The sequence below is a fragment of the Gemmatimonas aurantiaca genome, from assembly GCF_037190085.1.
GTDB lineage: Bacteria > Gemmatimonadota > Gemmatimonadetes > Gemmatimonadales > Gemmatimonadaceae > Gemmatimonas > Gemmatimonas aurantiaca_A.
The window spans coordinates 230,686-288,356 of sequence record NZ_JBBCJO010000004.1 but is presented as its reverse complement, the minus strand read 5'-3'; the positions used below and the strand labels follow the sequence as shown (position 1 = coordinate 288,356).

Annotated in this window: 49 protein-coding genes, 1 tRNA gene and 2 pseudogenes (1 of these 52 running past the window's edge); 18 read left to right on the top strand and 34 right to left on the bottom strand. The window is 63.7% G+C overall.

Going from position 1 to position 57,671, the window contains the following annotated elements; genetic code table 11:
• From WG208_RS05420 to WG208_RS05400, 5 genes are all read left to right on the top strand, one after another.
• Nucleotides 1-1,116 carry the 3' portion of a tyrosine-type recombinase/integrase gene (locus tag WG208_RS05420; protein WP_337170317.1) on the top strand. It extends 6 nt beyond the left edge of the window, so only the last 1,116 of its 1,122 coding nucleotides appear in the window; its start codon lies off the left edge, out of view; it ends in the stop codon at nucleotides 1,114-1,116.
• Nucleotides 1,117-1,357: 241 nt separating this feature from the next.
• On the top strand, nucleotides 1,358-1,948 hold the full coding sequence (locus tag WG208_RS05415; protein WP_337170316.1) for a hypothetical protein: 591 nt from the start codon (nucleotides 1,358-1,360) through the stop codon (nucleotides 1,946-1,948).
• A gap of 3 nt (nucleotides 1,949-1,951) precedes the next feature.
• The gene (locus WG208_RS05410; protein WP_337170315.1) at nucleotides 1,952-2,842 is read left to right on the top strand and encodes a hypothetical protein; all 891 of its coding nucleotides are present in this window, start codon (nucleotides 1,952-1,954) and stop codon (nucleotides 2,840-2,842) included.
• Between the two features lie 8 nt (nucleotides 2,843-2,850).
• Nucleotides 2,851-3,816 (top strand): hypothetical protein, encoded by a 966-nt coding sequence (locus WG208_RS05405; protein ID WP_337170314.1) that lies wholly within the window; start codon nucleotides 2,851-2,853, stop codon nucleotides 3,814-3,816.
• Nucleotides 3,817-3,829: 13 nt separating this feature from the next.
• The gene (locus WG208_RS05400) at nucleotides 3,830-4,606 is read left to right on the top strand and encodes a hypothetical protein (protein WP_337170313.1); all 777 of its coding nucleotides are present in this window, start codon (nucleotides 3,830-3,832) and stop codon (nucleotides 4,604-4,606) included.
• A gap of 1,661 nt (nucleotides 4,607-6,267) precedes the next feature.
• Here the strand turns inward: WG208_RS05400 and istB are convergent.
• The 9 genes from istB to WG208_RS05355 form a co-directional block, all read right to left on the bottom strand.
• The gene (gene istB / locus WG208_RS05395; RefSeq protein WP_337170312.1) at nucleotides 6,268-7,086 is read right to left on the bottom strand and encodes an IS21-like element helper ATPase IstB; all 819 of its coding nucleotides are present in this window, start codon (nucleotides 7,084-7,086) and stop codon (nucleotides 6,268-6,270) included.
• Complete coding sequence (gene istA, locus WG208_RS05390; protein WP_337170311.1) at nucleotides 7,086-8,114, bottom strand: IS21 family transposase; 1,029 nt, start codon at nucleotides 8,112-8,114, stop codon at nucleotides 7,086-7,088. Before istA ends, istB begins: the two co-directional genes overlap by 1 nt.
• 2,106 nt (nucleotides 8,115-10,220) lie before the next feature.
• Nucleotides 10,221-10,293: transfer RNA gene (locus tag WG208_RS05385), tRNA-Phe, on the bottom strand.
• A 189-nt stretch (nucleotides 10,294-10,482) separates the two neighbouring features.
• On the bottom strand, nucleotides 10,483-11,088 hold the full coding sequence (locus tag WG208_RS05380) for a hypothetical protein (protein WP_337170310.1): 606 nt from the start codon (nucleotides 11,086-11,088) through the stop codon (nucleotides 10,483-10,485).
• 216 nt (nucleotides 11,089-11,304) lie between these two features.
• Entirely contained in the window at nucleotides 11,305-12,144 is an 840-nt protein-coding gene (locus tag WG208_RS05375; RefSeq protein WP_337170309.1) for a helix-turn-helix domain-containing protein, read from the bottom strand.
• A complete protein-coding gene (gene queF, locus WG208_RS05370; RefSeq protein WP_337170308.1) occupies nucleotides 12,144-12,548 on the bottom strand; it encodes a preQ(1) synthase in 405 nt (134 codons plus the stop codon). Before queF ends, WG208_RS05375 begins: the two co-directional genes overlap by 1 nt.
• Nucleotides 12,549-12,891: 343 nt before the next feature.
• Nucleotides 12,892-13,821, bottom strand: coding sequence for a rhomboid family intramembrane serine protease (locus tag WG208_RS05365; protein ID WP_337170307.1), 930 nt, complete (start codon nucleotides 13,819-13,821; stop codon nucleotides 12,892-12,894).
• Between the two features lie 34 nt (nucleotides 13,822-13,855).
• Nucleotides 13,856-14,896 (bottom strand): D-alanine--D-alanine ligase, encoded by a 1,041-nt coding sequence (locus WG208_RS05360; RefSeq protein ID WP_337170306.1) that lies wholly within the window; start codon nucleotides 14,894-14,896, stop codon nucleotides 13,856-13,858.
• A gap of 144 nt (nucleotides 14,897-15,040) precedes the next feature.
• Nucleotides 15,041-15,370, bottom strand: coding sequence for a hypothetical protein (locus WG208_RS05355; protein WP_337170305.1), 330 nt, complete (start codon nucleotides 15,368-15,370; stop codon nucleotides 15,041-15,043).
• 233 nt (nucleotides 15,371-15,603) lie between these two features.
• Here WG208_RS05355 and WG208_RS05350 point away from each other — a divergent pair, with 233 nt between their 5' ends.
• From WG208_RS05350 to WG208_RS05315, 8 genes are all read left to right on the top strand, one after another.
• Nucleotides 15,604-16,026, top strand: a complete 423-nt coding sequence (locus tag WG208_RS05350) for a hypothetical protein (protein ID WP_337170304.1) — start codon at nucleotides 15,604-15,606, stop codon at nucleotides 16,024-16,026.
• Between the two features lie 64 nt (nucleotides 16,027-16,090).
• Nucleotides 16,091-16,651, top strand: a complete 561-nt coding sequence (locus WG208_RS05345) for an RNA polymerase sigma factor (protein WP_337170303.1) — start codon at nucleotides 16,091-16,093, stop codon at nucleotides 16,649-16,651.
• Complete coding sequence (locus WG208_RS05340) at nucleotides 16,644-17,390, top strand: isoamylase early set domain-containing protein (RefSeq protein WP_337170302.1); 747 nt, start codon at nucleotides 16,644-16,646, stop codon at nucleotides 17,388-17,390. Before WG208_RS05345 ends, WG208_RS05340 begins: the two co-directional genes overlap by 8 nt.
• Before the next feature lie 11 nt (nucleotides 17,391-17,401).
• The gene (locus WG208_RS05335; RefSeq protein WP_337170301.1) at nucleotides 17,402-18,148 is read left to right on the top strand and encodes a hypothetical protein; all 747 of its coding nucleotides are present in this window, start codon (nucleotides 17,402-17,404) and stop codon (nucleotides 18,146-18,148) included.
• 22 nt (nucleotides 18,149-18,170) lie between these two features.
• A complete protein-coding gene (locus WG208_RS05330; protein WP_337170300.1) occupies nucleotides 18,171-19,397 on the top strand; it encodes a hypothetical protein in 1,227 nt (408 codons plus the stop codon).
• Between the two features lie 46 nt (nucleotides 19,398-19,443).
• Nucleotides 19,444-21,228 carry an ABC transporter ATP-binding protein gene (locus WG208_RS05325; protein ID WP_337170299.1) on the top strand — a complete coding sequence of 595 codons (1,785 nt, stop codon included), beginning with the start codon at nucleotides 19,444-19,446 and terminating at the stop codon, nucleotides 21,226-21,228.
• Nucleotides 21,225-23,123, top strand: a complete 1,899-nt coding sequence (locus WG208_RS05320) for an ABC transporter ATP-binding protein (protein ID WP_337170298.1) — start codon at nucleotides 21,225-21,227, stop codon at nucleotides 23,121-23,123. Before WG208_RS05325 ends, WG208_RS05320 begins: the two co-directional genes overlap by 4 nt.
• A 185-nt stretch (nucleotides 23,124-23,308) precedes the next feature.
• The gene (locus tag WG208_RS05315) at nucleotides 23,309-24,277 is read left to right on the top strand and encodes a 6-bladed beta-propeller (protein ID WP_337170297.1); all 969 of its coding nucleotides are present in this window, start codon (nucleotides 23,309-23,311) and stop codon (nucleotides 24,275-24,277) included.
• A gap of 42 nt (nucleotides 24,278-24,319) precedes the next feature.
• Here WG208_RS05315 and rocD read toward each other — a convergent pair whose 3' ends face one another.
• On the bottom strand, nucleotides 24,320-25,564 hold the full coding sequence (rocD, locus tag WG208_RS05310; RefSeq protein ID WP_337170296.1) for an ornithine--oxo-acid transaminase: 1,245 nt from the start codon (nucleotides 25,562-25,564) through the stop codon (nucleotides 24,320-24,322).
• Nucleotides 25,565-25,579: 15 nt separating this feature from the next.
• The gene (rocF, locus tag WG208_RS05305) at nucleotides 25,580-26,614 is read right to left on the bottom strand and encodes an arginase (protein WP_337170295.1); all 1,035 of its coding nucleotides are present in this window, start codon (nucleotides 26,612-26,614) and stop codon (nucleotides 25,580-25,582) included.
• Nucleotides 26,615-26,749: 135 nt separating this feature from the next.
• On the opposite strand from rocF, the gene WG208_RS05300 reads away from it, so the two are divergent.
• On the top strand, nucleotides 26,750-27,172 hold the full coding sequence (locus WG208_RS05300) for an Lrp/AsnC family transcriptional regulator (RefSeq protein WP_337170294.1): 423 nt from the start codon (nucleotides 26,750-26,752) through the stop codon (nucleotides 27,170-27,172).
• Nucleotides 27,173-27,202: 30 nt separating this feature from the next.
• On the opposite strand, the gene WG208_RS05295 is transcribed toward WG208_RS05300, so the two are convergent.
• The gene (locus WG208_RS05295; protein WP_337170293.1) at nucleotides 27,203-28,636 is read right to left on the bottom strand and encodes a pyridoxal-phosphate dependent enzyme; all 1,434 of its coding nucleotides are present in this window, start codon (nucleotides 28,634-28,636) and stop codon (nucleotides 27,203-27,205) included.
• A gap of 138 nt (nucleotides 28,637-28,774) precedes the next feature.
• Here WG208_RS05295 and WG208_RS05290 point away from each other — a divergent pair, with 138 nt between their 5' ends.
• Entirely contained in the window at nucleotides 28,775-31,117 is a 2,343-nt protein-coding gene (locus WG208_RS05290; RefSeq protein ID WP_337170292.1) for an Ig-like domain-containing protein, read from the top strand.
• A 53-nt stretch (nucleotides 31,118-31,170) separates the two neighbouring features.
• On the opposite strand, the gene WG208_RS05285 is transcribed toward WG208_RS05290, so the two are convergent.
• The 11 genes from WG208_RS05285 to WG208_RS05235 form a co-directional block, all read right to left on the bottom strand.
• On the bottom strand, nucleotides 31,171-32,028 hold the full coding sequence (locus tag WG208_RS05285; protein WP_337170291.1) for a glutaminyl-peptide cyclotransferase: 858 nt from the start codon (nucleotides 32,026-32,028) through the stop codon (nucleotides 31,171-31,173).
• Nucleotides 32,029-32,045: 17 nt separating this feature from the next.
• A complete protein-coding gene (gene mug, locus WG208_RS05280) occupies nucleotides 32,046-32,648 on the bottom strand; it encodes a G/U mismatch-specific DNA glycosylase (protein ID WP_337170290.1) in 603 nt (200 codons plus the stop codon).
• Nucleotides 32,645-35,476 (bottom strand): DNA mismatch repair protein MutS, encoded by a 2,832-nt coding sequence (mutS, locus tag WG208_RS05275; RefSeq protein ID WP_337170289.1) that lies wholly within the window; start codon nucleotides 35,474-35,476, stop codon nucleotides 32,645-32,647. The genes mug and mutS overlap by 4 nt, the downstream gene beginning before the upstream one ends.
• Nucleotides 35,473-36,525 carry an SPOR domain-containing protein gene (locus WG208_RS05270; RefSeq protein WP_337170288.1) on the bottom strand — a complete coding sequence of 351 codons (1,053 nt, stop codon included), beginning with the start codon at nucleotides 36,523-36,525 and terminating at the stop codon, nucleotides 35,473-35,475. Before WG208_RS05270 ends, mutS begins: the two co-directional genes overlap by 4 nt.
• A complete protein-coding gene (gene holA / locus WG208_RS05265) occupies nucleotides 36,522-37,664 on the bottom strand; it encodes a DNA polymerase III subunit delta (protein WP_337170287.1) in 1,143 nt (380 codons plus the stop codon). Before holA ends, WG208_RS05270 begins: the two co-directional genes overlap by 4 nt.
• Nucleotides 37,665-37,707: 43 nt before the next feature.
• Nucleotides 37,708-38,325 carry a zf-HC2 domain-containing protein gene (locus tag WG208_RS05260; protein WP_337170286.1) on the bottom strand — a complete coding sequence of 206 codons (618 nt, stop codon included), beginning with the start codon at nucleotides 38,323-38,325 and terminating at the stop codon, nucleotides 37,708-37,710.
• Nucleotides 38,326-38,562: 237 nt separating this feature from the next.
• Complete coding sequence (locus tag WG208_RS05255) at nucleotides 38,563-39,213, bottom strand: sigma-70 family RNA polymerase sigma factor (RefSeq protein WP_337170285.1); 651 nt, start codon at nucleotides 39,211-39,213, stop codon at nucleotides 38,563-38,565.
• A gap of 282 nt (nucleotides 39,214-39,495) precedes the next feature.
• Entirely contained in the window at nucleotides 39,496-40,077 is a 582-nt protein-coding gene (locus WG208_RS05250) for an NUDIX hydrolase (RefSeq protein WP_337170284.1), read from the bottom strand.
• Nucleotides 40,074-40,721, bottom strand: coding sequence for an SET domain-containing protein-lysine N-methyltransferase (locus tag WG208_RS05245; RefSeq protein WP_337170283.1), 648 nt, complete (start codon nucleotides 40,719-40,721; stop codon nucleotides 40,074-40,076). The genes WG208_RS05250 and WG208_RS05245 overlap by 4 nt, the downstream gene beginning before the upstream one ends.
• A gap of 75 nt (nucleotides 40,722-40,796) precedes the next feature.
• On the bottom strand, nucleotides 40,797-42,185 hold the full coding sequence (locus tag WG208_RS05240; RefSeq protein ID WP_337170282.1) for a pitrilysin family protein: 1,389 nt from the start codon (nucleotides 42,183-42,185) through the stop codon (nucleotides 40,797-40,799).
• Nucleotides 42,182-43,489 (bottom strand): pitrilysin family protein, encoded by a 1,308-nt coding sequence (locus WG208_RS05235; RefSeq protein ID WP_337170281.1) that lies wholly within the window; start codon nucleotides 43,487-43,489, stop codon nucleotides 42,182-42,184. Before WG208_RS05235 ends, WG208_RS05240 begins: the two co-directional genes overlap by 4 nt.
• 87 nt (nucleotides 43,490-43,576) lie before the next feature.
• On the opposite strand from WG208_RS05235, the gene WG208_RS05230 reads away from it, so the two are divergent.
• On the top strand, nucleotides 43,577-45,403 hold the full coding sequence (locus WG208_RS05230) for a hypothetical protein (RefSeq protein WP_337170280.1): 1,827 nt from the start codon (nucleotides 43,577-43,579) through the stop codon (nucleotides 45,401-45,403).
• A gap of 60 nt (nucleotides 45,404-45,463) precedes the next feature.
• On the opposite strand, the gene WG208_RS05225 is transcribed toward WG208_RS05230, so the two are convergent.
• From WG208_RS05225 to WG208_RS05210, 4 genes are all read right to left on the bottom strand, one after another.
• Entirely contained in the window at nucleotides 45,464-46,159 is a 696-nt protein-coding gene (locus WG208_RS05225; RefSeq protein ID WP_337170279.1) for a YdcF family protein, read from the bottom strand.
• Nucleotides 46,160-46,272: 113 nt separating this feature from the next.
• Nucleotides 46,273-47,670 (bottom strand): MBL fold metallo-hydrolase, encoded by a 1,398-nt coding sequence (locus WG208_RS05220; protein ID WP_337170278.1) that lies wholly within the window; start codon nucleotides 47,668-47,670, stop codon nucleotides 46,273-46,275.
• A gap of 599 nt (nucleotides 47,671-48,269) precedes the next feature.
• Complete coding sequence (locus tag WG208_RS05215; protein ID WP_337170277.1) at nucleotides 48,270-48,896, bottom strand: TIGR00730 family Rossman fold protein; 627 nt, start codon at nucleotides 48,894-48,896, stop codon at nucleotides 48,270-48,272.
• A 9-nt stretch (nucleotides 48,897-48,905) separates the two neighbouring features.
• Complete coding sequence (locus WG208_RS05210; protein ID WP_337170276.1) at nucleotides 48,906-50,378, bottom strand: DUF2156 domain-containing protein; 1,473 nt, start codon at nucleotides 50,376-50,378, stop codon at nucleotides 48,906-48,908.
• Here WG208_RS05210 and upp point away from each other — a divergent pair.
• Nucleotides 50,377-51,024 (top strand): uracil phosphoribosyltransferase, encoded by a 648-nt coding sequence (gene upp / locus WG208_RS05205; RefSeq protein ID WP_337170275.1) that lies wholly within the window; start codon nucleotides 50,377-50,379, stop codon nucleotides 51,022-51,024. The genes WG208_RS05210 and upp overlap by 2 nt on opposite strands.
• 71 nt (nucleotides 51,025-51,095) lie before the next feature.
• Here the strand turns inward: upp and WG208_RS05200 are convergent, their stop codons facing one another.
• Nucleotides 51,096-51,749, bottom strand: a complete 654-nt coding sequence (locus WG208_RS05200; RefSeq protein WP_337170274.1) for a DUF2225 domain-containing protein — start codon at nucleotides 51,747-51,749, stop codon at nucleotides 51,096-51,098.
• A gap of 316 nt (nucleotides 51,750-52,065) precedes the next feature.
• On the opposite strand from WG208_RS05200, the gene WG208_RS05195 reads away from it, so the two are divergent.
• A complete protein-coding gene (locus WG208_RS05195; RefSeq protein WP_337170273.1) occupies nucleotides 52,066-53,022 on the top strand; it encodes a hypothetical protein in 957 nt (318 codons plus the stop codon).
• 42 nt (nucleotides 53,023-53,064) lie between these two features.
• On the opposite strand, the gene WG208_RS05190 is transcribed toward WG208_RS05195, so the two are convergent.
• The 6 genes and pseudogenes from WG208_RS05190 to rpmH all read right to left on the bottom strand — a co-directional run bounded on the left by WG208_RS05190 (nucleotide 53,065) and on the right by rpmH (nucleotide 57,401).
• Nucleotides 53,065-53,430, bottom strand: coding sequence for a DUF1016 N-terminal domain-containing protein (locus WG208_RS05190; protein ID WP_337170272.1), 366 nt, complete (start codon nucleotides 53,428-53,430; stop codon nucleotides 53,065-53,067).
• A complete protein-coding gene (gene mnmE / locus WG208_RS05185) occupies nucleotides 53,427-54,875 on the bottom strand; it encodes a tRNA uridine-5-carboxymethylaminomethyl(34) synthesis GTPase MnmE (RefSeq protein WP_337170271.1) in 1,449 nt (482 codons plus the stop codon). Before mnmE ends, WG208_RS05190 begins: the two co-directional genes overlap by 4 nt.
• An 18-nt stretch (nucleotides 54,876-54,893) precedes the next feature.
• Complete coding sequence (yidC, locus tag WG208_RS05180; RefSeq protein WP_337170270.1) at nucleotides 54,894-56,618, bottom strand: membrane protein insertase YidC; 1,725 nt, start codon at nucleotides 56,616-56,618, stop codon at nucleotides 54,894-54,896.
• Nucleotides 56,619-56,678: 60 nt separating this feature from the next.
• A pseudogene (gene yidD, locus WG208_RS05175) lies at nucleotides 56,679-56,885 on the bottom strand (membrane protein insertion efficiency factor YidD); the annotation flags it as partial.
• Nucleotides 56,882-57,214, bottom strand: a pseudogene (gene rnpA / locus WG208_RS05170) (ribonuclease P protein component); the annotation flags it as partial. The pseudogenes rnpA and yidD, both read right to left, overlap by 4 nt.
• 22 nt (nucleotides 57,215-57,236) lie before the next feature.
• Nucleotides 57,237-57,401, bottom strand: a complete 165-nt coding sequence (gene rpmH / locus WG208_RS05165; protein WP_337170268.1) for a 50S ribosomal protein L34 — start codon at nucleotides 57,399-57,401, stop codon at nucleotides 57,237-57,239.
• Nucleotides 57,402-57,671 lie beyond the last annotated feature (270 nt).

Sequence of the window (57,671 nt, the reverse complement as noted above, 5' to 3'; positions counted from 1 at the left end):
TCCATCTACCTCTGCAATGACTTCTGGTACTACCAGACCTACGTCCCGACGACCACCGGGAAGAAGAAGGTCCAACGGTCCCTTCGGACTAAGGGCCGGTCGGTTGCCCTCCGTCGTCAGAAGGAATTCGACAACAAGCTGCTTCGGGAGCAGATACAGTTTTCCAGCCGTCAGAAGTACAAGGACTCCGTTAAGGAGTACCTGGCTCACCGGACCAAGCTGGCTGACAACGGTCAGCTCAGTTCCCACACCGTCCGGAGTGATAAGGGTTCGCTGAAGGAGTTTGAGAAGTACCTAGAGACTCTCCCGAAGCTGGTCCACCTGAACGAGTTCGACGACTCTGACCGGTCCCTAGAACTTTTGCAGGGCTTCGTGGACTATCGACGTGAGCAGAAGGTCTCCCCGAACACGATTCGTCGCGACCTCCGTCATTTGTCGATCATGTTCACCTTCTACGTTCGACCCCCACACCGGGTGTTGAGCCAGAGCCCGATAGCAGAGTTCCAGCTTCCCCGAGCTCAAGAACGAACCGTTCTCCCTGACCAAGCCAGTTGGTTGAAGCTGAGGACCTATCTTCGCAGCCAGGTCGAGAAGGGTGAAATCAACCTGACCGAGAACATCATCTTTGTTCAGATAGAAGCCGGCTGTCGTATCAGTGAAGTGCTGAAGCTCAAATGGAGTCGCGAGGACACCGACGTATCCGGTAGTGGTGACCAGTGGAGTGTCCTCGAGCAAGGCAACTCGAAGCTTCGTATCTACTGCAAACGCCGGGAACGAGTCGTTCCTATTGCGAAGCTCGGAGGACTGAAGAAGTTCTTCAATAGCATCCAGAACGGAGCCGAAGAAGGTTGGGTGTTCCCGTCTCCCCGGACAAGAAAGCCGTTGAACATTTCTCAGTTCAGCCGGTCGTTTCGGTCTCGACTCAAGCGAGCCAAGGTGACCAAAGAGTTTTCGTCACACGGGGTCAGACACGGTTTCATTTCGTTCTTGGTCAATAGTGGGTTGTCGTCCGACCAAATTGGGTGGATCGTTGGTCATTCATCCGCGGAAATCACCCGTATCTACAGTCATCCCGATACGGACTCGCTTTCAAAGATTCTTTCGAAGTTGAAGTAGACCAATCTTTAGCCCTCGTGTCATCGTGGACCAGTCCGAACCAACTGACATTCAAGGTTTTCACGTCAAGGCTTCTTTTGAAACACTGAGGCCTCACCTCGAAAGCGATCAATACCAGCATCTACTACGGGTGTGTCGTCTTGCAAACAACCTCACCTTTCTAGTCGGTTCAGGCAGAGACGCAAGAGGACAGTCTAGGAGTCGACAAACTCTGGCTGCTCGCAGTGGCCTCCTGCTCGTGATGTCGACGTTGCACGAGATGGTCGGCATGCTGGGCCCTCTCGGGAAATACTATCGACATCACCAAGCATGGAATCTGCTCGGGGCTTTCCTTGCAGAACCTGTCTATGAGAAGATGAAGCCCTTTCTCCGGCATGCGAGAAATAAGGCGGGTGTGCATGCTGACGCTCGACTGATCACCGATAGCCTAGCAATCTTCTCAGCAGACGCCCGATTCAACTATGAAAAAGAACCAGATATAGTGCTGGAGGACAACTCCACAGGTCACCTCATGGATCATCATTTCCATGCCGTTGACATTTTTGCCATCACATTCGCACTTCAGAAGCCCCTTCCCAATGCTGAGGAAATCGGAGACTTCTGCAGAAGACATGGCATGCCGTTCCCGGCTCTCACTAGCGGCATCACTGAAAGCGACTTGCCTGACAAGTTGGAACGGTCAATGGTTGCGACCACCACTTTGGCAGTAGTTCTCATTCGAGCAATTCGTGAGCTCGTCCACGCTGTTCATGTGGAGATGGGAGCGACTGTTGTCGCAGGTGACCGTCGGGCTGCAAAAGGTAAGAAGCGGAACACCACTCCACCGGTTTAGCAGATGAAGCCAAACAAGAAACGGCGAGAGAAAAAGGCAAGGAAGAGCGACAAGTCAAAAGTGACACCTGTTCGAGATGATGGTCTGACTCCAGAGGCTCGTGACTTTCTTCGCAGGAAGCAGTTCAGAGAAGAATTTCACATGGCGACTGACTATCAGAGCGTTAAACAGGCTATGCGTGAAGAAGCCTACGTTGAACTGGCCAGGCTAATGAAGTTGATGAACAGTCTCAGCTTTCTGTATCGTACCATTCGAGACAGCGACCTTGACTCGAATACCAGTCAAAATGTGATGGATCGGGTGAGTGGCAGTCTATTGCTCACTGCGACACTCGCTGAGGCAGTCAAACGGGTTGAGACCATTCAAGAACACTACAAGGACGATGCAGCATTTGCCGATCTTGAAGTGTTCTTGAATGATCCTTTGCTTACTGCCGCCAAGCCCTATATCCGTCTAGTTCGCAACCAGATCGGCTTTCATGCGGACCCTGAGTTCTTTACAGAGGGCTTGAAAGAAGGAGAACGAATCGGTGGGCTCAATGATTCAGACGCAACCGTATTGTTCGAACACAATACCAAATGGGATGCCCATGCGAATCACTACACCTTCGTCGATATCACGGCCTTCTTCTTCTCGTTGCGGGTGGAACTTCCGAGTGACGAGTTGTTGCTAGCGTTTCACTCCAAGTTGGAACGGCCAGCTCCTTACTGGAAATCATCTCCCAACGATTCCGAGATGCGTGACAGAACAAGACGTGCAATGTTGTCGACCAGTCTTCTATGTACTTCTCTCATTCCAGCCGTTCAGAGACTCACGAGAGCTGTTCATAAATCGATGGGTGCTCCTGCGAAGCCAGGGCCTCCACCTATCTACTCACCACAAAGCAAAGAATAGAGTCCGCTATGTCCAACAGACCAAATAATAAACGGCGGGCCAGGAACCTTCGTCGAGCACAAAGACTTTCCTCCAAAAGCCCACCGAAACCAGCCGACAACGACGATGTTGTAGGTGCTTTCAGAGAACGCCAGCTCGTTCGGCAAGAGGCAACAGACTATTACATCGTTGCCGACTATCAAGAAGTTTCAGAGAAGATGGGTCAGGAGAACTTTCTTGATTGGATGAAAGTACTTCGACAAATGAACAATCTTACGTTTCTTCTGGCCACCATCGTCCGAGGAGACAACGAGAGTGAACACACCCGCCATAACCTCGTAAGGATGACTGGTAGCATTCTTCTTATGTCTACCCTGTACGAATCCATCAAGACTTTGAAGGCAGCGCAAAGACACTTCTTCGACCACGAAGACTACAAGGCAGACTACAAACCCTTGCTTGATCTGCTGTCACACAAGGTCACCAAGGTAACTTTCAGCGGATATCTAGCTCGGGTTAGAAACGATATTGGCTTCCATGCATTGCCTGTTTTTGTGCAGGACTTGTCGGGTTTTGAGGGTGGATCAGTCACCTTCCTGCATCACACTGGAATCAGTCGGTTTGATGCACACTATACGTTTGTCGATTCACTGGCTATATGGCACACGTTGCTTAGTCGCAGTAAGCCAGACAAACCGACTCAGCCGCCGACTGCTAACGATTTTGAAGCTCTGTATGATCCCGAAGTGGAGAAAGACCCTAGAGATGATCTCCCGCTAGACAACGACTTGAGGGCCTTTCATTCCTTTACTAAACCGATCTTTCCGTACTACGAAGCCGAAGGGCCAGAAACTAAGTTGGAGAACCTAGTTCGACGCTCCTTCAACGTCACCTCCGCACTCTCATTCGCTTTGATTCGAGAGGTACAGCACTTTAGCAGGGCGATCTTTACCAACATCAAGGCAAAGTCATTGGCTGTTCCCAAAAAACCTTAACCCACAACCGCTAATGCTGTCGCTTGATGACTACCTTATCGACGTGGTGGTGAAGTCTGTTGAGTTGAGCAATTTGTCTGGTAGCAAGCACCTGTTTCACAATGAATTCACCAAAGCAGCTGTCACTACGCTGGAGAATAGACAGGCGCTGACCTTCTCGTTGTATGTAGCAGAAGGTACGACTCTCTTTGCTTGGGCTCTTGAGGGTAACGGAGATGAGCCCATGGCTAGAGCCGTCTTTCCATTCAAGCATACCGGGAACATTGACGCAGATGCCGTAGCCTTTTGGCAGTGTGTTCAGTCCATCCAGACTACGTTCACCAAGCTGGGACATGGGAAGCCATTGAAGAGCGAAGATGACTACCGCCCTTCTGAGGCTTACATCTACACACTGGCTCGATACATCGAGACTGAACAGGAAATGCCGAACAACTGGACTCCATCCTACATGGGTGTGAAGCCGGTGACGTTCTACATGGCTTGGGATTTTGAGAAGGATCGCTTGTGGCTGCGTGTTGAGTCTGACGACCACGACCGCTCACTACCTGACGATACCCGCTTAACGTTCACTCCATACTTCAGATCGGACTCTGGTGATGATCTAACCGACGATGTATGGCTGTCATGGACGTTGTATGCTCCATCACTGGGGGGAGACAACGAAGGACTTATCGAGTCCGGTTTGATCCCCTTCTATACCAGCGGTGACCTCGAACGAGATAGCTTGGCATACGTGAACTCCTTTGCCACGTTCCTTCGACTTAAGAGCCTGTTCCACAAAGCCCCGTAGAACGATAGAAGCCCCGGAGGTTGAGTCCGGGGCTTTCTTGTCTACTATTGGTCCGTCATCAGCTTGCAGTCCCTAAAGACCTGTGGGTGTCCCCCTACCCCGAGTTGGGAGTGTAAGAACTCGTGTCGTCGTACCCACTCCTGTTCTAGCCCGAACTCGGATAGGTAGATGTTCTGTCCAGCCCACACCCCGAGGACTGGTACTGACCCGTAGTTGAACGTGTAGCCGTCCAGCACCCACAGACTGAGTTGGTCGAACCGTAAGTGTGGCTTGGCTCTCACCCTTGAAGCACAGTGGGTCCAAGACCATTGGTAGTCTGACCGGTAGACCTCACGGTGCACGGCTCGGTAGGTGGAGTCGGGCTCGAACGATGTGCCGGCAGTACAGGCTACAGTTAGGCAAACAGCAATGAGGTAGCAGCAACAACGAGCTGCTTTACTAGCAATATCATAGATACAATTCCGTCCAGTTCAATAGTGTTTTTATTGGGTTCTCAAGTGTCATTGGTGGTCTCTGTTGACCGTTTCATTTGCTTGTTGATTGCGTACTGACTGATGTCGATTCCGTTGGAGGCTGCGAGGTACACCAGCCATTCCGTTGAGACGTTCGGGCCTTGTTCGAGCACATGATAGGCTGTCCAGACGTTCAGCACGATACCTAAGAGCACTCGAAGCTTCGTCGTCGGCAGTGCTAACAGAGCCTTACTCAACCACACGGAACTGCCATCCACGGTAGCGACCCTTGTAGACAATTCCTTGGGGTCTTCGTAAGAACTCCTGCAACGTTCTCATGACGATGTCGCAGGCTTTGCAGGTCAAGAACTTGCTTCGATATCGTTCGGTCCTGCCGTACTGATTGGTTACTTCAATTGGTATTGGTGTGTAGTCGTTCATTGTCCTCTCCATATGATCTACACATATGTATTCGACTGCGAGCGGAAACGCTCGGAGTTCGGCATGAGGCAAGCGGCTTGCTGTCACTCGTGCGATATCGCCTCATTCGAGCCGAAGTCAATTTCTTGACTTTTCCTCAGGAATTTTGCCATACTGCCAACTCACGGCGGTACTTCACAGCTCTCCTCGGAGAAACAATGTTTGCACCACTGAACGAAGAAGAAGTCAGGGTCTCTCAGTACAACAAGATGGGTCTAGATGGACTTTTCCTCTCACTGTCTGAGACAGATGAAAACGGTGTGCTAAAGTACCAGCACATGACCCATGAACAGCGATATGCATTCTTTCGTAGCCTTACATCACTGTTCGAATTGAAGAACTAATGTTTGTTGGCTTGTAGCAATTTCGACGACGAGACCCTTCTTAACGGGTATTTATGACGACGGCTGGCAAAACCCCGGCTTTCGGTATCTGAACTCAATGAGCTGACACGATACTGGAAGTCGGGGTTCTTCCGTTTCTATGAGTCAAATTCCACGGAAACGGTGTTTTTGTGTGGTACAGAGTTCGATACCGCGAGTCCGGTGTTGGTACTTCAAACACCACGATTCCGGGGAATTGAATTGCATGAACATTTCTCCCCTGAATTCAGTGTTTTGGACTGTACCCCACATATGTATATGGGATGATGTCAACGCCGATTGAAATTGCACACTTCTGCTGATTGAAATTGCACACTCGGCGGGGGGCCAGCCCAGGGGGGGGCGGTCAGCGCTCCTGCCGACGGGGACGCCGGGCGGGTTCAGGGTCCGGATCAGAGCGGCGGAGGGCCAGATCCCGGTGCTGCCGCATCCGGTAGCTGTTGCCGCGGATGTTCACGATGTGGCAGTGGTGGAGCAGCCGGTCGATGAGTGCGGCGGCCATGGTCTCATCGCCGAAGACCTCACCCCACTCCTCGAAGCCCTTGTTGCTGGTGAGCACCGTCGAGGCGTGTTCGTAACGGCGGCTCATGAGCTGGAAGAAGAGCTGCGCGCCGGTGCGTGAGATGGGCAGGTAGCCGATCTCGTCGATGACCATGAGGCTCGGGAAGACGAGCGTGCGGAGCCGACGGGTGAGATGTCCGGCTTGCTGCGCCTCTTCGAGCGAGGTGATGAGATCGGCCAGCGTCGCATAGTACACGCGCCGGCCGTACTCGGCGGCCGCAATCGCGAGACTGATGGCCAGATGCGTCTTGCCGACGCCGGGGGGCCCGAGGAAGACCACATTCTCTTTGCGGTCCAGAAAGCTCAGCGTGTGCAGACTGTCGAGCTGCTCGCGCTTGATGGTGGGCTGGAAGGTGAAATCGAAATCGCTGAGCGTTTTCACGGCGGGTAAGCGCGCGCTCCGCATCGCTGTTTGCAGGCGGCGCTGATTGCGCAGGCGAATTTGCGAATGGAGCACCGCATGAATCGCTTCGCCGGCGGCGAGCTGACCGCCATCGACTTGGCGGAGGATCTCGTCGAGCGCCTCGAGCGCGCCTGGCATCTTGAGATCGGCGAGCTGCGTCCGCAGGCGGTCGCGCAGGGAGAGGGGCACGGTCGCGGCCATCAGACGGCCTCGGCCACGAGGTCGGCATAGGCGCTCAGGCGACGCCGCTCCACCGCCACGGGACCGGCCACCATCGTCGTGCTGCGGGTGACCGGCGTCGGCTCCAAGACCAGCGAGCGATAGGGCCGCGCGGCGAGCGGCTGCAGCACGGTCGCCTCGTCGCGCTCGAGGCGCACCACCGGGCGCTCGCGCGTCGTGCCATGCACGCGGACATTGGCGACGGTGTCCAGCCACAGCGCCGTCTGCGCGGCGAGGTCGCCATCCCCGAGAAAGGTGCGGCCGTAGACGAAATTGTCGCGCAGGTAGTGCACGGGCCGCTCGACCTTCCCTTTCGTCTTCGCGCGATACGGGCGGCACGCGCGAATGCGAAACGCCCAGTGCGCGGCAAAGCGTGCGAACTCGGCATTCTCGAGGAGCCGCCCGCCCGTGCCGCGATGATCCTCGACGATCACGGATTTCATCTGGTCGAAGAGCAACTCCTGCGGGACGCCCCCGAAGGCCATGAAGGCGCGCTCCAGCGCCTGCATGACGGTCAGCGCGGTCTGCCGCGGGACCCAATCGACGTGCAGGAAGCGCGAGTAGCCCAGCACGGTCAGGACGGCGTAGCGCTTGCCCCACGGAAAGCGAAACTCGGCAAAGTCGAACTGCGCCTGCTGACCCGCCGGCGTCTCGAAGCGTACCACGGGCTCCGACGTGGGTCGCGGTCGCACGCGCCGCACGTACTCGGTCAATTGCGAGTAGCCCCCGGCATAGCCGGCGGCGCGGCACTCCGCGAGCAGGCGCACCGACGACAGCGCCGGAAACGCCGTCAGCCGCTCGTGAATCAACGGCTTGAACGGCTCCAGCTTGGCCGGCCGCGCCGCCCGCGTCCGTGGCGACTCGGCCGACAGATCGCGCTCGACCTGGCCGGTCTCGATGAGGTGATACACGAGGCGGCGACTGATCCCCAACTCCCGAGCAATGGCCGCCTTCGGCTGCCCGGACTCCAGTAAGTGCTTGAGTAACACCAGGGTATCCCGACTGTACACCGGCCTCCTCCCTCAAGGGCAGAAGGCCAAGATCTGACAGAGGAGCGTCGACCGTCAGACGCTCAGGAGGCGTCCCGAGTGTGCAATTTCAATCGGCGCTTCTGTGCAATCTTCAATCGGCACTGACAGATGATGACAAATTTGCCGCATCGTGGTTTAGCCTGGCTCGGTTGAGCAGATAGCTGTCCGGTGGTTCTGGAACCCCTACACCGGTACAAAGGCCAGTGATACCACGAGGAGCCCAAGACAGGACGAAGGGCACCGATACCGCATCCATTCGATGAGATGAGTAACGAAGACGCGATAGAGCAATGAAGGGTCTAACTAGCCCATTGCATTCTGAAAGAGCAGCAACACAACACAATCAGCATTTCATTTGATATCCGTTCAAGCGGTGTTGTCGGTGCAAACCCGGCAATCAGACTTTTCTCTTTCTTCTTCTTTTGAGTAGGCTTGTGGGCGATGAGCAACTAGACCCTCTACATGTCCGAGGGGTTTCTTGTTGTTTCTGTTTGGAAGTCAGTATGAGAAGGTTCAATACAATGTGAAATAGGGAAGGAATTGAAAATGACATTAAAGGAAATTCGATGGTACAAAAGACAGCTCTGGTTAGAACAGGATGAGATAGATGCTGCTACGTACCAACAGATGATGATAGAACTCGTGTTAGCTGAAAGACGGCTGAAAGCCAGACTGAAGACGAAGTAGGTGCCGGATACAACAAAGCCCTCCAGCTAGTGCTTTGCATGGAGGGCTTCGTCTTACCGCTCACTACATAGTCGTTCGTATCAACAGAATACGGCGATACTTGCCCCTTCCGAAGCGGGCTAGGATGTGCTGAGAACAAATGAATATTGCTATCAGGAGATCAGCGAGATCGTAGACTAGGAGTATTGAGTGGATCAGATGTAATAGAATTTGTACCATATAACTGGGGTTCTAATTGAATTGTCTTTTCGTGAATTCTGATTCCAGAAAACACGAAATCCCCAACTGCGAATCGCAGACCGGGGAAAGATTGTTGCACTACGTGAACCTTCGGTCGAGAGTCCTTAAGTAATAGCCTATTCTCCGTTTTTGTATTGTTGTGTGGCCGAGCCAGTGGCTAATTTAGGCTTATGTCAACTGACTCCAGAATGCAAGAGGGGCCTCCCACTTTCTTCGAAACCGACCCCGGAAGCCCCAACTGTCGTTCTGCTGCCCGAACGAATGCCGAACATCGTACGGAGACACCAGCCACCGGAGGTTCCCGAGGTTATAACGATTGCATTCAATTTCAGTTTGAGAGACGCAATGACAGTACATGAATTAGGCCCGACCCTATGGGTATTCGGGAGTATTGCAACCGTAGTGACCACCGTCGTGAAGACTCAGGGCTACCTACGGTCCCACATCAAACCCACCGAAGACAAAGTGGGTGACTTGTCGAACGATGTAACTGAGATGAAGACTAAGGTTCAGTTAGAGAACATCCGTTCGCAGGAACATTGGTCAGAGGTAAAGGAGTTGTTGGCTGAACTCCGAACCACTGTCGATGCTGTTCGACTGAACCAAGCTGAGGTGAAGGTTGCTCTGTTCGGTCACGATGGTTCCAACGGTATCCGGGGAGAACTCCGGTTACTCCGTGACGAACTCAAAGACCTTCGAGACAAGTAAAGAAGCCCGTATCCCTATCACGACATGGGGACGGGCTTTTGTCTTGCCAGGCAGTCAGCCAGAGGGGCCTACAACAGTCCTTCAAGGATCAGTTTGACCTCTGTTTCGACTTCCTTCCGGTTCGACTTCTCCGTGATGAACCCGAAGTTGATAGAGGTCTTCCGCTTGTTGCCCCAACCGAGAGTCAGGTTGTCCGACTTCCGAATAGTTGGTGGCCGATGGATGAAATACTTCTCTGAGAGTTCATCGAGCACTCGCATAACAATGGCTTGAACTTCGGTCTTCTTAGCTGACTGACTCACCGTGTTTTCCTCGTGGTGTGTGTAGTGACACCACGACTATACGGGGCTAGCTGGCTGAAACGACAGAGGGGGAGACAATCGTCTCCCCCACCGTTTATAGTCGCTTTTATAGTCGGCTTATATCCCCGTCGGAGGATCGCCTACAGAGTGGCTAGGGACGGAATCGAACCGCCGACACGCGGATTTTCAGTCCGCTGCTCTACCAACTGAGCTACCTAGCCGAATCCCAACCCGGCCGGCCTCGTTGCTGTCCGGCCGCCGGGAGCCTCGGAATATATCCCAGCGCCTCCCAAAGGGAACCCGTCCACCGAGCACCCGTCCCGATCGTCAGGGCATCTTCGCGCGGTGTACGCTTCCCACATGGGCGTTTATACGGCGGTTGATGTGTCGGCATGCCACATGATCACCGCTCAGGGCTTCCGCGTCAGCGTCATCTCGAACATCCGGGTCCAGCTCTTCCCGTCATCGGTGGACGTTTCGCCGAGCTCATGCCACTCCCCTCTGGCCGTGCGCGTGATGGTGTACCGCGTGCGATGGCCCTCGCCATCGGCATACCCCCACACAAAGCCTTCTGCACCCGTCGGTTCGGCGGTGAACTGCTGCGCCTGACCCGAGCCGCTCGACGAGAAGAAGACGAAACGGCCGCTGATGCCATCGTACGCGAGCATGCCGGCGGCATTGAACACCAGCCGCTCGGGTTGATCGGGCGCCATCTTCATCGAACCGCGCCCCTGCACGATCAGCGCCGTGTTCATGGCCGCGCGTTGCACGGATTCGCGCTGCGTGAGATTGAATGTGCGGCCGCCGTTGATCGCCTTCGCAGGCCCTTCCCACTCCCCTTCGAGCCAGGCGAAGCGGGCCATGGCTTCCTGCGCGGTGCGCAGCGTGGCCGCCCGCTGTTCGGGCGTCTGCGCACGCACGGTCCGAGGCGCGGACACCGCCGCCGCCAGCAATACACCGCCGGCCAGCACGACCGTTCGGTGGGAAACTCCAGAAATCGCGGAAAACAGGCTCACGGAACGCTCGCGGTGAGGGGAGGCGCATGGCGTCGCAATGGACGCGCGGGACACCACAACGCTCGCACGGGGCCCGACCGGCGTCTTGTAGAAATCCGACAGCCAGGGCCGGCAATCGGCGCAATCGACAGCGCCCATCCGGCAGTCCGACAGTCCGACGCCAACATCCGACGCCAACATCCGTCCGCGAACGTCGGCCCGATGCCGACGCGGTGGTCAATCCACCAGTCCGCCGTGTTCGATGATGTCCAGGCGATCCTTGAGACGCGTCGGTGAGAAGTGCGTGAAGCGTGTCACCTCCCGCGTCAGATGGGCCTGATCGCTGTACCCCGACTCCGCGGCCACCCCTGACCATCCCATGCGTTCGGTGAGTTGCTCCTCCACCACGCGGCGCAACATGCCACGCCCGCGTCGCACCTGCGCAAACTGTTTGGGCGTGATGCCCACCAGGGACACAAAATGCCGCTGCAGGGTGCGCGGATGCACACCCACGGCTGCCGCGACTTCGGTCATGCGTTGCTGGCCGTTGCTGGCGATGAGCAGATCCACGGCCTGCCGCACGGCGTGCGCCATCGAGGTGCGCAACACGTCTGCCTCACGGGCACGACGCTCGGCGAGACGTCGGGCAATCCAGGCGTCGTAGCAGCGATGCACCGCCGCATCATCGACGCATGCCGCCACCTGTTCACCGAGTGCCCACGCCGCATCGCCCAACACCTCGCAGGCATCGACGAGGCGATCGCATACCCGCGCCGGCGCAATATCGAGGAACGCGGCACCACTCTCTGGACGGAAGCGAATGCCGCGGGTACGCACGCCCAGACGCAGCGGCACATCGTAGGGCTCGAGCATCGCGCCATGCACGCGCGTGGTGATCAGGGTCGTTCCCAGACACACGAACACCAGCGTCACGCAGCCGTGCGGCCACACCCGATGCACAAAAGGATCGGTGGGCAGTTCGAACACATCGAACGCCCAATAGGCCGCGGCCACGGACTGCGCGTCGGCGCCGGGCGGCGTCTCGACATAGCGCAGTCCGCGCGTATCCTCAGGCATTACGCGGTGGGCCGACCCGCCACGTACTTCGCCGTGATGATGCTCTTGAGACCACCGCGCACCTTGAAGTCACCGACGACCGTCAACGCGGCCGGTTCCGTCGCGGCCACGAGATCGTCGAGAATGCGATTGACGACCCGTTCGTAAAAGATGCCGTCGTTGCGGAAGCTCCAGAAATACAGCTTGAGGCTCTTCAGTTCGACGCACTTCGCCGCGGGCGTGTACGTCACGCGGATGGTCGCGAAGTCGGGCGCACCACCTTCGAGCAACTTGAGTTCGATCGCGTCGGTCTCGACGCCGCCGAGTGGACAGAGCGACGTGAACTCGTCGGTCTCCATGTAAATTTCATACGCCCGATCCGGATAGGGATTCGGGAAGGTTTCCAGCAGTTCGGGCTTGGGCATGCCGCAATTTACACTGCCCAGAGGTCGATCAGACGTCTGAAATCAGAAATCGGACGGAGATAGGAAGCAGGGTGCAGTGGTCAGAGGTCAGAGATCCGAGCACTTCGCCGGCAGCCGGGTTTCTGACGCGAGAGGTCTTAACCCAGCAGGGTGCAGGAAGCATGCACCAGCAGCATGCACCAACGCCCCGCGTCAGCCGGGGCGCAAAGCCCGTGGCGCACACGTCGCGCCGTCGCCGTCAGCGCTCAGAATTCTGAACTCTGATCACTGCACCCTGCTTCCTATCTCCGTCTGACCTCGGAACTCTGATATCAGACCTCTCACGTCTGACCTCTGACGCGGTTCAGTCGCCGCGCAGCTTCCTGGACCACTCGTCCAGCAACAACCGCTCGTCCGCGGTGAGACTGTCCATGCCCTCGGCCGCGATCTTGTCGAGCACGGCGTCGAACGCCGTCTGCGCGGAGGGCGGCGCGACGACCGCCGGCGCGGGACGCGACGGAGCGGCCGGTCGCACACGCGCGACGGCGGCCTTGCTCTGCGCCACGATGTCGTCGATGTCGCGATCACGTTCCCGATCACGTGAACGGTTGCCGGACTTGGGCACCGCACGCGGCGGCTCGTCGCCATAATCCGGCGCCGGCGCGATACCGCGGCGGAACCGATCGAGACTCCCCGCGCTCGGCGCGCGCAGATAGATCCATCCCGCCACCATGCCGCCGATGTGCGCCGCGTACGCCGTGCCGCCCAGACTGCCAAAATCCACCACGGCCATCGTGATGTTGATCAGCGCCATGAACACCACCAGCCACCGCACCTTCATCGGCACCACACCGAAGAAGAGCACCTCGTCATCGGGCCAGCGTGAGGCATACGCCACAGCCACCCCGAGCACGGCCGCCGACGCGCCCACCAATGTCCCGCCGCTGCTCTGGAACATGTAGTGGAATGCCCATCCGCCGAGTCCGCACCACAGGTAGTACCAGGTGAACGTGCTGGCGCCCCAGGCACGCTCCACGCGCGGACCGAAGAGCCAGAGCGTCCACATGTTCAGCGCCAGGTGCATCAGGCCCCCGTGCACGAACATGTACGTCACCACGGTCCACAACGAACGCGACGCCAGATCGCCGGCGGAATAGCCGAACCAGCGCGCCATGTTCGCATCACCCACCAACGTCGCCTGAACGAAATACACACCCACGCACAGTCCGATCAGCCAGTACACGGCGCTCGGTGTGCGGGTGGGTTCGAATTCGTCGTAAGTCGCGTACGCCATGGGAGTGGACGAGGTCGCGGGAAACCGTTGGGGGTCAGCGCTGTCGGTCGGCGAGCGCCAGAAGGACGATGCGCTCACAGAGATCGGGAAACAAGACACCCGCTGCCGCGGCCGCCTGCGGGATGAGACTGGTCGGCGTCATGCCCGGCAACGTGTTGGCTTCCAGACACCACGGCTGCCCCTGAGGGTCCAGCCGGAAATCGATGCGGGCGTACCCCCGCAGTTTGAGCGCATGGAAAGCCCGCCGGGCCTGATCGGCCAGCTTCGATTGGATCTCCGGAGACAGTTCGGCCACGAACTCTTTCGCCATCCCCGGCGTGTACTTGCACTCGTAGTCGTAGAGCTCCTTCACCGGCTGGATCTCGATGGTGGGCAGGACCACGTCGCCCAGAATGCCCACGGTCAGCTCCTGGCCGGGCACGAACCGCTCGATCATCACCTCGTCGTCGTAGCGGAACGCCTCGGTCACTGCCGCCGCCAGCTCATCCGGCGCCCGCACGATCGACAGGCCCACCGTGCTCCCCTGCTTGGACGGCTTCACCACCACCGGCCAGTCGAGATGACGGCCCACCTCGGGGGCATCCAGCCCATCGGGTGAGCCGGGGGCCGGCGCCATGATCCAGTTCGCCGTGGCCACGCCCGCCGAACGCAGCACCACTTTCGAGAGATGTTTGTCCATCGCCAGGGCGCTCGCCAGATGACCGCTGCCCGTGTACGGCACGCCGACCATGTCCAGCAAGGCCTGCACCGTGCCGTCCTCTCCCTGTCCACCATGCAGCGCCAGAAACACGCAGTCGGCATCGGTCACCTCGGGCATGGTGCCCAGCACCGGCGACAACGAGCGCGCCTCGAGACCGGCCAACGCCTCCAGCGAAGGCGGCGCGCTGCCCACGCCATTCGCGAGCAGTGTACGCTCGGTCTCCCTCGTGAGCACACCCTCGGCGGGGTCGAGACAGATGACGTCGTGTCCTTTCTCCCGCAACGCCACGGCGATGCGCAGTCCCGACGAGAGAGACACGTCACGTTCGGCGGAGACACCGCCGAGCAATACGGTGATGCGGAGAGGCTGGGCCATTCCACAAAGCTACCGCGATCGGGCCAAACCACTATGCGGACTTCCGTGATCCGCGTCGCAGGACGCGGTCGCCCGGGCGTGGTCCCCTCCGGCGCAGGACGATCGGCGCCAGACGATCAGCGCGACGGCATCAGCGCGACGCCGTCAGCGCCGATCCAGTTCCAGCGCGTCTTCCAGCGCGAACCGGACGATGCGCTCCAGCATGGCCACATCCGGCACCCGATCCCACTCGCGCAGAATCACCACCCGGTCGAAGGGGTCGAGCGTGACATGTCGGCCGGTGAGCGGCGCGGCGGAGTCGACGGCGATCCAGGCCTGCCACAGCGTCAGCCCCCGGACATTGACCACCACCCCATGCGCGTCTTCCCACGTCGAGGGGCGAGGGTCGGCAAACAGGGCGGCCAGACGCCCACGACTGTATTCGCGGAGCGGCTCGCCCAGGGCATCGGTGAACTGATCGATGGCGCGGATCATGAAATTCGGAGCGGGACGGCAACCGGCACGGACGGCATCGTCAGGGACCGGTGGTGTTCTGGAGACTCGGAACCGGGACCGAAGTAACAGCCGGGCAACGGCTGCCAGCCGGGTACGCCACGGCAGTATCCCCGGCGGCATGCCGGTTCCGAACGATTTTGTCGCCGTGACACGGACAAGAGGCCCCGGGTATGGTGGGCTGACGGATCGAAACCCCCTCAGCCCGGAACGTCATGAAACACCCCCGGTTACCCCTGTCACTTCCGCTCGTGATGGCCGCGTTGCTGGCCTGCTCGGCTACACCGAGCGCGGTCGATGATATCGCTGATGGATCCGTGAACGCGTCGCAGATTGTCTCCGGCACGCTCGACGTCACGGCGAACCGTCCGAACCTGATTCTCCGCAACACCACCGAAACGATCGTCGCGTACCAGATGATCGACGAAAATCTGCTGGCCCTCGCGCTCATGGCTCCCTGTGACACCCGGTGTCCACAGATTGTCCAGGGTGCGTCGGCGACGGTGCCGTACACGACCATCGCCGGATATTCCGACGCAACGAAGAACGTCCGTATCGTGTGGTGGACACTGCGGCGCGCTCCCGACGGCACGCTGCGTGTCGACGGAGATCCGCAGTCCAAACGCGTGACGCTGTGATCGTCCGACACGACCACATGACACTTTCATTGTCCGACCGCATCTGATCAGGGTACCACGGGACGTGCAACCGCTCGACGCAGGAACGCTCCACCTCGTGCTGCAACAGGCTCGGCATGGCGATCGCGCAAGCTTCGCCAGGCTGGTGGAGCACTATTACCCGCGCGCGCTGCGCTTCGCCCTGCAGATGCTGCATCACCGTGAAGACGCCGAGGAAGCCGTGCAGGACGCGTTCCTCCGTGTTCACGACAATCTGGCGCGGTTCCGCGAGGATGCACCGTTCGATCCGTGGTTCTTCCGCATTCTCGGGAACCGTTGCCGCACGCTCATGGCGAAGCGCAAGCGTCATCATGAGACTTTCGAATACGGCGACGTGCCGGTGGATGCCGCCAGTGACGCCGAGAACGACATACCCGACGAAGGGTTCATCCGCGACGTGCATCGCGCGCTCGCTCAGCTGCCATCAGAACAACGCGAAGCCTTTCTGCTCCGTCATGTGAACGACATGGACTACGAAGAGATGACGATCGTGACCGGAGCGAAGGGTTCCACACTCCGCATGCGCGTGAAACGCGCCATCGACACCCTGCGTGTCGTGCTGCGGGAGGGTGCGATCCATGAATGACCGACTCCGTTCCACCCCCGAGGGCGGTGCGCCGTCCTCCGATTTCCACGACGCCGAGGACGATCGCCTGCTGCGGCAGGTCCGGGCGGCGCTGACCCCCATGCCCCCGGTCGATCGCCGGGCCATCGCGCAGATCCTGTCGGCCGTGGCCGACCGCAAGCGGACGCCGTGGCAACGCGCGGCCGGTCGCCTGGAAGGTCTGCGCGAGTGGTGGCAGTTCTCCACGCCGCCCCTGGCCCGCGCGGGCGCCATGGCCGCCCTGGCCGTGACGGTGGGCTTCGTGGCGCGGGGGTATGTCATGCGTCCCGGCCTGCCGGTCGATGGACACGGCGGGAGCCTGGTCGCCACGCAGAGCGCCCCGGCTCCCGCCCCAGCCACCGCCCCCGCGGCACCGTCCACGGTCTCTCCGGCCGCATCGCCGGGTTCGTTCCAGGCTGTCGAAGGCACGGCCGATGCCTCCACACTGCCCGTTCCCGTGCAGTTCGTCCTCGATGCCCGCGATGTCGCCGGCGGCACCGGCGTGAGCCTGGTGGGCGATTTCAACGACTGGGATGTCACGGCCACCCCGCTCTCGCTCGAGGGCGGCGTATGGAGCACCACGCTGCCGCTGCCGCCCGGACGCCATGTGTACGCCTTCGTCATCAACGGGAAGCGGTGGATCGCCGATCCGCGCGCGCCGCAGGCTCCCGATGCCGATTTTGGCCGTCCGGGATCGGTGATCCTGGTCCGGACCCCGTGAGGAGACGCGCCATGAAACCGATGAACACGACATGGTCGACGACCGTGCGCGCCGGGACTTTCCGGACCGCACTGCTGCTGGGCGCTCTGGGCGCGTCGGCCGCGCTGCCGGCCTCCCTGCACGCGCAGGACGCCGCCGCGCCGTACGAAGCCATCGACGATGCGAGTGCGCGGACCGCCATCCGCACGGTGATCGCCGACGCGGCCGCCCGCGGGCTGCCCACGTCCCCGCTCGTCACCAAGGTGCGGGAGGGAATCGCCAAGCGGGCGACGCCCGATCGCATCCGCAACGCTACGTCGTTGCTGGCCGAACGACTGGCCAGGGCGTCGGATGCACTGGCGCCGTCGCGGTCGCCCGAAGAGCTGGCGGCCGGTGCGGATGCCCTGCAGGCGGGGATCTCCGTGACCACGCTGCGTGACATGCGGAAACTCTGGCCCGACAAGCCGCTGACCGTGCCCCTGGGGGTGCTGTCGGAGCTCATGGCCAGCGGGGTCTCCCAGTCGGTGGCCACCCGCCGCGTCCGGGACCTGCTGATCAAGGGCGCCACGTCGGCCCAGTTCGCGTCACTGGGCAGCGAAGTGCGAAATGACATCGCGTCGGGGCTCGCGCCGGATGCGGCCATGGAGCTACGCTCCAAGGGTGTCATCTCCCTCCTGCACTATCAGTCCCAGCCCACCAACACCATGCTGGGGCCGTCCGCACCAGCACCTACCACGCCCATCCGGCCCGGCCCGGCAGCCCCTCCAGGCAAGAAGTAAGCGTTCCGCGCTGATCTCCTGGATGGCGGCGGCGCTGCGCACCTTCGGTGTGTGCAGCGCCGCCTCGCTATTCGTGGTGGAGCTGTCCCTCGCCGGTCTCGCGCCCCATGCGGCGCGGGCGCAGGCAGGCCCATTGGTGTGGGTCGATGTGGGCGGCTCGCTCATCGAGCAGCCGAACAGCACACAACGACCGGCCGGCTCCCTGGGCGCCGGGCTCTGGCATCGTTTGGGCGTGCTGGGGCTGGGCGGCGATGGTGCCGTCACCTTCGCCGACGACAGTTCGGCCGCGGCCCAGTGGGTGTTGCGCACCGCGCTCATGCCATCGACATCGTGGCTGCGCTGGTCCCGCACGGAGGTCGACCTCAGTGCCACGACCATCGGCCTGGTGATGCCGGGCCACAATGGCAACCGCAGCGTCAGTGCGCGACAGTTCGTGCAACTGGGGCCGATCGGGCTCACCGGTGGAGGTGGCACCGGCCGCACGTCGCGCCTGTCGCTCGACAGCAAGGGGCATGCGTACAGTGGCGGCCTGACGCTCGACGTCCGGGGTCTGCACGCCGGCGTGACCCTGCAGCGGGCGTACACCGACGACTACCAGCTCATGGAAGCGTCGGGGATCACCCTGTGGCGGCAGGCCATGCATTACACGCTGCACGACCTGACCGGCGATGTCTCATGGCGTTCGGCACGCTGGTTCGTGGCGGCCGGCCTGGGTCGTCGCGACGGCGTCGACGCGACACAGGGTTCGGCGAAGAGCTCGCTGTTCAGCGCCGGATGGCAGGCAACGCCCTCGTTGCTGCTCATCGCACAGGCGGGCGAGCAGATGGCCGATGTGGTGCGCGGGGTGCCACAGGCGCGCTATGCTGCCGGCGTCATTCGCTGGACGCCGTTTCGTGCCCGGTGGATGCGCCGCGCGCCGGTTTCATCCATGCCATCGGCGGCATCGGCATCGACACGGGAGCAGCGCGGCCCCGAAATCCTCGTCACACGGGGCGAGCGTGGTGGGGTCATCGAGTTGCGCATCGCCGCGACCGCCGACGCCGTGGTGGAGGTGATGAGCAGCACGACCGACTGGAGCATCGTGCGCCTGACGCGCGAGGGGGACACCTTCGTGCATCGACTCACGCTGCCGAGTGGCACGCATCGCATCGCCGTGCGCATCAACGGAGGCATGTGGCGCGCGCCACTGGGATTGGTGCCGGTGGAAGACGACTTCGGTACCCGCGTCGGATTGGTGGTGGTGCCGTGATCATGACCATGACCATGATCGGGGCGGTGATGGGGATACCCCGGGAATGGCGGCCGTCATGGTGACCACGCTTCGCCAGCGCCTGGCCCTGTGGGGACGCTTCTGGTATCCCTGGCGATCCGCGGTGGCATTGCTGCTGCTGTGTCAGGCGGGTCAAGCCGTGGCCTCGTTGACGTTGCCCGCCATCACGGCGCGGGTCGTGGATCTGGGCATTCTGCAGCACGATCGCTCGTACGTGCTGCGCGGAGGCGCCGAAATGGTGGGCATCGGTCTGATCCAGGTGCTCTTTTCCATCGGCGCCGCGTGGCTGGGCGCGCGGGTGGCCATCGGCATCGGTGCCGATCTGCGGTCGGCGGTGTTCGCGCGCATCCAGACATTTTCGATGCACGAGCTGAGCCGGTTCGGCACACCCTCGCTCATCACGCGCACCACGAACGACGTGCAGCAGGTCCAGAACTTCTTCGTGATGGTGCTGACGATGATCGTCATGGCTCCCATCATGGGCGTCGGGGGCGTGGTGATGGCGCTGCGGCTGGATGTGGGGTTGTCCATGCTGCTGGCCGTCAGCGTGCCACTGCTGGCCACGCTGGTCGGTGTGCTGCTGACCCGCGCGCTGCCGCTCTTTGCGCGGATGCAGGATCAGATCGATCGCATCACGCTGGTGCTGCGCGAACAGATCACCGGACAGCGGGTGATCCGCGCATTCGTCCGTGACACGCATGAAGAGGACCGGTTCGCCTCCGTCAACGAGGGCCTGACCGATACGGCTCGGCGCGTCGGACGGCTCATGTCGCTGAACATGCCGACGGCACACCTGATCATGCAGCTGTCGGCGGTCGCCGTCGTATGGCTCGCCGCGGAACGCATCGCGGCGGGAGAGCTCCAGGTGGGGATCCTCGTGGCGTTCCTCTCCTACATCATGCAGATCCTCATCGCGGTGATGATCGCGTCGATGCTGTTCGTGATGGCCCCGCGGGCGCTCGTCAGCGCGCGGCGCGTGCGCGAAGTGCTGGAGACACAGGCCTCGGTGGCCGACCCGGCGCATGCCCGTCCACTGCCGCCGGGCACCACCACACGGGCGCGGGTCGAATTCCGCAACGTCTCGTTCGCCTATCCGGGTGCCGAACGCGCGGTGCTGCGGCATGTCAGCTTCACCATCGAACCCGGTCACACCGTGGCCGTGATCGGCGCGACCGGTTCCGGCAAGAGCACCATCGTGCAGCTGATCGCCCGGCTCTTCGACGTCACCGATGGCGCCATTCTCATCAACGACGTGGACATCCGGGAGTTCCATCTCGAGGATCTCTGGTCGCTGCTCGGACTCGTGCCACAGGAAGCGTTTCTCTTCTCCGGCACGGTGAGTGACAACCTGCGGTACGGGCGCGCCGATGCGAGTGACGACGCGTTGTGGCAGGCGCTCGACATCGCGCAGGCGCGGGACTTCGTCGCCGCGCTGCCCGGGCAACTGCAGGCGCCCGTGGCCCAGGGCGGCACGGGATTTTCCGGCGGTCAGCGGCAGCGGCTCACCATTGCGCGTGCCCTCGTGCGTCAGGCGCCCATCTATCTGCTCGACGACAGCTTTTCCGCACTCGATTACGTCACCGATGCCCGCCTGCGTTCGGCGCTGCGTGGCGCACTGCGCGACGCGGCCGTGCTGATCGTGGGACAGCGTGTCAGCTCGCTGCGTCATGCCGACACCATTCTGCTGATCGAAGAAGGCGTCATCGTGGCGGCAGGCACGCATGAACACCTCATGCGGGAGAGCGCCGGTTATCGGGAGATCGTGGCCTCACAGGACGCAGGTGACGATTCACCGGAGCTCACGATATGACGTTCCCCGGCGGGAAGCCCCAGGAGGAGAAGTCGTCGGATCTCTCCACATCGCCGCCACAGGGTCAGCGTGGGGGCCCGCAGATGTCGGGACCGCGCATGGGAGCGGCCGGCATGGCCTCGGGAGCGCGCGCCAGGGATCTTGGCGGCACCCTGCGCCGACTGGCGGCATTGTTCGGCGCCCGTAAAGGCAGCGTCGTCACCATCGTGCTCTGCACGGCGGGCAGCGTGCTGCTGAGTGTGTTGGTGCCCTGGCAACTGGGACGCGCCACCAACAGCGTGGTCGACGCCGTGTCGGCCGGCCACGCCGTCGACTTCACGGCGCTGGCGCATTTGCTGCTCGTGACGGCCGCGCTCCAACTGGGCGCCATGCTGCTCAACTGGCGACAGGCCTGGCTCACCACCGATCTCGTGCAGGGCATGAGTCGCACCTTCCGCCAGCAGGCCGAAGACAAGTTGTTCCGTCTGCCGCTGCCCTGGTTCGATCGACAGCCCCACGGCGAGGTGCTCAGCCGCATCAGCAACGACATCGACAACGTGGGACAGAGTCTGCAACAGCTGCTGAGCCAGTTGCTCATGTCCACGCTGCAGCTCACCGGCGTCATCGCCATGATGGTGTGGTTGTCGCCCACACTCGCGCTGGTGGCGGTGGCCAGTCTGTTCGTTTCGGTGACGACGGCGCGCTGGCTTGCGGCCCGCGCACGCCCGCATTTCACCGCGCAATGGCGATGGGTGGGCACCCTGAACGGCACGGTGGAGGAGAACTACACCGGACACGCGCTCATGAAGGTCTTCGGGCACCGGGCGCAGGCCCGCGCGCGATTCGAAGCCGACAACACCGCGCTGCGGCGCAGTGTGTTCCGCGCCCAGTTCGTGTCCGGCATCATCCAGCCGGTGATGATGTTCGTGGGCAATCTGGCGCTCATCACCGTGGTCACGGTTGGCGCGCTTCGTGTGCTGTCGGGCGCCATGACCGTCGGATTGCTGCAATCGTTCATTCAGTACATCCGTCAGACGAATCAGCCCATCGGCCAGATCGCCAGCGTCGCCTCCGTCCTGCAGTCGGCGGCCGCTTCGGCGGAACGCGTCTTTGAACTGCTCGATGCGCCCGAGATGGACGCGGATCCCGACGCACCCGCCGTCCTCACGCAGCCCCGCGGTCATATCGCGTTCGAACATGTCACGTTCCGGTACGATCCGGCGCGTCCGCTCTTCGAAGACGTGAGCTTCGAGGCTCTCCCGGGGCAGACCATGGCGATCGTGGGTCCGACGGGTGCGGGAAAAACCACGCTCATCAATCTTCTGCTGCGGTTCTACGAGATCGACGGCGGCCGCATTCTGCTCGACGGCATCGACACCCGCCGCATGAGGCGCGACGAACTGCGGCGCCATTTTGGTCTCGTGCTGCAGGAGACCTGGCTCTTTGCCGGCACCATCCGCGAGAACATCGCCTATGGACGCGAAGGGGCGTCCGAACAGGAGATTCTCGATGCCGCGCGCGCCTGCCACGTGGACGAATTCGTGCGCACGCTGCCCAACGGATACGACACCCGGATCGATGAAAACGGCAGTGGACTCAGCACCGGTCAGCGGCAGCTGCTGACCATCGCCCGGGCCTTCCTCGCGCGCCCGGCCGTGCTGCTGCTCGACGAAGCCACCAGTTCCGTCGACACACGCACCGAACTGCTGGTGCAGCGGGCCATGGCCACGCTCCGCGCCGATCGCACGAGTTTTGTCATCGCCCACCGGCTCTCCACCATCCGCGACGCCGACACCATCATCTACATGGAGAATGGCACGATGGTCGAGCGTGGCAGCCATGACGCGCTGATCGCGCGGCGGGGACGCTACTGGCGTCTGTACCACTCGCAGTTCGAGGAGGCTCTGGCCGGGTAGGCCCGTCCAGGTGGCGAGATGGATCCAACGGATGCATGATCTCGGTGTGTACGAGATGAATCCTGGATTCTGCTGGAGTGGCAATGCGCCGTGACAACACAAAGGCCGTTTTGTTGGCGTTGACGGCTTTCCTGGCAGGCTGTGAAGGACCGAAGCATGCAACACCGGGATCACCCGCCAGCGGCGTGACGTTGACGCCCTTCGCCACGGTCCGTCTGAAAGACCGCGACACGGCATACATCGGCAAGCCGAACGCGCTGGCTGTTTCGCCGCGAGGTGAGTTTTTCGTCACCGACATACCGAGCCGTCGGGTGCTCCGGTTCGATGCGACGGGCAGGTTCGTGGAAACGATCGGCCGCCACGGTGGAGGACCGAACGAATTCGAAGCGCCGTACCTGCTGACGCCACTGGATGACTCCACCCTCGCCATCGTCGATCTGCTGCGCCGACAGGTCGTGCTCTGGGATCTGCCATCGCGAAGAGCGCGAACGCGCCTGGCGCTGCCCGGACTGACTTCGGGGGTCGTGCAGTCCGGAGACGCGCTGTACGTCTCTGCCGCGGATGTGGAGCATGGCACCGCCGGCATTCGCTGGCGCGCACCCGGGCTCGAGCCCGAACGCCTCGGGCGGGTGATGGACGTGTATCGCGACCTGTTCTGGTCCATCTGGGGAACCGTCTCGGTTGCCGTCTCGGGAGACAGCATCCTCTACTTCGGCGGACGCTCAGAGTACGTGATCATCGCCGACAGCCAGTGGCAACCCCGCGATTCGCTCTCGATTCCTCGCGCGGCGCGGCGGGGCATTCCCCGCGAGATCGACTACACCGTCGGCAACGGGCGGAACATCTATGACGTTGGCAATCAGCTATCGACACCTTTCGGGTTGCGCATTCTCTCCGGCAACCGATACGCGGTCTTTCATCTCGATGCGAGCGTGGTCGACAACCGCATCATCATCGGGCGGGTGTTCATGACGGTCGTATCCCCAATGCGGGCCTCTCGCTGCGTCGACCTCCTGGTGCCGGCACATGATTCCACGGCGATCCCGCGTGTGGCGTTCGTTGCCGACACGCTCTTCGTATTGGATCATTTCGTGGCGGGCGACAGCGCGATCGGCGAGATCAGCAAGTATCATATCGGCACGGATCGCTGCTGAGGAATTCGTAGCCCTCCGGTTCGAAGCCGCTTTCGAAGCCGCCTACGCCGAGAATACCGCCCGCAGTTGCTGCACGGCCCACGTCAGATCGTCTTCGCTCACCACCAACGGCGGTGACAGACGGATCACGTGATCGTGCGTCTCCTTGCACAACACCCCGCGCGCCTTGAGCGCTTCGCACCACGGGCGCGCGGGTCCACGCAGTTCGATGGCCACCAACAGGCCTCGGCCGCGCACGTCCACGATGTCGGGATGCGAGGATGGACCAACCAGCGATTGCACCTGCGCGAGAAACCACGCCCCGAGTCGCGCGCTGCGCTCCACCAGATGTTCGTCCTGCAGCACCCGCAACGCCGTGCGGGCCACCGCACATCCCAGGGGATTGCCACCGAACGTGCTGCCATGAGAGCCGGGTTCGAACACACCGAGCACGTCGCGCCGCGAGACCACCGCCGAGACCGGATAGAAGCCGCCCGAGAGGGCTTTGCCCAGCACGAACACATCGGGCTTCACGCCCTCGTGATCGCATGCGAACATCGCGCCCGTGCGCCCCAGACCGGTCTGGATTTCATCGGCGATGAGCAGCACGTCGTGTTCACGACACAGATCGGCGAGCGCGCGTAGAAAGCCCGGTGGCGGAATGAGCACACCGGCTTCGCACTGAATGGGCTCCACCAGCACCGCGCACACATGACGATGCATCAGTGCGCGTACGGCGTCGATGTCGCCGAAGGGCGCGAGCACGAATCCGGGAGCGAACGGACCGAATCCGTCGCGATACGACGGCTCCGATGAAAACCCCACGATGGTCGTGGTGCGGCCGTGGAAATTGTTGGTGAACGCGATGATCGTGGCCTGTCCGTCGGGAATGCCCTTGGTGCGATAGCCCCACCGACGCGCGGCCTTGATGGCGGTCTCCACCGCCTCCGCGCCCGTGTTCATGGGCAGCACCATCTCCATCCCGCACACACCCGCCACCTCTTCACAGAACGCGCCCAGCTGATCGTTGCGGAACGCGCGCGACGTGAGCGTCACCCGCGACGCCTGCTCGATCATCGTTTCGAGAATGCGTGGATGACAGTGGCCGTGATTGACTGCCGAGTAGGCGCTCAGGCAGTCGAGATACCGCTTGCCGTCGACATCGGTCACCCACGCGCCTTCGGCGGATTCGATCACCAGATCGAGCGGACGATAGTTGTGGGCGCCCCAGGCCTCCTCCCGCGCGATGAACGCGTCGGTGGTGTCGAGGGTCGCGCTGGACGTCATGGACTGTGTGATCGGTGTCATCGGTCCCTCCAGTACTCAGAGAATGCGCCGACCGAAGGCGCTGGCCACGAGATCCACCGCCAGCTCCGCGGTGCCGTTGGCGCGATCGAGAATCGGATTGATCTCCACCAGATCCATCGCCACCATCGCACCCGAATCGCTGAGGATCTCCATGGCGAGATGGGCCTCGCGCACGCTGACGCCGCCGCGGACCGGAGTGCCCACGCCCGGGGCCTCCCGGGGATCGACGAAGTCGGCGTCGAGCGACACGTGCACACCGGCCGTGCCACGTGTCGTGATGCGCACGGCGTCGTCCATCACGGCCCGCATGCCCCGTTCGTCGATATCGCGCATGGTGAACGCCCGGATGCCCAGCCGGGCGATGGTGTGTTTCTCCGCATCGTCCACGTCGCGCAGTCCCACGTACACGAAATGTTCGGGGAGCACCACCGGCATCACCGACGCGATCTGCGACAGGCGCGCATCGCCCAGACCCAGCAGATGCGCCACCGGCATGCCGTGCACGTTGCCGGTGAGACTGGTGCGCGGCGTGTTGATGTCCGAGTGCGCATCGAGCCAGATCAGCCCGACCCGTTCTCCCCGTTCGGCCAGCGCGGTGGCACTGCCCGCCACGGATCCGGTGGACAGGGAATGATCCCCACCGATCACGAGCGGACGTTCGTTGCAGCGAATGGCCTCCGCCGTCCGTTCGGCGATGTCGCGCGCCACATGCGAGATGGCTTCCAGGCGACTGAGCGGCGCCGGTGGCAGTTCGTCCCGGTCGGGGACCGGCACATTGCCGCCGTCGACCACGGGAATGCCCAGGGTACGCAGCGCGCCAGCCACGTCGGCCAGACGCATCGCGCTGGGGCCCATGTCCACACCGCGCCGGCTCGCCCCGAGATCCATGGGCACGCCGAGGAGTCGGATGGTACGGACATCCCGGCTCGCTTCGAACGCGGGGCTCTGATGGGTATCGTGGGTATCGGCGCCAGGATCGGTGTCGAGGTCGATGGCTGGACCATCTCCCCGATCGGAGCGCCATTCGGAACGCCAGGATGCGGGAGTCATGCATCAAAATCTCCCCTCTTTCGTGTTATCAACAAGCCAACAAAATGCGCATATTTCATAGTGAGTTGTACATTCTGCTATCCCATATTGACACTTCGCCAGCACTCACAGGGCCGCCGCTTTTGGAGGGATCCCATGGACGATACCGATCGCCGTCTCATCGCCCTGCTGCGGGAGAACGCGCGGACGCCGGTGGCCAAACTCGCGCTCCAGCTTGGCGTCTCCCGCGCCACCGTGCAGAACCGCATCGACCGGCTGCTCCAGCAACGGGTGCTGCTGGGCTTTACCGTGCGCACTACACCCGAAGCGGCCCGACATCAGGTGCGGGCCACGATGATGGTGGCGGTCGAGGGCGATCACGCCGAGACCGTGCTCCGCACGCTGCGGGGATATCCCGAAGTGCACGCGCTGCACACCACCAACGGCCGGTGGGATCTGGTGGCGGAACTCGCCACCGACACGCTCGAAGACTTCGACCGTGTCCTGCAGCGCATCCGGAACGTCAAAGGCATTGTCAATTCGGAAACCAATCTGCTGCTGTCGACGCACAAGCTGTGAGGGCGCCCGATCGGGCGCCCTCCGGCGCCCCTACCGATGCATCAGATACTCCAGCACGTCGAACCGGGTGACGATCCCCTGAATCACCCCATCCTTGCGCATGAGTACCGCACGGTTCGATTTCGACAGCAGCTTGGCCACACTTTCCACCGGCTGATCGGCTTCGACGATCGGGAACGGCTGATCCATCACGTCGCTCACGGTCTGGTCGAGCACCTTGGGGTCGGCCAGTGACTGCGACGTGAGCTGCGATTCGGCCGCGCTGCCCACACACACCGTCCCGTCCATGACCGGCACCTGCGACACATTGTGCAGGGCCATGAGGCGGATGGCCTGACGCACCGTCGTACCCGGGGCCACGCTCACGATGGCCGGCGCGCTCGTGTCCTTGTTGCCCAGCACCGCCGCAATCGATGTCTGCGGCGCGTCGAGCAACTGGTTCTCGCGCATCCACTCGTCGTTGTAGACCTTGCTGAGATAGCGCTCGCCCGTGTCGCAGAGGAACGTCACCACCATCGCATCGGGATCATCCAGACGACGCGCGACCGTGAGCGCGGCATGGGCAATGAGGCCCGCCGAGCCGCCCACGAAGATGCCTTCCTCCCGTGTGAGACGGCGCGCCATGCTGAACGCGTCCTTGTCGCTCACCGAGATGAATTCGTCGATCACATCCATGTCGAGCGTGGCGGGCACGCAGTCCTGTCCCACCCCTTCCACCTTGTACGGCGCACCGGTCGGATGGCCTTCGCCCTTGCTTCGCCACATCTCGGCCAGCACCGATCCCATGGGATCGGCGGCGATGATCTTGATGTTCGGATTCCGGCTCTTGAGATAGCGCCCCACCCCGCTGATCGTGCCGCCCGTGCCCGCCGACGCCACGAAATGCGTGATGCGTCCCTGCGTCTGCTCCCAGATCTCGGGGCCCGTCGTGGCCACATGCGCCGCCGGATTGGCCGGATTCTCGAACTGACCGGCGAGGATGGCGCCCGGTGTTTCCTTCACGATGCGCTTGGCCATCTGCACGTAGTTCTGCGGATGATCCGGCGGCACGGCGGTGGGCGTGATGATCACTTCGGCACCGAACGCTTTCAGCAGCCGCACTTTTTCCTGCGACATCTTGTCCGGCATCGTGAAGATGCAGCGATAACCCTTGAGTGCGGCCGCGATGGCGAGCCCGACCCCGGTGTTGCCGCTGGTGGCCTCGACGATCGTCCCACCGGGCTTGAGCGTACCGGCGGCCTCATGCGCTTCGATCATGGGCAGCCCGATACGATCCTTTACGCTCCCGCCGGGGTTGAAGAAGTCGGCCTTGCCGAGCAGGGGCGTCCGGATACCCCTGGCGACCCGCGCCAGATGGATGAGCGGCGTCCAACCGATGGTCTCCAGCACGTTGTCGTAGGGGCGACGATGCCGCACGTGTTCTTCGGAAGACGAGGAGGACGCAACGGAAAGCGTGGTGGCCATGGCAGGAATTGGTCACGAAACGGAAAGGAAGGCGGGCGTGGTTCCGCGCGCGCTGCCACAATCTATCACCCCGCCACACCGCCTCGGATCATCACCATCGCTCTCGCGTCCACGGCGCCATCGTCCATCTTTCTCCGCATGCGCATTCGCCAGTTCCTCCGCACCTCGTCCACGCTGATACCGCTGTTCCTCGCCGCGTGCGGATCGGGCAACGGGGACGCCGGCCCCGGTCCCGTGCCGACTGTCATTCGTGCCGAAACGGGAAATCAGCAGACCGGCGTGGCCGGCGTCGCATTGACCACGGCGTTGTCCGTCGTGGTGACCGACAAGGACAACAAGCCGGTGACGAACCGGCGCGTGGAGTGGAACGTGGGTGCGGGGTCTGGCTCGGTGTCGCCGGCATCCTCTCCGACCAACAGCAGCGGGGTGGCCACCACCATGTGGACGCTGGGGACCACCGCAGGCACGGCGCGGGTGACGGCGCAGGTGACGGGACTCAATCCGGTCACCTTCACCGCCACGGTGCTGCCTGGCGCGGCAGCCAGCGTCGTCGCCCTCCCCGATGCCGCCTTTCTCGAAGTGGGCGACACGCTCCGTGTGCGTGCCGGCGTGCGGGATCAGCATGCCAACGAACTGACCAATCAGGCCATCGAATTCTCGTCGCTCGAGCCGTCCATTGCCTCGGTGAGCAATGTGGGACTCGTCGCCGCCCGGGCCACCGGATCGGCGCGTATCGTGGCCACGAGTGCCGGACGCGCCGATACCGTACCCGTGGTCGTGGGGCCGGCCGGCTCGGCTGGGTGTGGTTCCGTGACACCCCGCGTGCTCGGTGTGGGTGAGGTGTTCATTCCGTCGGCCGGTACCTCGAACGTCACGGCCTGCCTCTCGGCGCAGGGTCTCACGAACACCGAATACGCACTCACGCTCATTTCCACGACGACGAATTTTGGTGTGGCCACCACCATCGACGTGGTGGGCATCGGCACCAACACACCGGTATTCGCCGCACTGACGGCGCCTGACGACACACCGACAGGCCTCGCGCGCGGCGATCTCGGCAACCTCGGCAGCAGCGCCACCGCGACCATCGATGCCAATGCGGCATTCGAAGAGCAGCGTCGCCTGATCGAGCGACGGGAACTCACACCGCTGGCGGCCGACGCGCGCGACTGGCAGGCCCAGGTGACCGGCAGTCTGCTGCGTTCGCAGGTGGCAGGTGTTGCCGTGGGTGACGCCATCAAACTCAATGCCAACGCCAGTCTCGCCTGCAGTGCCCCCGATACGCGCAGCGGGCGGGTGGCCGCGGTGGGCAATCGGGTGATGGTCGTGACCGACAACGAGAACCCCGCCGGGGGTTACACCGACGCGGAGTTCGCCGGCATCGCGGCCACATTCGATACGCTCGTGTTTCCCATGGACACCTCGGCGTTCGGTGCGCCCAGCAACATCAGCCGGTACGGCAAGATCATCCTCTTCTACACCCGCGCGGTGAACGCCCTCACCCCCTCGAGTGCGGGGTACACCATCGGCGGATTTTTCTTCGCGCGCGATCTCTATCCCAAAACGGCCCGCAACGGCCTGCAGGTCTGCGCGGCGTCGAATGAAAACGAGATGTTCTATCTGCTCGTGCCCGATCCCAGCGGCACGATCAACGGCAACCGGCGCTCGAAGGACGAGGTCACCACGCTCAACCTCTCCACCATCGCGCACGAGCTGCAGCACCTCATCAATGCATCGCGCCGGCTCTACGTGAACACCGGCGCGGCCCTGAACGAGGAGACATGGCTCGACGAGGGACTGTCGCATGTCGCCGAGGAGATGCTGTACTTCCGCATCGGCGGTTTCTCATCGCGTCAGAATCTCACGATCACGGATGTGGGTGCCAACACGGCGCGTTCCGATCAGTTCCGCAACTACGCTTCACAGAACTTCTCGCGCTTCTACAACTTTCTCATCGCGCCCGAAGTCAACTCGCCCTATGCCCCCAACGATTCGCTGCCCACCCGCGGGGCGATCTGGAATTTCCTGCGTTATGCCGCCGGCCGTCGGGGCGCGGATGGTGAAGCGGCGTTCTTCCACGCACTGGTGAACTCCACGACCACCGGCGTGAACAATCTGCAGTCGGTGCTCGCCGGTCCGGTCTTCGGCGACTATCTGCGGGACTGGACCGTGTCATTGATCGCCGACGACTACACGGCCGCGACAACCACCGCCTTGGGTGCGACGTACACGAACCCGGCGTGGAATTTCCGCAGCATCTTTCCGGGGCTGCGATTCGGCGGCGGATCGGCGCTGGGCGTGTATCCCATCGGCGCGCGCGCGCTGCGCAACAACACGCCGCAGCGTGTGGCGCTGGCCGGTGGCACCAGCAGCTATCTGCGGTTCAGCATCCCGGGCAACGGCCGGGCACTCATCACGATCTCCCGCAACGGCGCCGCCCCACCGTCCACGTTGCGGTACGCGCTGGTCCGGTTGCGGTAGTCACTCGACGACAACCGCCATCGGGTGCGCTCCGGTACACTCGGGTACGCTGATCAGCGCGTCTTGAGCGTGATCTCGTAGAGTTTCGGCCACAGCTTTCCGGTCACGAAGATCCGGTCCTTCGCCGCGTCGTACGCGATGCCGTTGAGGACGTCTTCGTGGCCCGTGCGATCGATCTTCGGCAGGAGATTCGACAGATCGATCCAGCCGAGGACGGCGCCGGTGTTCGGGTCGATGCGGGCGATGGAATCGCTCTGCCACACGTTGGCCCAGATCTCACCCTTCACCCATTCCAGTTCGTTCAGCGCGGCCACCGGTGTGCCACGATCGGTGACGGCGAGGGTCTTGATGACTTCGAACGTCTTCGGATCGCGCCACACCAGACTCGACGAACCGTTGCTCATGATGAGCGCCGTGCCGTCGGTCGTGAGGCCCCAGCCTTCGCCGTCGTACGAGAACGATCCGTTGCGCGTGAACGTCTTCCAGTCGTAGGTGAACGCCTTGCCGCTCTGCCAGGTGAGCTGGTAGAGCTTGTCCCCCAGAATGACCATGCCTTCCCCGAAATGCGGCGCTTCGAGGGGCTGCTGACGGACCACACGTCCGCTGACGAGATCCACTTCGCGGAGTCCCGAGGTTCCCACCTGGCCCGTGCTCTCGAAGAGCCGGTTGTCGTGCCACTGCAGGCCCTGCGTGAACGCCCCCGCATCGTGGGGATAGATGTTCACGACATCGAACGTGTACGTGGGCGTGCGTGGGGTGACCGAGGCCGCCCCATCGCTGTCGGTGGCGCCCCCCGTGTTGCCTTCACTGCACGCGCCGAATGCGCCGGCCGTGCCCACCAGCCCGACCGTGGCGAGAAGAATCATCACGGACGCGGCGCGGGAGCGACGGAGAGCGGAGAGTATCGGCATGGTCGGAACGGTGAACGTCAGGCTGAAGATGCTGACGAAGATGCTGACGATGTGGAAGACGGGGAAGATTCCACCCACAGGCGGAGTTCGCGCAACAGGACGATCAGATCGCCCAGCTGATGATTGGCATTGAGCCCGCTCGGACTGGGAAGCGCCCAGAGGGCCGTCGATCCGAGGGTGTCCGGCTGCAACCCGAGCGCGGCCTTCGGGCGACCGAACGCACTGCGATAGGCGCCGATACCCATGAACGCCACCACACGCGGTCGGTATTTTTTCACGAGCCGACGCAACCGGGCACCACCCGCCACATACTCCTCGGGCGAGAGCTCCGCCGCCGCCGCCGTGGTGCGCGGAACCATGTTGGTGATGCCGTACCCCAGCGGCAGGAGCTCGCGCTCGTCCCAGGGGGAAAACAACCGCGGTGTGAAACCCGCGCCATGCAGTGCCGGCCAGAACCGGTTGCCGGGCCGCGCGAAATGATGACCCACGGCCGCGGTATACAGCCCGGGATTGATCCCGCAGAACAACACCCGGAGATCGGGCGCGATGAGGTCCGGAACGGTTTTGTCGACGGCAGCCGCAAGCTCGACTCTGGTGGGTTTGTGGTGCCCCCCGTTCACGACGCCGTCACCCGGCGCGACGCGCCTGTCCCGGCGTCCTTCATCGACTCCTTCATCGATTCTTTCATCGACTCCTTGAGCGACGCCAGGGTGGTGAGCGCCTGCAGCGGCGTCATCTGCTCCGGCTCGAGCGCACCGACGGCATCGGCCAGACGGGTGAGCGCGGGATCCACCGCGGGTGTGGCGTCTCCGAAGAAACCCAGTTGATCGGCATGCATCTGATGCTTGAGACGCGGACCACGACGCTTCGTGCTGGAGGGGGCCTGCATGCCGTCGGCCGTGAGGCGGGCCGCCATCTGTTCCCCTTCCCCCTCGAGCAACGCCAGCACTTCCTTGGCCCGCGTGATGACCGGAGCCGGCAGTCCGGCCAGACGTCCCACCTCGATGCCATACGAACGATCGGCGCCGCCCGGAATGAGCCGGTGCAGGAACAGCACCTGATCACCCACCTCGCGCACGGCCACGGTGAAATTGCGCACGCCGCTCAACTCGTTCGCCAACTGCGTGAGTTCGTGATAGTGGGTCGCGAACACCGTCTTGCATCCGATCGCATCGTGCAGATGTTCGCTCACGCTCCACGCGATCGAAACGCCGTCGTACGTGCTCGTGCCGCGACCGATCTCATCGAGCAGCACCAGTGACCGCTTCGTGGCGGTGTGGAGAATGGCGCTCGTTTCGCTCATCTCCACCATGAACGTGCTCTGCCCACGCACCAGATTGTCGCTCGCGCCCACGCGGGTGAACAACCGGTCCACGATGGGCAGATACGCCTCGCGGGCGGGCACGTACATCCCCACCTGCGCCATCAGCTGAATCAGACCGATCTGCCGCAGGATCGTGCTCTTGCCGGCCATGTTCGGCCCGGTGAGCACGATGAGCTGCGCGTCGTCGGTGAAGTGCAGATCGTTGGGAATGAACTTCTCCCGCGGCATCATGCGCTCGACCACCGGATGACGACCGGCGTGGATATCGAGCTGGAAACCATCGTGCAGCACGGGTCGCACGTACTGCTCACGCTCCGCCACGTCGGCAAAACTCGCGAGGACGTCGATGGTCGCCACACGGCGCGCCACCTGCTGCCACCGCGTGATGTCCGCACCGGCCGCGCGGCGCAATCCTTCGAACAGCTCGCGCTCGCGGGCTTCGATCCGTTCGGCGGCGTTCAACACCTTCTCCTCGTACTCCTTGAGCGCCGGTGTGACATACCGTTCGGCGCCCGTCAGCGTCTGCCGGCGCTGATAGTCGTCGGGCACGAGGTGACGGTTGGCGTTCGAGATTTCGAGGAAGTACCCGAACACCTTGTTGTAGCCCACCTTGAGCGAGGCGATGCCCGTCCGCGCGCGCTCCTGCTGCTGGATGGTGGCGATGGCGTCCCGACCGCCGTCACGCAGCGCGCGCAGTTCGTCGAGCTCGGCATCCACGCCGGGAGCGATCGTGTCTTCCTCGCCGATGGCGAGCGGTGGTCGCGCCACGAGCATCGTGACGAGTCGACTCGCGCAGTCGGTGCCATCGTCCCATTCGTTCAGCATCGCACGCAGGACACCACCCGCGGCACCATCAGCGACACCATCAGCGACACCATCGCGGGCGCCGTCCTGATTGGGATGGGCCAGCACTTCACGCACCGCTTTGGCCACCAGCGGCAGCCGCGCCAGCGAATCACCCAATGCGCGCAATTCGCGCGGCGTGGCCCGGCCAGCCGCGGCCTTGCTCGCCAGGCGCTCCACATCGCGCACACCATCGAGCGCGTCACGCAGAGCCGCCCGGCCCACCGGATCGCGCACGAGTGCCGTCACCGCATCCAGACGCGAGGTGATGGCGGTCTGCTCCAGCAGCGGCGCCAGCAACCACTGCCGCAACAGACGGTGCCCCATCGGGGTGGTGGTACGATCGAGCACCGACAGCAGCGTGCCGTTCGCATCGCGCCCCTGATCGCCGCGCAGCGATTCCACCAGCTCGAGATTGCGACGCGTCATTTCGTCCAGTGGCATCACGCCACCGGTGCGCTCGAACGTGGGACGCGCGAGATGCGGCAGCCCACCCGGCTGCAATTCACGCAGATACCGCAGCAACGCGCCGGCGGCACCCACGGCGGCGGCATCGTCGGCACCGAGTCCGAATCCCTCGAGACTCTGCACCTGGAACTGACGGGCCAGTTCGTCGGCCGCGAGTTGCGCGTCGAACTCCCACCCTTCGCGCATGCTCACGAGCGCCTGCTCGGCCACCTGCAACGCCGCGGTGAGCTCCGCGTGGGCACTGTTCTTCACCAGCAACAGTTCCCGTGGCGCGAGACGCGCCAGCACCGCAGAGGCGTCGCTCACCGTGGCGCCGAAGAGACGCAACTCCCCCGTGCTCAGATCGGCCGCGGCAATGCCCACCGGAACGGCGTCACGCGATGCATCACGTGACACATCGCGCACCATGGCCAATGCGCACACATAGTTCGCCCGCGCACCGTCCAGCAGATCGTCGGCAAACACCGCGCCCGGTGTGATCGTTTCGATCACTTCGCGCTTCACGATGCCCTTGGCGAGCTTGGGGTCTTCCACCTGCTCGCAGATCGCCACCCGATGGCCCTGACTCACGAGACGGCGCAGATACTCCGCGGCCGCCTTGACCGGAATGCCGGCCAGGGGAACTTCGGCCGCGCCGCCGTTGTTGCGCGACGTGAGTGTCAGCCCGATGGCGCGGGACGCGATCTCGGCGTCTTCGTAGAACATCTCGTAGAAGTCGCCCATCCGGAAAAACAGAATCGCGTTCTGATGACGCGCTTTGATTTCCCGATACTGCTGCATCAGCGGCGTGGCCGATGAGGCGGACCCACTCACGGGGTGATCTCCGCCACGAAGCCCGTCTGTCCCGCCTTCTTGAGTCTTGCCAGTGCCGCCGTTGCCTCGGCGCGCGTTTCATAGCGGCCCACGCGCACGCGGAATGGCTTGCTGGTCCCGTCCACACGGGCATCGATGCCCCGGCGCTTGAGCCCCGCCACCGATGCGTCAGCCTCCTTGCGCGTGCCAAACGCGGCGAGCTGCACGCTGAAACGTCCGCTCTCCTTCGCGGCCGCCTTGGCCGGTGCTTTGTTCGCCGTGGACTCCGCCGGTGCGGCGGGAGGCACTGCCGGAGGCGCCGCGTTCGTGGCGGTATTGGCGGCCGCACTCGTGGCCGCTGGAGGCACCGGCATGTTCGCCGCGCTCCCTCCCGTGCCCGCACTCGTGACCACCGAGGTGCAGCGGCGGCGGAGTTCGTCCGCCTGCAACCGCAATTCGCCTTCGGGCACCTGCGTGGGGGGCAAGGTGCTCAACGTCTGGCATCCACGCGGCAGATCACGCTCGTCGAAGTAGCTGCGCACCAGCCATATCGTGCCACGCGCGATGCGCGTGCTGTCGGGAAATTCCCGTACCACACGTTCGAAGTATGGACGCGCGTCGGCCGGATGACCACGCAACATGTCCAGCTCTCCCAGCCGCAACAACGCATCCGGCGTACGCGGCGAGAGCGGCGCTTCGATCACCAGGCGTTTCCAGTCGCGTTCCGCGTCGGAGATCCGTTCGGCGAGCACCGCGCGCCAGTACAACGCCTCCGCCAGATCGAGGCTGGCCAGTGGGGCGGCCGACACCAGCGAATCCAGCACCGTGCGCGCTTCGGCTCCATCGCCGCGCTCGATGAGTCCCCGTGCGCGTGCCACTTCCTGCGAAAGCGCGGGCGACACGGCGTTGCTGCCGGCAGAACCTGTGCCGAGCGACGTGGTCTGCGCCGAAAGCATCGAGGCCGCCAGGCACGACACCCCGACCACCAGAGCCGCCTGTTTCTTCATCGTCCGCGTCGTCGACGTGACGATCATCCGAGGAATGATCGGAATCATCCTGGTGATCGTCATGCCGCACTCCGCCTGGATGTCCGGGTCGCGCACAAGGCGAGAATGAGCGACATCAGAATCTGCTCCGCATTGGATACCGTGGTTTCCTTGAGGGCCATGTCCGCCTCCAGCAACAGCGTGAGCGCATGTTCGCAGCTCTCGCGGGTCCATCGATCCGTCACCTTCGTCCATGCCGACGCCGCCTCGCCCCATGGGCGTCCGGGATATCCGCCCGTTTCCTTGAGAAAGGCGAAGAACTCCTGCGGCAGTCGATTGGTGGGCACGCCGGCGTCGCGCCGCGCTCGCCCGAACGCGAGCGCAAAGGCCTGGGTGCTCAACAGAATCACGATCTGCACGGCCGTCACTTTGGGCTGGCCGAGCACATGACCCACCAGCGTGATCGCCGTGGCCGTGTCCTGACGGGCGACCGCGTCGAGCAGATCGGCGACGGTTTCTCCGCGCCGGACGCCGACCACCGCGGATACGGCGTCCGCATCGATCATCGCACGCGCGTCACCGCCGGTCGTGTCCTCACCGCTGTGCTGTTCGTGAGCACCGCGCAAGCCCAGCACATAGCTGGCGCATTTGTCGAGTTCCGCGGCCAGAAGATGCAGATCGTTGCCGACCGCCTGCTGCAGCAGATCGGCGGCATCCTCCGCGATGTCCACGTTCAGTGCGGTCCCGGCATGATGCGCGATCCACCGCCGCACCCGTTCGGGTGTGAGGGGGTTGAAGGCCAGCGAGGTGGACGCACCCACGAGTGCGGCATCGACCTTGGTGCCGGCGGGGCTCACGAGCAGCAGCAGGGTGTCGGAGGCCGGTCGTGCGAGATACCGATCGAGCTGCGTGCGCGGCGCCTTCTTGAGCGCGGTGACATCCCGCAGCACCACGGCACGGCGTTCGGCGAGCATGGGCGGGGTGTTGAGCAGACTGCCCAACGTTTCCGCATCGAGATCGGCCGCCCGGCGGATCTCGCAATTGAAATCACGCGTGCCGGGATCGATGGCGGCGTTCAGCAGATCCCGGATCGCGCCGTCCTTCAGGTAATCATCGTCGCCGTGCAGATAGTACACGGGATCGAACTGATGCGACTGCACCGCCGCCTGCACCGTGCGCAGGGGTGACACTTCCTTGCTGGGGGCGGCGGCTTTCGGTGGCATCCTGTCAATCTAAACGGATCGCCGATCCCACCGGAGCGTCGACTCAGCGTACCTCGAAGGAATAGTGCGCGCTGACGAGTTGCATGGGCGCGTCTTCCACGATCATGGCGGCGGGCCAGACGGGATTCCCGGTGGCCATCGCCTGCAGCAGTGCGGGTGTCACGTACACCGGCATCGCCGACGCGGCGTCGGTCGGCATGAGCACCGGCATGGGAACCGCACGGACCGGTGGTGGCGCGGACATGGCGCGGGGCGCACGCAAGGAAGACTGGGAAGCAATCACCGGCTGCATGGACATTGTCGAGGGACGGTCATGCTGGAATGCGCGGACGGCAAACACTCCCAGCATCGCACTCGCCGCCACGGCGAGAAGGGCTTTGGACGATCGGTGGCGGGGAAGGCCGAGCTCATCTCCCGCCGGGTATCGACCGTCCTCCGATCGACAGGTCGCCAATCGCTGCCGCAATCGCGCCTGGAATTCACTGCTGGGTTCCAGTGTCGGAAGACTTCTGGCGACCATGAGAGAACGGCGCACCAGCGCATCGTGGGCCGCGCACGGATCACAGGTCATCACATGATGCTGTGCGGCGGCGGTCGCCTCGCCCGACAGGGTGTTGTCGAGATAGGCGAGGTGCTGTTTGCGGAATTGCTTGCAGTCCATCGGTACGGATCGGAGTCCTGCGGAAACCGGCAACACCCACGGGAAGGGTGGGTGCAAGCCAGCATACCCGGCGCTTTGGGGGCGGTTCCGGGAAAATACCCACAGGAGGGGAATATGGACTTGGATTTTATTTCAAAAGGGGGCAGGAGGGAGCTGGTCAGGGAGGAGATCTATAGGCTTTTGCTATCGATCTCCTTCCTGGAGACTCCTCCCTGCCCCCTCCTGATATCAGTTGTTCTACCTTACCAACGGGGCAATGATCTCGGCGAATGCCGTCCGCGCCCGGTTGAGACGCGACTTCACCGTCCCGAGGTTCACGCCGGTGATCTCGGCGATCTCCTCGTACGACTTGCCTTCCAGCTCCCGCAGCACGAACACCTCGCGGTGATGCGACGGCAGCTGGCCGACCGACTGCTCCACCATCTCCCGCAGGTGACGCTTGCGGAACAGATCGTCCGGGCGGGTATGCACGTCCTCGAACTGGAGCGGACGGTCCTCGTCCTCGAACTTCGCCTTGATCGTCTGGAAGAGCACGAGCGGATTGCGCGAGCGGTTGCGCAGCTCGTTCTTGGCCAGATTCGAGGCGATGGTGTAGATCCACGTCGAGAACTTCTTCGAGCGATCGAAGCGCGCGATGTGGCGATACACCCGGATGAAGACTTCCTGCACCAGATCCTCGGCGCGGTCCCGATCGCCGATGGTGCGGTAGACGAAGTTGAGGAGCCGCCCCTGGTACCGGTCGACGAGCTCCTCGAACGCACGTTCCTCGCCACCGAGGAAGGCCGACACCACATCCCCATCATCGAGCGTGCGCAGATGTTCGCGCACCGGCACCGTCTGGGTCTGCTGTGGGGTCCGCTGCGTGCGGGTCAGTGCGGCCAAAGCCATGAGTCGAGCCCTCCTCCTGCGGTGACGCGAGCCAAAGGTCCTGCGCGCTCGCGGCGCAACCGTCCTGGCGGGCGGACATCCCGATCATCGGTCGGTGCGCACGGTCTGGTATCGCATGGCGCGTGCCGTCGGGAACTTTTGGGAACATTCCGACGCAACACTATGCATATCAATTACTTGGCTATCTGTGCCCGCCGTCACGACATCGACGGATCAGACGAAAACGTCCCCATTTCCCGCCCGGACGTCCGATAAAGTGGACACCCGGCGCGTCAATTCGGCTCAGGAAATCCGAAATGCTGCCGCATAGAACAGCGCCAGCGCCGTTTTGGCGTCCTGGATTTCCCCATTCTTGATGAGAGCCAGGGCTTCTGACAGCGGCATGGGCGCCAGTTCGACGAACTCATCCGCTTCCCGGTGGGCCTCACCCGCCTCCAGCCCGGTGGCCAGAAACAGGTGGATCTTTTCGTCCGTGAAGCCGGGCGTCGTATACATGGTGAACAGGTGATCCACCTGCGCCGCGGTGTACCCGGTTTCCTCCTGCAATTCGCGATGCGCACACTGCGCCGGCGACTCCCCCGGATCGAGCCGACCGGCCGGCACTTCGTACAGATACCCTTCGGCGGCATACCGGTACTGCCGGATCAGCAGCACCGTCGGATCGGCACGCATCGGCCCCAGGACCGGAACCACCGCACTGGCGCCCGGATGGCGGATCATCTCCAGGGAGCCGATCGAACCATCCGGGAAGCGCACCCGATCGAGATCGACGGAAATGATCCGCCCGCTGTACACCCGCGTTCCGTCGACCTTGCCGACGGCAGCGCCGACGGCGTCGCCGACCGGATCGCGCTCGTCGCTCACCGCTTCACCGTGCGCGTGGCATGCCGTTCGGCGACATGCGGATGACGCCCGGCCGCCTTCTTCGCGGTTTTCTTGGCAGCTTTCTTGACAGCTTTCTTCGCGACCTTCTTCGCCGCTTTCTTGCGCGCCGGCTTGCGCGGCTTCTTCACATCGTTGCCGGCGAGCCACTCCCGGATGGTGGGACGCAGATACACCGGCACCCGCAGAATCGTCCCGCGACACTTCTTCGATCCGCAGCGGCAACCGTAGTAGCGCACGTCTTCCGGTTCGTACTCATCCTGCCACTCGAACCGATAGTCGTACACCAGCTCTTCATCCGGCTTGATCGCCTTGATCGCCTTGATGTAGATGTGGCCGTCCTCGATGATCGTTTCGCAATTCGGTTCGCACGAATGATTGATGTACCGCGCATCCGTGCCCTTGCGGCGCGCATCGATCACCGTGTCGTCGTCGAGTACGAAGAGGAACGTGTGATGCCGTCCATTGTTGTCGTCGTACCGACGGTCCGCCTCCTCGTGGGTGATGGCTTCGCCCCAGTACTCGTCGATGCGCTGACCCTTCCGGATCGGTTTGATCGCAAAGGCGCCACGACCCTGGATTTTCGAACGGCGCACCTCGTACAGCGGCGACTTGGGAGGCTTCACGGAGGCGACGGACTTCCTGGCTGGACTCACGACGGTGGTTGCGGAAGGACGGTGGACCCGGTCGATCGGAATCGATCAGACCGGGGCGACGACTTCGTCGTCTTCATTGGGCTCGTACACACTAATCGGTCCGAGCCCCAGAGCGGCAATCGGCTCACGGATGGCATCGGCATCACCCACCACCACGACCTGCAGGCGCGATGGATCGAGATGCGCGCGGGCCACACGCAGCACATCGGCGGCCGTCACGGCCGCCACACGGTCGCGATACGTATCGAAATAGTCGGGCGGCAGACGGAAGATCTCCACGTTCGCCAATCCGCCGGCCACTTCCGCGGTCGTTTCGAAACGGATGGGGAACACCCCCACCAGATAACTGATCGCCAGCGACAGCTCCGCGTCGGACACCGGCGCTTCCCGGATGCGCGTGAATTCATGCACGATCTCGCGCAGCGCGTCGGCCGTGACCGCCGTCTCCACCGCCGTGGAGATCTCGAACGGACTCGCCGCACGGCGCCAGTCGAACGCCGAATGGGCGCCGTAGGTGTACGCGTGCTCCTCGCGCAGATTGAGGTTGAGACGCGAGGAGAAGAGACCGCCGAGGATCGCATTCATCACGACCACCGGGAAGTAGTCCTCGTGCAGACGCGGAATGGCCACGTGACCGACACGCACTTCCGACTGCGGCGCGCCGCTCTTGTGCACCAGATGCACATGCGGCTCCTGATGCCGCTGGCCACTGAGGGGTTCGGCCAATGGCGGAGCGCTGCCCGTCCAGTCGCCAAAATGTGTGGTCGCCAACTGCACCGCGTGTTCCACGTCGATGTCGCCCACGATCATGAGGGCCGTGGCATCGGGCCGGTAACACCGGGCATGAAACGTGTCCACACGTTCGCGCGTGAGCCGCGCGGTGCTGCGCTCGTCTCCACCGGCGAGACGCGCGAACCGCGAACCCGGCTCGTACAACAACCGCGTGAAGAACACGTCGGCCAGTCCACGCGGTTCGGCCCGCAACTGGGCGAGATCGGCCAGACGCTCGGCCCGCAGCCGTTCCAGCTCTTCCTCCGGAAACGCCGGGTTCCGCAGCACCTCGGCCAGCACCGCCATCGCATCGTCGATACGTGACGACAGCGCGGTGAGCTGCGCGATGGCCGAATCCCAGTCGGCACCGGTATCGAGCGTGGTGCCGAGCATCTCGAGTCGCGTGGCCAGGGCCAGCGCGTCCATGTGCTGCGTGCCTTCGGTGAGCGCGCGGGTCACGAGTCGGGCCAGGCCTTCGTCGTCACGCGGATCGCGCGTGGCCCCGGCCTCGATCACCGCTAGGGTGGTCACCACCGGATAGGCATGCACCGGCGCCACGGTCACCCGCAGGCCATTGGGCAGCACACGCGTTTCGAAGGCGGGAAAGCGATACGGGCGCGGTTCTCCCGGTCCCGGACGCGATGGGGCGAGATCCGCGCTCATGCCGAGGCCTCGGCGAGCACTTCGGCTTCCTGCTCATCCGTTTCGCCGGGGACGTACAGCAGCAGGACGCGATTGTCGGGGCCCAGGCGTTCGCGGGCCAGGGCGGAGACGTCGGCGGCCGATGTGGCGCGATAGCGCGCAACCTGCGTGTTCACGAGTGTCGAATCACCGAAATAGGTGGCAAAACGGGAGAGCTGGTCAGCACGTTCGGCCGCCGACTGCATGCTGGTGACGAAACTGGTTTCGATGAGCGCACGCGCGCGGGTCACTTCGGCTTCCCGCACGCCATCCCGGTGCATGAGGTCGAGTTCCGCGAGAACGGCAGCCTCGAGCTGTTCCGGTGACACACCGGGGTGCGCGGTGGCGTCGATCACCAACAGATCGCTGCCTTTGGCCAGATCATAGGTGAAGGCGCTGGCCTGGGATGCCACCCGCTGACGACGCACGAGCGACTGTTCGAGGCGACAGCCGGTGCGGAGACCGAGCACGGCCGCCGCGAGACTGGCAGCATAGTAGCCATCGGTGCCGAACACCGGTGTGCGGCACGCCACGAACAGCCGCGGCAAGGCCACCGCATCGGGTACCACCTCACGACGCGTGTCTCCGAACACGGGCGGCACCGTCATGTCGCGCAGCGGCGGCCGGTTGTTTCCGGGCGGAATCGGGCCGAAGTACTCGGCAATCAGGCGAACCGTTTCGGCCCGATCGAAATCGCCGGCCACGGTGAGCACGGCGTTGTCCGGCGTGTAGTACGTCCGGAAGAACTCGGCGACGTCGTCGAGGGAAGCATCGGTGAGATGCTCCATCGAACCGATGAGCGAATGATGGAACGGATGCGTCTCGGGAAAGGCGAGGGCCGGCAGACGTTCCCACCACGAGCCGTAGGGTTGATTGTCCACCGTCCAGCGTCGTTCGTTCTTCACGACATCCCGTTGCGTATCGAGCTTCTGCTGCGTCATCGCCGGCAGCATGCGGCCCATGCGGTCGGCTTCGAGCCACAACGCCAGCGCCAGTTGATGCGAGGGCAGGGTTTCGTAGTAGTTCGTCCGGTCCAGCCAGGTGGAGCCGTTCAACGTGCCACCGGCGCGCTGCACCAGCTCAAAATGTTCGTTGGCTTCCACGTTGGCCGATCCCTGGAACAGCATGTGCTCGAAGAGATGGGCAAACCCGGTGCGCTCCAACCGCTCGTTGGCGGAGCCCACGTGATACCACAGATTGACGGCGACGATCGGTGCGGTATGGTCCTCGGAGAGCACCACATGCAAGCCGTTCGGGAGGCGATAGCTCTCGACAGGGATGTGCATGGGTCAATATTCAGGGTTGGTCATGCAACCCGGAACCCCGTACAGAAACCCCGTACGGAACCCGGGTCTCCTCTTTCCGATTTTTTGATGCGCTCCAGGATGCGCTGTGTCACGCTGTTGCTCCTCACCGGACTGGCCGCGTGCGGTGACGATCCCCAGGTCCCGACCGATGCCCTGCCCGTCGGCAACCTGACGGTGGGCGCCACGGTGGCCACCACCGTCGGCACGGCACCGTCCGTGCGCATCACCGATGCCAAGGGCAAGGGCATCCGCAACGTGCTCGTGCGCTGGAAGGTCACCAGCGGTGGCGGCAAGGTCGTCAACGACTCCGTCCGCACCACCGCATCGGGCGAAGCCTCGTCGGGTGGATGGACACTGGGCACCACGTCCGGTGAGCAGACGCTGCAGGCGTCCGCCGACGGCATCACACCGGTCACGTTCACGGCGACCGCCGCTCCCGGTCCGCTGGCGAAGTTCACCCGTGTCAGCCCCGACGTGCAGAGCGCGGAAGTGAACACGGCGGTGGCGACCCCTCCCTCGGTGCGCACCGAAGATCAGTACGGCAATCCGGTTCCCAACGTGTCCGTCGTGTTCTCGGTGACACTGGGCGGTGGCACGCTGACCGGCAATCAGCCGACCTCCAACGCGCAGGGCGTGGCCTCGGTCGCCGCCTGGCGCCTGGGCACCGCCGCCGGTCAGCAAATCGTCACCGCATCCACGTCGGGTATCGAAAACATCGTCTTCGGTGCCACCGCCCTCGCCGGCCCCGCCGCGTCGCTCACCAAGATCGCCGGAGATGACCAGGAAGCGGTGGCCAACGCCGCCGTCTCCGTCAGGCCCGGCGTGCGCGCCGTCGACGCCTTCGGCAATCCCGTCGGCAACGTTCCGGTGACGTTCACGCCGGGGCCGTCATCGGGAACGGTGACAGGCGCCACCACCGCCACCGATCTGGCCACCGGGTCGGCGTTCGTGGGCAGCTGGACGATCGGGGCGGCGGCCACACAGACCCTCACGGCCACCAGTTCCATGCTGCCCAGTGCCTCGGTGACGTTCACCGCGCGCGCCGTGAATTCGCTCTTCGACATCGATGTGCGTTTCGTCGGTGAAGGTGGCAGCACCATCGTGCGTGAAGCCTTCAGCAAGGCCGCCGAACGGTGGCGCAGCATCATCATCGGCGACATGCACAACACGCGCATGAATGTTCCCGCCGGAAGCTGCACCGACTGGATGCCGGCCATGAACGAGGTCGTCAACGATGTCGTGATCTTCGCGCGCATCGACACCATCGATGGTCCGGGCAACATCCTCGGCCAGGCCGGTCCCTGTTATTTGAATTCGGGATCGCGTCTGTCGGCCGTGGGGATCATGGAGTTCGACAAGGACGATATGGCCATGCTCATCGCCAATGGCAGTTTCACCGAGGTGATTCTGCACGAGATGGGCCACGTGCTCGGCATCGGCACGCTCTGGAATTACGACCGCAACCTGCTCGTGGGTAAGGGTGGCGCCGACCCGTACTTCCAGGGCACCGCCGGACGTGCCGGTTTTGCGGCCATCAACACCCTCGTCTACAGCGGGAATCCCGTCCCGGTGGAAAACTCCGGTGGTGTCGGCACGCGCGACAGCCACTGGCGGGAGACGGTCCTGCTGCGCGAGCTCATGACCGGCTTCCTCAATCGCAACGTCACCAATCCGCTCAGTCGACTCACGATCGGTTCCCTGCAGGACCTCGGCTACACCGTGAATCTGAACGCGGCCGATCCGTACTCTCTCACCGCACAGCTGCGATACGCATTTCCGTACATCGAGAGCGAGGTGACCACCCTGCACAACGACATCGCCGACCTGCCGCTGTACGAGGTCACGCCCGGCGGTGCCCGCACACTCGTGCGGGCCGCGGCACGCAGTCGCTGAACCTGCCGACAACCCACTGACAACCCACCGACAATCGTCGAAGGTCGGCGGTGCCCGGCGTCACCCGTCGACGATCTGTCGACCGGTCAGTTTGAGCCACAACATGAGCGCGAGATCGGTCGGCAACGCGATCGACTCGCGCACCATGTATTCGAGCACCGCGCGATTGGCCGAAATGGGACTGGTGCGCGTCGGTGACGGCATCGGCTGCAACCCGTGCAGGCGGGCCAGCAGATCGAGACGCAGCATATGAAACGGATCGCTCACCAGCAGCACCCGCGGACGGTCGGCGAGTGGCGCGCGGGCGGGTTTTCCCTTCGGCGGGGGTGCCGACGTCAGTGAATCCCGCAGCGCGAGCAGCAGCGCCGATGCGCCCTGCATCGACGCCAACGATGTCCGGCCGGCCGGCTCGAGCATGATCGTCTGATTGGGCACACCACGACGCACGAGATAGCGTCGGCCCGCCGCGGCTTCGCTGATCAGATCGCCCGGACGCCGGCCACCGGTGAGCACCATCCATGGGGCACGGTCGGCACGCCACAGTTCCAGCGCATGATCGAGACGCGCGCGCAGCACGGGTGAGGGGCGACCGCCATACTGCGCCGCGCCCAGCACGACGATGGCGTCGGCGGGACCTGCCGCCGATCCTCTCGACCAGTACACGATCGCCCCGAGACACAGCAGCCACGCCATGAAGGCGCCGACCAGCGTGCTGGCGATGAGTTGGCGATAGGAAAAGCGACGCGCGCGGGCCATCAGGCGAAACTATTCGATGCCCTCGCTTCCGGTACTGGAGCTGCCGGCACGGCGTGGGGCATGCGGCACCACGCCGTTCTCGGAAACGTGAAATCCCACCTCGACGTGGTGCGTCAGAGCGGAGCGATCGTCCCTGGTGCGGGGATCTCGACACGGAATCCGTCCCCGCGCAGACGTTCGGCGAACGCCTGCTGCGCCTCCGTTTCCCCGTGCACCAGATACACCGCGGGATCGCTCCGGCCATCGGCTTTCCCCGCGGCGCGCACCGCTTCCACCCAGCGCAGCAGCTCGCCGCGATCGGCGTGTGCACTGTAGCCCAGCAACACTTCCACCTGCGCGGCCAATGGCACGTCTTCACCGAAGATGCGCAGGTTCTCACGACGCTCCACGATGCGCCGGCCGAGCGTGTGTTCGGCCTGGAATCCGACGATGAGAATGGTGTTGCGGGGATCGCTCGCGCCGTACTGCAGATGATGCAGAATGCGTCCGGATTCGGCCATGCCCGACGCCGCGATCACGATCATCGGTCCATGCAGCGTGTTCAGCCGCTTCGATTCGGCGACATCGCGCGTGAACGTCACCATCGGGAATTCGAAGAGATCGCTCGTGCGCCGGATGAGATCCTCGCTGTGATCGAACACTTCGGGGTGCATCGCAAAAACCGACGTCGCATCGGTGGCCAGCGGCGAATCGATGAAGATCGGAATGGCCGGGATCTTTCCCTCCCGACGCAGACTGTGCAGATCGTACACCAGTTCCTGCGTACGCCCCACGGCGAACGCGGGAATGAGCACCCGGCCGCCGCGCGCGGCCGTTTCGCGCACCACCCGCGCCAGTTGCTCCTTCGCCCCGTCCACGGATTCATGATCGCGGTTGCCGTACGTGCTTTCACAGATGACGACATCCGCGCCCGTGGTCGGCGGTTCGGGATCGCGGATGATGGCCAGCCCGTTGCGGCCGATGTCGCCCGAAAACACGAGGCGCCGGAACGTATCGCCTTCGCGCAGTTCCAGCGTGACGGAAGCGCTGCCGAGGATGTGGCCGGCATCGGTGAACATGGCTCGCACACCGTCGGTGACATCGAACCATTTGTGGTACGGCATGCCGATCATGCGTTCGAGCGTGCGCGTGGCGTCTTCCACGCGATAGAGCGGCTCGATGTGCTCGTCCCGGTGGCGCGCGAGATAGTCGGCGTCCTTTTCCTGGATGTGCGCCGAATCGGCGAGCATGATGGCGCAGAGATCGCGCGTGGCCGACGTGGCCCAGATGCTGTTCTTGTAGCCCTGCGCGACCAGGTAGGGCAGGCGGCCGGCGTGATCGATGTGCGCGTGCGACAGCACGATGGCGTCGATCTCTTCGACCGGGAGCGGCAGACGCATGTTCTTGGCGCGCGATTCGCTGCGCTTGCCCTGGAACATGCCACAGTCCAACAGGACGGTCCGCTGGCCGACGCGGAGGATATGACAGGAGCCGGTGACTTCCTGGGCGGCTCCCGAGAATTCAATGTGCATGGACAGCGATGGCTGGGGAAAACGATCCGGCACGCGCCAACGGCGGTATGCCAAATCCTACCCCACAACCCCGATCACGTCACGGTGTAATGCCCGTGCTCGTCGTGACACACGGCCACGTCGATCGGTGCACCGCCTTCTTTTACCAATCGCGCTGGCGCGGCCATGTCGCGATCGATTCGGCACGATGCGCCGAAAACCATGTCGCTATGACCTGCCACCACCGCATGAACCCGCGTCGGCCCATGTCCGTCATCGTACCCTCTCCTTCGAAAATTCACGCGCCCTCGCCGGCGCTTCCTCGAACAGGAGCAGTATAAACCGTTACACAACCTGTGTACCGTGACACAGCGCACCGTCGGCATGACTTTCATGCATGAGCCGCGCGCGAAGTGTAGGCTCCGTCACTGTCGTGGACGGACCGTCATAAACGATTTCCCCGGACTGCATACACATGCTGTTTCATTGCCGGCACCAATACGCACATCGTATGAATCCGGCCGTTCCGTGAAATAAATTTTCGGCGCGTCGGGAAATTCCGGGGCTGCCTGCCGCACTCCCCCTGCTCCCCCTTGAACCCGGAGCCCGGGCTGCCGTTCTCAGGTCTCGCCCAGCCGCAGCCAGCGACGGGCGACAGGCGCCTCGAACGTCTCCAGCAGCGAAAGCAACGCTTCGGGATCGTGATGCTGCTGCAGCCAGTATCGGGGCGTGCCGCGCAGAAATCCTTCCTGCTCCACCTGGTCGAGCAACGCCTGCAGCGGATGCCAGAACGCTTCCACGTCCAGGAGACCGATGGGCTTGCGATGCACGCCGAGCTGCGCCCAGCTCCAGGTCTCGAAAAATTCTTCGAACGTGCCGATGCCGCCGGGAAGCACCAGGAACGCATCGGCCAGTTCGGCCATCATGGCTTTGCGCTCATGCATCGAGTCGACCACCCGCAGCGCGGTGAGGCCGGTGTGCGCGACTTCCCGCTCCACGAGACCATGGGGCATGACACCGATGACCTCGCCACCGGCCTCGAGCGCGGCATCGGCCACCGCGCCCATGAGTCCCGTGCGTCCTCCGCCATACACGATCCCGAGTCCGCGGCGCGCCACGAGTGCACCCACTCGTCGTGCCGCGTCCACATACACGGGCCGCGCACCTTCGTTCGACGCGCAGTAGATGCCGATGCGCCGCAAGGGACGCGGCGGGGTGAACGACGGAGAGGGATCGTTGGTGCTCATCCCCGCAAGCTACGGGGTCGGCTCCGGCGCCGGACAGGTCGGCGGCATCGTGGCCAGGATTCTCAGGCGGCGCGACGCGCCCCACAACACCGGCGCCGTGAGCGCCGGCGCGAGACAGGCCACCAGCAGCAGGGTCCAGCCTCCCGGCCCCAGCCGGTGCGGCACATTCCACACCAACGCTTCCGTCATGGTGAGCATGGCGTCGCCCGACACCGCCAGGGCGAGCCCGGTGGCGAGCTGGGCCGCACGGCGCCGTGCCTCCACGCCACGTCGCGACGACTCCAGACGCAGGCGACGCAGAGCCAGCACCAGCGCCGCGTCGAACACCACCCACGCTGCGTGCACGTGCGGAGATGGAAACCACGGTGACGTGGGCGCGAACGCCAGCAACAGCGTCCACGGAATGAGGAGCCACTCCAGGAGCTGCAGCAATGGCGCGGGCCCGCGGCCGATCGTGCGCACGCCGAATCGCCAGAGCGGACCACCGGCAAACGCCCGCAGACTGTCCCACAGGGCCCGCCATCCGGCTTGCTCCCGGGGCCAGGCCATCAGGATCGGTTCCCACGACGTGGGCCGCAGTTTGCGTTTGAAGGCGGAGAGGCCCATGAAGTTGAACAGCGGGCGCGACAGACGACGTACCGTGGTCAGCCACGGCGCGATCGGTCCGTGCAACGGTGCGAGCCCCAGTGTCGCCCACGGCGCATGTTCGGCGCTCAGATCGCGCATGGCGTGATCGACCAGCAGCTCCGCCGTGCCATTCGGCGCATCCGGATCGCGCAACAGATGCTCCAGCAGCCATCCGCGGCGCGCCGGAACGGGTGCCATCGACAGCAGCCCCGCCAGACGATTGTCACGGATCGCCACGTACGTCCGGCGCCACGGCCAACCCGCCGTCAGATCCACGTCTACCAGAAAGCGCATGGCCGGCATGCTGCGCGTGGCATGCCAGCGTCGGATGAGTGCGTCGAACGCCGCACGCCATTCCGGTTGCATCACACACGCCGCGTCGATCCGGTGACTGACGACGCCCTTGGCCTTCGCACGACGCAACTGCTCGCGCAGCGACCGATGGGTGCGCAGATGCATCGCCCATTCCCGCGGATCCCACACCGGCTGCTCGCCGATCAACCAGCGATCGAGTCGGCGCGATTGCATGAGTCGTCCTTCGGTGGCGAAGAACGTGACGCGGCGGCGTTGCAGGCCGGCGTGTTGCGTGATGTGCTGTGCGGTGTGCCGCGCGATGTCCTGCAGGGTGTACTGCGCGGCGAAGGCCTCCACGACGGGCACCAGCCGCTCCGGTGGGCCCACCGGTTCTCCGGCGGTCACCACCCCGCCGGGCACCTCGGCATAGGCGACGAACGATCCCGGTTCGGGGAACACCACGGTCATATCGCGGCCGAGTGCGCGGAAAGCCGTCGCGGTGCGCCCCTCGGCATGCACGATGGCGAGGACCGTATCGGACGGGCTACCTTCACCCCTCATGTCTTCCCCGCTCGACTTTCCCACGCTGAGCATCGTAGACCACCCGCTGGTGCGTCACAAGCTCACGCTGCTGCGCGACCGCGCCACGCCCACGAAGCAGTTCAAGGAACTCGTGGACGAGATCGCCATGCTGATGGCGTACGAAGCCACCCGGGATCTGGTGCTCGAACCGATACCGGTGGAAACACCGCTCGAGACCACGAATGGCTGGAGTGTGCGCGGGAAGAAACTCACGCTGGTGCCCATTCTGCGTGCCGGACTGGGCATGGTGGAAGGCATTCTGCGCCTGATCCCGTCGGCACGCGTGGGACATATCGGTCTCTACCGCGATCACGACACCCTCGAGCCGGTGGACTATTACTTCAAGGTGCCCGGCGACGTGAGCGAACGGGATTTCCTGCTGCTCGATCCCATGCTCGCCACCGGCGGCAGTGCCTCGGCGGCCGTTTCCTCACTCAAGCGCGCGGGCGCGTCGCGGATCCGGTTTCTCTGTCTCGTGGCCGCACGGGAAGGTGTGGCACGGTTGTCGAAAGATCATCCCGACGTGCCCATTCTGGCCGCCTCGCTCGATCGCCAGCTCAACGAACACGGGTACATCCTGCCCGGTCTGGGTGACGCGGGCGACCGGTTGTTCGGCACGCGGTGAACCTGGTTGAACCCGACGGACTGATCCGGGCGCGTCGAGGAACCACGCGGATCAGCGCCGGTCCGGACCGGTCAGGAAAACCATTCGCGCGGATCGGTCTTCTGCTGGTGCGCGGTCGCCATCACCCAGCTCTGTTCGACGGGATCGGTGATTTCGGTGATCACGCGGTCGAACCATGCGGCGGCCTGTCGTTCGTCGCCGATCCGGCGCCAGAGTTCTCCCACCAGATACGTGATCACGGCCCGCTCGTCCGTCGCGACATTGTCGAACGCAGCGAGGGCATCCATGAAGCGCCAGGCGGCTTTGCGACGGAAGAAGCGCTCGGCCTCGGTGTCCTGCTCGTCCACGCAACACCACGCCGCACGCAGATACAGATCGGCGAGATAACGCGGTTCATACCCCTGCCATTCGGCCACTTTGGCCGCATGTTCGTATTTGAGCGAGCCCGACGGAAACGTCTGATGCAGCACGGGTGCGAGATCATCCCAGACGTATTCGCGCAGCAGATCGCTGAGCACCACCTCGTCGTTGAAATCGCGCGTCACGCCGGCATATCCGCACTGGATGCACAGATGGACGAAATACGGCAACGGTTGCATTCCCGTGGCGCGTTCGTGGAAATCGGTGCGCTTGCCGCCATGTCCATTGGTCGCCACGACCGTTTGCGAGCGGAACGCGCGCGCGCAGACGGGGCAGGTGAGGTCAATGAGATCGAGAGTCGTCATGACGGGAGCGTATTCGGTACGATCTGCGGGTGCGATCTGTGGGTGCGATCGACTGCGCGTTGGCGTGTGTACCGGCGCGGCGGCGACCGGCACGGTTTCCGGTTCGTTGTGGAGTGTCGGCACGATCGGAGGGCAAGTTGAACCGCACCGTGTCCCAAAAGCGCCGTAGAAACCCCGGCCATGCGCGTGGTATCGGACCCGCGCCTTGTTGTGGCATCTTTTGCGGACTATCTTGCCCCGTCTTCTTCACGCGTCTGTTCGGCGAGTGGTACGCGGTATTCCACGATCGCGCCGGCTTCCCGAGTCCGGGTTGTTGATGTTGATCAATCTCGTTCCCGATTTTCTCGCCGTACTCGACGCCGACGATCGTCACGCGGCGTATCTCGCGTATTTCGAGCGCCATCGCACGCTGCTCACGGCGTACTGGGACAACTACGTCCTCGAGCCGTCGGGCCCCCACTTCGACGAAGTGGTGCGGGCCACCATCGCCGCCGACCGCAGCGATCTGCGCACGCTGCTGGCCACCACGGACATCGTGGCGCTGGCCCGCGGCACCGAAGACAAAGTCCGCACGCTGCTCGACATCGACGTGGGCTACGACATCGTGCTCATGGTGGGCGTGGGCGCCGCCAACGCGGGTGAACTGGTCGTGGAAGGCCGCGGCGTGGCCTTCGTGTGTCTCGAGCACTTCACCGGTGTGGCCAACCCCGACACGCAGGGGCTGGGACTCGACCCCGAGCTGATCCCGCTGTGGCTGGCGCACGAAATCGCGCACGTCGTGCGGTACACCTCGCCCACCAGCCGCAGCACGATGCGCGACCTCGTGCACGACGCCGGCGGTTATTACTCGTACTGGGAGACGGGGCGTCAGGCCGCGCTGCGCGAACTGCTCGTGAACGAGGGTCTCGCCGTGCACGTCTCGCGGGCCGTGAGCCCCGGTCATGCGACGTGGGAATACTTCGGCTTTGCCCGCCGGCAGTACGCACGCACGCGTGAAGTCGAACCCGTGCTGCTGCGGGCCGCCAGCCGCGATTTCGATCGGGCCGCGCTCGGACTCCGTCTGCGGTATCTCTCGGGCGGCATGAGCGACGAAGCCCGCACCGTCGATCGGGTGGTGCTCCCCGAACGCGCCGGCTACTTCCTCGGTGCGCGCATGGTCGAACCCGCCATCAACGCGCGCGGATTCTCCTGGTCGGTGCGCGCCAGCGCGGAAGAATTGCTGGCCGCCGCGGAGCCGGTGATGGAGCGACCGCGGCTGACGGTGGTGAGCTGAGTCACAGCTCGTACAGCCGGCGGTTGCACTTCTTCGCCTGGATCATTCGTTGTCATCGACACGCCCTTTTTTCCGCCCGGGTTTCGGTCGGGGGGTGTTGCGTGCATCGGGAGGCGGCAAAGCTGGTCCGGCTGTCCGTTCGCGTGCCAATTCGACGGCGCGATGCAGCTGTGCTTGTAACACCTTCACATCGGGGATATGGGCCAGGTTCCGGGCGCTGAACCCCTGACCGTAGTCCCGCACCAATTTTGCCGACAGTGTCGGCAAAATCTGCTCGCCGTACTCGGCCCTGCCGTCTTTCAGAACTTCCTCGTGCAGACGATGGCCGACATGCCAATACAGCATCGTCAGCGTGGCGTTGGCTGTTTGCGCGACATGGACGACGTTCCTCAAGATGCGCTGCGTCACTTCCCGATACAAAAATCCCGGAACACCCGATCGAGCACATCCTCAGTGTCGATCGTGCCGATGAGTTCACCGAGGGCATCCCGTGCGCTCAGAAGATGCACCGCGGCAACCGGAGCCGGCAACGCCTGCGCGGACCACACCTCGAGAAACGCCGTCACCTCATCGCGGGCGCGTGTGAGTCCATGACGATGCCGCTCACGGGTGATCACCACGTCGCCGGTCGTCGATACCGGCGCCGTATCCTGGATGGCGCGATCGATGGCCGCGAGCAGTTCCGCAAGACCAGCCCCCGTTTCCGCGCTCACGCAGAGCACATCGCGCAGCGCGTCGCGATGACCCACCCATCCGTCGCCTTCCCGCAGATCCCACTTGGTCCGCACGGCCAGCACGGCGCCGGTGGTGCGCGTCCGCACGACATCGAACGTGCGCATCACGTCGTCCGGATGATCGCCACAGGCCAGCACCACGTGGGCTTCGGCCAGATAGCGGTGGCTGACCTCGATGCCGAGCCGTTCGACCGGATCCTCGGTGTCACGCAAGCCCGCGGTATCCACGAGACGGAGCGGCATGGGCCGGCGATCGAGCAGCGCTTCGATCGCATCACGGGTCGTGCCGGGCACCGCGGTGACGATGGCGCGCGATTGCCCCAGCAGTGCATTGAACAGCGACGACTTGCCGGCATTGGGTGGGCCCGCGAGCACCACCAGCGCGCCGTCCCGCACCAGCGCGCCACCTGGCGCCGTGCGCAGCAGCGCATCGAGTGCATCCCGCAGGGATCGGGCCGCATCGGTGACCCGCGATCGCGCGATCGGTCCGTCGTCTTCTTCGGGGAAGTCGATGTCGTAGGCGATCAGCGCTTCCAGATGCACCACGTCCTCGCGCAGTGCGAGCAGCCGCCGCGAGAGTCCACCATCGAGTTGTGCCAGCGCCTGTTCCTGCATGGCCGAGGTGCGTGCATCGATGATGTCGGCGACGGCTTCGGCCTGCAGTAGATCGAGACGTCCATTGAGCACCGCACGGCGCGTGAACTCCCCGGGCAGTGCCGGACGGGCCCCCGCGGCAATGCACGCGGCCTGCACACGACTGGGCGCGATGGTGCCGCCATGTGTCGTGATCTCCACGACCTCTTCGCCGGTATAGGAGCGCGGCGGCGCGAACCAGGTGACGAGCACGTCGTCGAGTGGCTCGTGCGTGTGCGGATCGTGCAGCATCGCGCGCAGGGCATGGCGTGCCTCGGGTTGGCCCGACGCATATGCACCAAGGGCGCGAGCGATGATCACCGCCCGCGCCCCCGAGAGTCGAATCAGCGCCACCGCGCCCCGCCCCGGGGCCGTGGCCAGAGCGACGATCGTATCGTCGTCGCCCGGCAGCAGGGAGGTGAAATGGCTGGTGGAACCGTCCTGCGACATCGTCCTGGTGTCGTCCGTCGTGTGTTCGCGGCGCATCCGCGGTTCGTGCGCGGACTATCCCCGCACGAGCGGCGCCGCTCGGGTCCGCTCACGTGAGATGAGCCACTGCTGCGGCAGCGACGCGAGGTTCTGGATGAAGTAGTACAGGTTCAGACCCGACGCGATGTTGAAGAAGAAGATCAGCATCATCGCCGGCATCAGGTACATCATCATCTTCTGCTGCTCGTTGGCCTTGATGCCCCGCATGCCGATCCACGACAGCACGAGGGCCGTGATCGCCACGAGGATCGGGATGATGTAGTACGGATCCTTCACCGAGATGTCGGGGAACCAGAGGAACGGCACGCCGCGGAACTCGATGGTGTTCTGGAACACGAAGAACAGCGCGAAGAACACCGGCAGCGGGATCAGCATCGGCAGACACCCCGACAGGGAGCTGAAGGGGCTCATGCCGTGCTCCTTGTACACCTGCATCATCGCCGCCTGCAGCTTCTGCGGATCACCCTTGTAGCGCGCCTGAATGGCCTGCAGTTCCGGCTGAATGCGCTGCATGGCCATGGAGCTGCGCATGGCCTTCTGATTGAGCGGCCACAGGATCACGCGCACGGCGATGCCGAAGATCACGAGAATCCAGCCGTACGAGACTCCCAGCGTGGCCTTCATCCAGAGCAGCAGGCGGATGACCATCGTCGCGAACGGTTGCACGAGGCCCTGGATCCAGCCGCCGTAGGGATTCGATGTTTCGAACTCCCGGCCCATGGCCACGAGACGCTTGAACTCCTGGGGCCCCACGTACATCTCGAAGGCGACCGTACCGCTCTTGAGCGAAGCCAGCAGCGTGCCTTCGCTCCGTGTGGCGACCTTGGCCACGCGCGGTCCGCCGGTGAAGTTGGCTTCCGCGAAATTCGCCCCGCCCTTGGGCGCCAGCACACCGAGAATGAAATACTTGTTCTTCGCCACGGCCCACGTGATGGGACCGGGTTCGATGCGCCGCTCCCCCGGATCGAGCGAGCGGAACGTCACGCCTTTGGCGCCGCTCAGTTCGGGCTTGTACGCGTACGCCAGATGATTGTGGTCCTCCGCCGTATCCGCTTCCGAGCTGCGGAAGGCGTGCGGCAGATCGATGAGCAGGAAGCTGTTGTCGGGCACCCCCGACACCGTCGCGGCGACATTCACGCGATAGCTGTCGGGGAGAAACGAATACGTGATCGACACCTGCCGCGCCGCGCCGGCCGCGGCGGCGAGTTCCGTCTCGTACCGCACGGTGCTGACATCGCCGGTCGTGCTTTCGGTCGTGCGGAAGATCTGCTTGTCGAGCGCGATCGTGTCACCGGGCACGACGAGCCGGAAGGTCAGCAACCGGTCACCCGACGATGCCAGTTCCACCGGACCGCCACGGGTGCGGCCCTTGTTGGAGAGGGCCTGATAGCGCGTCATCGTCGCGCCGACGAGCGACGCGCCGCGATTGCTCGTGCGATAGTCGGCCAGGGCCGTCTTCACGACGGTGGTATCCACCGCCACGGCTGCCGGCGCGAGCGAATCACCGGCCACCCCCCCGGTGCTCCCCGCTGTGGCGCCCGTCGCCGGATTCGTGGCAGCGCCGGCGCCGAGACGCGCCGCAGCGGCTGCCGCCGTGGTGTCCCGCAGCGAATCACGAAGGGTATCGGCGGCAACAGGCGTGCTTCCCGGCTGCGGTTTCGGCGTGGGGAAGAGGTACGGCGTCAGAATCAGGACCGCGGCCATCAAAACGACGGCGAGAGCGATGCGGCGTGGTTCCATGAGAGGGATGAGGGTGGCGCCTGGCGGCGCTTGGGCTGCGGGCTCCGGATCCGGCGCTCAGGGCACCGGATCGAAGCCTCCGGGGCGGAACGGGTGACAGCGGGCAATACGACGCAGCGCCAGCCATCCGCCGCGGAGTGCGCCGTGTTTTTCCAGCGCCTCGATGGCGTAGGCGGAGCACGAAGGATAATACCGGCACGCCCCTCCGAAGATGGGCGAGAGCGTGACCTGATATCCGCGGACAAAAAGGATCAGGAGCTGTCTCATGGCGCGATGTGGAGACGCGCGAGCCGCGCGGCGAGCTGCTGCACCTCGTCGCGCAACGCCTCGAACGACCGGTGATACGCCGAGGGCCCCACGCGGAGCACGGCATCACAGGGAGGCGTGGTGGGCAACACATGCAATCGTACGAGTTCGCGCAGCCGCCGTTTCAGGCGATTGCGCGCGACAGCGGAATGCTTGTAACGCGGCACGACGAACCCCACGCGTGGAAACGCAAGAAGGGAAGCGGTGGTACGCGCCTCGATGGACGCGCTGCGCACTCGCTTCCCTTCCAGTCGGACCCGTTCGAGTTCAGCCCCGCGCGTCAGACGCTGCGCGCGCGGGAACGCTCGGGACTCAGGCGCCCGCGTACTTCGACGGGAGCTTAACGGTGAGCTGCTTGCGCCCCTTCTTGCGGCGACGGCTCAGCACTTCGCGACCCCACTTCGTCTCCATGCGCGCACGGAAGCCGTGCTTGCGGATACGACGCGTGTTGCGCGGACGATAGGTGGGCTTGCCCATGACGAACTCTGACGAAAACGATTGACGTAGACCGACGCAAACCGACGTGGTGACGGAAACAGCCTCCCAACTTACCCGCGCCAACCCCATCCGGTCAAGGGCTTGGCCCCACGTACTGACCTGCCAACGGACCGGCCAACTGCATTTCCGACAACGAGTTGGCAGTTGGTCTCTCCACTTGCTTGCGAACACGTATCGGGCGGGCGCCCACACGATTAGACATCTCCGGCAATGATCGCCACTGATTGACTTATCCACACCGGAGCGGAT

What these genes read in the sequence shown, in the direction of transcription:
- WG208_RS05415 (WP_337170316.1), top strand. Translation starts at nt 1,358, where the DNA reads ATGTCGACGTTGCACGAGATGGTCGGCATGCTGGGCCCTCTCGGGAAA.
- WG208_RS05410 (WP_337170315.1), top strand. Translation starts at nt 1,952, where the DNA reads ATGAAGCCAAACAAGAAACGGCGAGAGAAAAAGGCAAGGAAGAGCGAC.
- WG208_RS05405 (WP_337170314.1), top strand. Translation starts at nt 2,851, where the DNA reads ATGTCCAACAGACCAAATAATAAACGGCGGGCCAGGAACCTTCGTCGA.
- WG208_RS05400 (WP_337170313.1), top strand. Translation starts at nt 3,830, where the DNA reads ATGCTGTCGCTTGATGACTACCTTATCGACGTGGTGGTGAAGTCTGTT.
- istB (WP_337170312.1), bottom strand. Translation starts at nt 7,086, where the DNA reads ATGGCCGCGACCGTGCCCCTCTCCCTGCGCGACCGCCTGCGGACGCAG.
- WG208_RS05375 (WP_337170309.1), bottom strand. Translation starts at nt 12,144, where the DNA reads ATGCCTGAGGATACGCGCGGACTGCGCTATGTCGAGACGCCGCCCGGC.
- queF (WP_337170308.1), bottom strand. Translation starts at nt 12,548, where the DNA reads ATGCCCAAGCCCGAACTGCTGGAAACCTTCCCGAATCCCTATCCGGAT.
- WG208_RS05365 (WP_337170307.1), bottom strand. Translation starts at nt 13,821, where the DNA reads ATGGCGTACGCGACTTACGACGAATTCGAACCCACCCGCACACCGAGC.
- WG208_RS05360 (WP_337170306.1), bottom strand. Translation starts at nt 14,896, where the DNA reads ATGGCCCAGCCTCTCCGCATCACCGTATTGCTCGGCGGTGTCTCCGCC.
- WG208_RS05355 (WP_337170305.1), bottom strand. Translation starts at nt 15,370, where the DNA reads ATGATCCGCGCCATCGATCAGTTCACCGATGCCCTGGGCGAGCCGCTC.
- WG208_RS05350 (WP_337170304.1), top strand. Translation starts at nt 15,604, where the DNA reads ATGAAACACCCCCGGTTACCCCTGTCACTTCCGCTCGTGATGGCCGCG.
- WG208_RS05340 (WP_337170302.1), top strand. Translation starts at nt 16,644, where the DNA reads ATGAATGACCGACTCCGTTCCACCCCCGAGGGCGGTGCGCCGTCCTCC.
- WG208_RS05335 (WP_337170301.1), top strand. Translation starts at nt 17,402, where the DNA reads ATGAAACCGATGAACACGACATGGTCGACGACCGTGCGCGCCGGGACT.
- WG208_RS05330 (WP_337170300.1), top strand. Translation starts at nt 18,171, where the DNA reads ATGGCGGCGGCGCTGCGCACCTTCGGTGTGTGCAGCGCCGCCTCGCTA.
- WG208_RS05325 (WP_337170299.1), top strand. Translation starts at nt 19,444, where the DNA reads ATGGCGGCCGTCATGGTGACCACGCTTCGCCAGCGCCTGGCCCTGTGG.
- WG208_RS05320 (WP_337170298.1), top strand. Translation starts at nt 21,225, where the DNA reads ATGACGTTCCCCGGCGGGAAGCCCCAGGAGGAGAAGTCGTCGGATCTC.
- rocD (WP_337170296.1), bottom strand. Translation starts at nt 25,564, where the DNA reads ATGACACCGATCACACAGTCCATGACGTCCAGCGCGACCCTCGACACC.
- rocF (WP_337170295.1), bottom strand. Translation starts at nt 26,614, where the DNA reads ATGACTCCCGCATCCTGGCGTTCCGAATGGCGCTCCGATCGGGGAGAT.
- WG208_RS05300 (WP_337170294.1), top strand. Translation starts at nt 26,750, where the DNA reads ATGGACGATACCGATCGCCGTCTCATCGCCCTGCTGCGGGAGAACGCG.
- WG208_RS05295 (WP_337170293.1), bottom strand. Translation starts at nt 28,636, where the DNA reads ATGGCCACCACGCTTTCCGTTGCGTCCTCCTCGTCTTCCGAAGAACAC.
- WG208_RS05290 (WP_337170292.1), top strand. Translation starts at nt 28,775, where the DNA reads ATGCGCATTCGCCAGTTCCTCCGCACCTCGTCCACGCTGATACCGCTG.
- WG208_RS05285 (WP_337170291.1), bottom strand. Translation starts at nt 32,028, where the DNA reads ATGCCGATACTCTCCGCTCTCCGTCGCTCCCGCGCCGCGTCCGTGATG.
- WG208_RS05270 (WP_337170288.1), bottom strand. Translation starts at nt 36,525, where the DNA reads ATGACGATCACCAGGATGATTCCGATCATTCCTCGGATGATCGTCACG.
- holA (WP_337170287.1), bottom strand. Translation starts at nt 37,664, where the DNA reads ATGCCACCGAAAGCCGCCGCCCCCAGCAAGGAAGTGTCACCCCTGCGC.
- WG208_RS05260 (WP_337170286.1), bottom strand. Translation starts at nt 38,325, where the DNA reads ATGGACTGCAAGCAATTCCGCAAACAGCACCTCGCCTATCTCGACAAC.
- WG208_RS05255 (WP_337170285.1), bottom strand. Translation starts at nt 39,213, where the DNA reads ATGGCTTTGGCCGCACTGACCCGCACGCAGCGGACCCCACAGCAGACC.
- WG208_RS05240 (WP_337170282.1), bottom strand. Translation starts at nt 42,185, where the DNA reads ATGAGCGCGGATCTCGCCCCATCGCGTCCGGGACCGGGAGAACCGCGC.
- WG208_RS05235 (WP_337170281.1), bottom strand. Translation starts at nt 43,489, where the DNA reads ATGCACATCCCTGTCGAGAGCTATCGCCTCCCGAACGGCTTGCATGTG.
- WG208_RS05230 (WP_337170280.1), top strand. Translation starts at nt 43,577, where the DNA reads ATGCGCTCCAGGATGCGCTGTGTCACGCTGTTGCTCCTCACCGGACTG.
- WG208_RS05225 (WP_337170279.1), bottom strand. Translation starts at nt 46,159, where the DNA reads ATGGCCCGCGCGCGTCGCTTTTCCTATCGCCAACTCATCGCCAGCACG.
- WG208_RS05220 (WP_337170278.1), bottom strand. Translation starts at nt 47,670, where the DNA reads ATGCACATTGAATTCTCGGGAGCCGCCCAGGAAGTCACCGGCTCCTGT.
- WG208_RS05215 (WP_337170277.1), bottom strand. Translation starts at nt 48,896, where the DNA reads ATGAGCACCAACGATCCCTCTCCGTCGTTCACCCCGCCGCGTCCCTTG.
- upp (WP_337170275.1), top strand. Translation starts at nt 50,377, where the DNA reads ATGTCTTCCCCGCTCGACTTTCCCACGCTGAGCATCGTAGACCACCCG.
- WG208_RS05210 (WP_337170276.1), bottom strand. Translation starts at nt 50,378, where the DNA reads ATGAGGGGTGAAGGTAGCCCGTCCGATACGGTCCTCGCCATCGTGCAT.
- WG208_RS05200 (WP_337170274.1), bottom strand. Translation starts at nt 51,749, where the DNA reads ATGACGACTCTCGATCTCATTGACCTCACCTGCCCCGTCTGCGCGCGC.
- WG208_RS05195 (WP_337170273.1), top strand. Translation starts at nt 52,066, where the DNA reads ATGTTGATCAATCTCGTTCCCGATTTTCTCGCCGTACTCGACGCCGAC.
- mnmE (WP_337170271.1), bottom strand. Translation starts at nt 54,875, where the DNA reads ATGCGCCGCGAACACACGACGGACGACACCAGGACGATGTCGCAGGAC.
- yidC (WP_337170270.1), bottom strand. Translation starts at nt 56,618, where the DNA reads ATGGAACCACGCCGCATCGCTCTCGCCGTCGTTTTGATGGCCGCGGTC.
- rpmH (WP_337170268.1), bottom strand. Translation starts at nt 57,401, where the DNA reads ATGGGCAAGCCCACCTATCGTCCGCGCAACACGCGTCGTATCCGCAAG.